The organism is Sporosarcina sp. P32b (assembly GCF_002743335.1).
Taxonomy (GTDB): domain Bacteria; phylum Bacillota; class Bacilli; order Bacillales_A; family Planococcaceae; genus Sporosarcina.
In genome coordinates this window covers 57,045-105,892 of record NZ_PDZB01000008.1, presented here as the reverse complement: position 1 = coordinate 105,892, position 48,848 = coordinate 57,045, and the positions used below count along the sequence as shown (strand labels likewise).

General features: G+C 45.1%; 48 protein-coding genes (1 of these 48 only partly in view). 1 reads left to right on the top strand and 47 read right to left on the bottom strand.

The genetic code is table 11. The features are described 5' to 3' along the window. Positions 1 to 197: 197 nt before the first annotated feature. From CSV64_RS08025 to CSV64_RS07815, 42 genes are all read right to left on the bottom strand, one after another. Positions 198 to 584, bottom strand: coding sequence for a hypothetical protein (locus tag CSV64_RS08025; protein WP_143560986.1), 387 nt, complete (start codon positions 582 to 584; stop codon positions 198 to 200). A gap of 105 nt (positions 585 to 689) precedes the next feature. Further along, positions 690 to 1,085 carry a hypothetical protein gene (locus CSV64_RS08020; protein ID WP_233190507.1) on the bottom strand — a complete coding sequence of 132 codons (396 nt, stop codon included), beginning with the start codon at positions 1,083 to 1,085 and terminating at the stop codon, positions 690 to 692. 81 nt (positions 1,086 to 1,166) lie between these two features. Beyond that, positions 1,167 to 1,604 carry a 3-hydroxyacyl-ACP dehydratase FabZ gene (gene fabZ / locus CSV64_RS08015; RefSeq protein WP_099635449.1) on the bottom strand — a complete coding sequence of 146 codons (438 nt, stop codon included), beginning with the start codon at positions 1,602 to 1,604 and terminating at the stop codon, positions 1,167 to 1,169. 53 nt (positions 1,605 to 1,657) lie between these two features. Further along, complete coding sequence (locus CSV64_RS16850) at positions 1,658 to 2,203, bottom strand: DNA-directed RNA polymerase subunit beta (protein ID WP_233190506.1); 546 nt, start codon at positions 2,201 to 2,203, stop codon at positions 1,658 to 1,660. A gap of 23 nt (positions 2,204 to 2,226) precedes the next feature. Then, complete coding sequence (locus tag CSV64_RS08005) at positions 2,227 to 3,060, bottom strand: flagellar hook-basal body protein (protein ID WP_099635448.1); 834 nt, start codon at positions 3,058 to 3,060, stop codon at positions 2,227 to 2,229. Positions 3,061 to 3,100: 40 nt separating this feature from the next. Beyond that, positions 3,101 to 3,925, bottom strand: coding sequence for a flagellar hook-basal body protein (locus CSV64_RS08000; protein ID WP_099635447.1), 825 nt, complete (start codon positions 3,923 to 3,925; stop codon positions 3,101 to 3,103). A gap of 76 nt (positions 3,926 to 4,001) precedes the next feature. Continuing rightward, complete coding sequence (gene mreB / locus CSV64_RS07995; protein WP_099635446.1) at positions 4,002 to 5,003, bottom strand: rod shape-determining protein; 1,002 nt, start codon at positions 5,001 to 5,003, stop codon at positions 4,002 to 4,004. A gap of 142 nt (positions 5,004 to 5,145) precedes the next feature. After that, a complete protein-coding gene (glpK, locus tag CSV64_RS07990; RefSeq protein WP_099635445.1) occupies positions 5,146 to 6,639 on the bottom strand; it encodes a glycerol kinase GlpK in 1,494 nt (497 codons plus the stop codon). A 1,235-nt stretch (positions 6,640 to 7,874) separates the two neighbouring features. Continuing rightward, entirely contained in the window at positions 7,875 to 8,147 is a 273-nt protein-coding gene (locus CSV64_RS07985; protein ID WP_099635444.1) for a sporulation transcriptional regulator SpoIIID, read from the bottom strand. 109 nt (positions 8,148 to 8,256) lie between these two features. Beyond that, complete coding sequence (locus CSV64_RS07980; RefSeq protein WP_199168608.1) at positions 8,257 to 8,913, bottom strand: M23 family metallopeptidase; 657 nt, start codon at positions 8,911 to 8,913, stop codon at positions 8,257 to 8,259. Positions 8,914 to 8,943: 30 nt separating this feature from the next. Continuing rightward, positions 8,944 to 9,771: a stage II sporulation protein D gene (spoIID, locus tag CSV64_RS07975; RefSeq protein ID WP_233190508.1), complete on the bottom strand. Its 828-nt coding sequence runs from the start codon at positions 9,769 to 9,771 to the stop codon at positions 8,944 to 8,946. 206 nt (positions 9,772 to 9,977) lie between these two features. Next, complete coding sequence (gene murA, locus CSV64_RS07970) at positions 9,978 to 11,273, bottom strand: UDP-N-acetylglucosamine 1-carboxyvinyltransferase (protein ID WP_099635442.1); 1,296 nt, start codon at positions 11,271 to 11,273, stop codon at positions 9,978 to 9,980. 640 nt (positions 11,274 to 11,913) lie between these two features. Further along, complete coding sequence (locus tag CSV64_RS07965) at positions 11,914 to 12,138, bottom strand: DUF1146 family protein (RefSeq protein WP_099635452.1); 225 nt, start codon at positions 12,136 to 12,138, stop codon at positions 11,914 to 11,916. Positions 12,139 to 12,229: 91 nt separating this feature from the next. Then, a complete protein-coding gene (locus CSV64_RS07960; protein ID WP_099635441.1) occupies positions 12,230 to 12,634 on the bottom strand; it encodes a F0F1 ATP synthase subunit epsilon in 405 nt (134 codons plus the stop codon). A gap of 24 nt (positions 12,635 to 12,658) precedes the next feature. Further along, positions 12,659 to 14,074 carry a F0F1 ATP synthase subunit beta gene (gene atpD / locus CSV64_RS07955; protein WP_099635440.1) on the bottom strand — a complete coding sequence of 472 codons (1,416 nt, stop codon included), beginning with the start codon at positions 14,072 to 14,074 and terminating at the stop codon, positions 12,659 to 12,661. Between the two features lie 33 nt (positions 14,075 to 14,107). Beyond that, the gene (atpG, locus tag CSV64_RS07950) at positions 14,108 to 14,965 is read right to left on the bottom strand and encodes an ATP synthase F1 subunit gamma (protein ID WP_099635439.1); all 858 of its coding nucleotides are present in this window, start codon (positions 14,963 to 14,965) and stop codon (positions 14,108 to 14,110) included. A 142-nt stretch (positions 14,966 to 15,107) separates the two neighbouring features. Next, positions 15,108 to 16,619, bottom strand: coding sequence for a F0F1 ATP synthase subunit alpha (gene atpA / locus CSV64_RS07945; RefSeq protein WP_099635438.1), 1,512 nt, complete (start codon positions 16,617 to 16,619; stop codon positions 15,108 to 15,110). A gap of 28 nt (positions 16,620 to 16,647) precedes the next feature. Beyond that, positions 16,648 to 17,184: a F0F1 ATP synthase subunit delta gene (locus CSV64_RS07940; protein WP_099635437.1), complete on the bottom strand. Its 537-nt coding sequence runs from the start codon at positions 17,182 to 17,184 to the stop codon at positions 16,648 to 16,650. After that, a complete protein-coding gene (atpF, locus tag CSV64_RS07935; protein ID WP_369802736.1) occupies positions 17,181 to 17,732 on the bottom strand; it encodes a F0F1 ATP synthase subunit B in 552 nt (183 codons plus the stop codon). Before atpF ends, CSV64_RS07940 begins: the two co-directional genes overlap by 4 nt. A 147-nt stretch (positions 17,733 to 17,879) precedes the next feature. Further along, positions 17,880 to 18,092 carry a F0F1 ATP synthase subunit C gene (gene atpE, locus CSV64_RS07930; RefSeq protein WP_029053447.1) on the bottom strand — a complete coding sequence of 71 codons (213 nt, stop codon included), beginning with the start codon at positions 18,090 to 18,092 and terminating at the stop codon, positions 17,880 to 17,882. A 70-nt stretch (positions 18,093 to 18,162) separates the two neighbouring features. Further along, positions 18,163 to 18,873 carry a F0F1 ATP synthase subunit A gene (gene atpB, locus CSV64_RS07925; protein WP_029053448.1) on the bottom strand — a complete coding sequence of 237 codons (711 nt, stop codon included), beginning with the start codon at positions 18,871 to 18,873 and terminating at the stop codon, positions 18,163 to 18,165. A 32-nt stretch (positions 18,874 to 18,905) separates the two neighbouring features. Then, on the bottom strand, positions 18,906 to 19,274 hold the full coding sequence (locus CSV64_RS07920) for an ATP synthase subunit I (RefSeq protein ID WP_099627792.1): 369 nt from the start codon (positions 19,272 to 19,274) through the stop codon (positions 18,906 to 18,908). Between the two features lie 990 nt (positions 19,275 to 20,264). Next, positions 20,265 to 21,383, bottom strand: a complete 1,119-nt coding sequence (gene wecB / locus CSV64_RS07915) for a non-hydrolyzing UDP-N-acetylglucosamine 2-epimerase (protein ID WP_099635436.1) — start codon at positions 21,381 to 21,383, stop codon at positions 20,265 to 20,267. A gap of 15 nt (positions 21,384 to 21,398) precedes the next feature. Continuing rightward, positions 21,399 to 22,028, bottom strand: a complete 630-nt coding sequence (gene upp, locus CSV64_RS07910; protein ID WP_099635435.1) for a uracil phosphoribosyltransferase — start codon at positions 22,026 to 22,028, stop codon at positions 21,399 to 21,401. A 414-nt stretch (positions 22,029 to 22,442) separates the two neighbouring features. Beyond that, entirely contained in the window at positions 22,443 to 23,696 is a 1,254-nt protein-coding gene (gene glyA, locus CSV64_RS07905; RefSeq protein ID WP_099635434.1) for a serine hydroxymethyltransferase, read from the bottom strand. 54 nt (positions 23,697 to 23,750) lie between these two features. Beyond that, on the bottom strand, positions 23,751 to 24,296 hold the full coding sequence (locus CSV64_RS07900) for a TIGR01440 family protein (protein WP_199168606.1): 546 nt from the start codon (positions 24,294 to 24,296) through the stop codon (positions 23,751 to 23,753). 18 nt (positions 24,297 to 24,314) lie between these two features. Continuing rightward, positions 24,315 to 24,755 carry a ribose 5-phosphate isomerase B gene (rpiB, locus tag CSV64_RS07895; RefSeq protein ID WP_099635432.1) on the bottom strand — a complete coding sequence of 147 codons (441 nt, stop codon included), beginning with the start codon at positions 24,753 to 24,755 and terminating at the stop codon, positions 24,315 to 24,317. Between the two features lie 1,150 nt (positions 24,756 to 25,905). Next, positions 25,906 to 27,198, bottom strand: coding sequence for a methyl-accepting chemotaxis protein (locus tag CSV64_RS07885; RefSeq protein WP_099634579.1), 1,293 nt, complete (start codon positions 27,196 to 27,198; stop codon positions 25,906 to 25,908). After that, positions 27,195 to 27,641 carry a low molecular weight protein arginine phosphatase gene (locus CSV64_RS07880; RefSeq protein WP_099634580.1) on the bottom strand — a complete coding sequence of 149 codons (447 nt, stop codon included), beginning with the start codon at positions 27,639 to 27,641 and terminating at the stop codon, positions 27,195 to 27,197. Before CSV64_RS07880 ends, CSV64_RS07885 begins: the two co-directional genes overlap by 4 nt. A gap of 54 nt (positions 27,642 to 27,695) precedes the next feature. Then, entirely contained in the window at positions 27,696 to 28,199 is a 504-nt protein-coding gene (locus CSV64_RS07875) for a manganese efflux pump MntP (RefSeq protein ID WP_099634581.1), read from the bottom strand. Between the two features lie 79 nt (positions 28,200 to 28,278). Continuing rightward, entirely contained in the window at positions 28,279 to 29,310 is a 1,032-nt protein-coding gene (locus tag CSV64_RS07870) for an L-threonylcarbamoyladenylate synthase (protein ID WP_099634582.1), read from the bottom strand. Between the two features lie 60 nt (positions 29,311 to 29,370). Continuing rightward, positions 29,371 to 29,940: a stage II sporulation protein R gene (locus CSV64_RS07865; protein WP_099634583.1), complete on the bottom strand. Its 570-nt coding sequence runs from the start codon at positions 29,938 to 29,940 to the stop codon at positions 29,371 to 29,373. 47 nt (positions 29,941 to 29,987) lie between these two features. Then, the gene (gene prmC / locus CSV64_RS07860; protein WP_099634584.1) at positions 29,988 to 30,839 is read right to left on the bottom strand and encodes a peptide chain release factor N(5)-glutamine methyltransferase; all 852 of its coding nucleotides are present in this window, start codon (positions 30,837 to 30,839) and stop codon (positions 29,988 to 29,990) included. Continuing rightward, a complete protein-coding gene (gene prfA, locus CSV64_RS07855) occupies positions 30,832 to 31,908 on the bottom strand; it encodes a peptide chain release factor 1 (RefSeq protein WP_099634585.1) in 1,077 nt (358 codons plus the stop codon). Before prfA ends, prmC begins: the two co-directional genes overlap by 8 nt. A 92-nt stretch (positions 31,909 to 32,000) precedes the next feature. Continuing rightward, positions 32,001 to 32,597 carry a thymidine kinase gene (locus CSV64_RS07850; RefSeq protein ID WP_099634586.1) on the bottom strand — a complete coding sequence of 199 codons (597 nt, stop codon included), beginning with the start codon at positions 32,595 to 32,597 and terminating at the stop codon, positions 32,001 to 32,003. Positions 32,598 to 33,029: 432 nt separating this feature from the next. Then, complete coding sequence (gene rpmE / locus CSV64_RS07845; RefSeq protein WP_099634587.1) at positions 33,030 to 33,245, bottom strand: 50S ribosomal protein L31; 216 nt, start codon at positions 33,243 to 33,245, stop codon at positions 33,030 to 33,032. A gap of 435 nt (positions 33,246 to 33,680) precedes the next feature. Further along, entirely contained in the window at positions 33,681 to 34,961 is a 1,281-nt protein-coding gene (rho, locus tag CSV64_RS07840; RefSeq protein ID WP_099634588.1) for a transcription termination factor Rho, read from the bottom strand. Between the two features lie 162 nt (positions 34,962 to 35,123). Further along, positions 35,124 to 36,089, bottom strand: coding sequence for a class II fructose-bisphosphatase (gene glpX, locus CSV64_RS07835; protein ID WP_099634589.1), 966 nt, complete (start codon positions 36,087 to 36,089; stop codon positions 35,124 to 35,126). Positions 36,090 to 36,226: 137 nt separating this feature from the next. After that, on the bottom strand, positions 36,227 to 37,504 hold the full coding sequence (locus tag CSV64_RS07830) for a UDP-N-acetylglucosamine 1-carboxyvinyltransferase (protein ID WP_099634590.1): 1,278 nt from the start codon (positions 37,502 to 37,504) through the stop codon (positions 36,227 to 36,229). Positions 37,505 to 37,524: 20 nt separating this feature from the next. Beyond that, on the bottom strand, positions 37,525 to 38,172 hold the full coding sequence (fsa, locus tag CSV64_RS07825; RefSeq protein ID WP_099634591.1) for a fructose-6-phosphate aldolase: 648 nt from the start codon (positions 38,170 to 38,172) through the stop codon (positions 37,525 to 37,527). Between the two features lie 95 nt (positions 38,173 to 38,267). After that, positions 38,268 to 39,125 (bottom strand): class II fructose-bisphosphate aldolase, encoded by an 858-nt coding sequence (locus tag CSV64_RS07820; RefSeq protein WP_099634592.1) that lies wholly within the window; start codon positions 39,123 to 39,125, stop codon positions 38,268 to 38,270. A 97-nt stretch (positions 39,126 to 39,222) separates the two neighbouring features. Next, on the bottom strand, positions 39,223 to 39,591 hold the full coding sequence (locus tag CSV64_RS07815; protein WP_099634593.1) for a response regulator: 369 nt from the start codon (positions 39,589 to 39,591) through the stop codon (positions 39,223 to 39,225). Positions 39,592 to 39,838: 247 nt separating this feature from the next. Here CSV64_RS07815 and CSV64_RS07810 point away from each other — a divergent pair, with 247 nt between their 5' ends. Further along, positions 39,839 to 40,360, top strand: coding sequence for a DUF2529 family protein (locus CSV64_RS07810; protein WP_099634655.1), 522 nt, complete (start codon positions 39,839 to 39,841; stop codon positions 40,358 to 40,360). 596 nt (positions 40,361 to 40,956) lie between these two features. Here CSV64_RS07810 and CSV64_RS07805 read toward each other — a convergent pair. The 5 genes from CSV64_RS07805 to CSV64_RS07780 form a co-directional block, all read right to left on the bottom strand. Beyond that, a complete protein-coding gene (locus CSV64_RS07805) occupies positions 40,957 to 42,558 on the bottom strand; it encodes a CTP synthase (protein ID WP_099634594.1) in 1,602 nt (533 codons plus the stop codon). Positions 42,559 to 42,729: 171 nt separating this feature from the next. Next, positions 42,730 to 43,293, bottom strand: a complete 564-nt coding sequence (gene rpoE, locus CSV64_RS07800; protein WP_099634595.1) for a DNA-directed RNA polymerase subunit delta — start codon at positions 43,291 to 43,293, stop codon at positions 42,730 to 42,732. A gap of 1,140 nt (positions 43,294 to 44,433) precedes the next feature. Continuing rightward, complete coding sequence (gene icmF, locus CSV64_RS07790; RefSeq protein ID WP_099634596.1) at positions 44,434 to 47,691, bottom strand: fused isobutyryl-CoA mutase/GTPase IcmF; 3,258 nt, start codon at positions 47,689 to 47,691, stop codon at positions 44,434 to 44,436. 68 nt (positions 47,692 to 47,759) lie between these two features. After that, entirely contained in the window at positions 47,760 to 48,377 is a 618-nt protein-coding gene (locus CSV64_RS07785) for a TetR/AcrR family transcriptional regulator (RefSeq protein WP_099634597.1), read from the bottom strand. Between the two features lie 15 nt (positions 48,378 to 48,392). After that, positions 48,393 to 48,848, bottom strand: the final stretch of a protein-coding gene (locus CSV64_RS07780; RefSeq protein ID WP_083034930.1) for an acyl-CoA dehydrogenase. Its footprint extends 684 nt past the window's final position; the window shows 456 of its 1,140 coding nt (coding positions 685-1,140); its start codon lies beyond the right edge, outside the window; its stop codon occupies positions 48,393 to 48,395.

The window sequence follows — 48,848 nt, the reverse complement described above, 5'->3', positions numbered from 1 at the left end:
GCATACTGGCATTGAGCGGATAGGCGGATGTATAGAGCACTCGCCGAAGTGCATTGAGCGAATGGCGCGTGCGATAGAGCGCTTGGGAGGATACATAGAGCGGCTCGCGGAGTTTGAGCAGATATCAGACCACATAGAGCGCACACAAAAACGGCCCCAGCATTGAATATGCAGGGCCGTTTTTATGATGGCGGGAATCATCGCATTTTACGATCTTCATCGCGCAAAACGCCGTCTGGAGCAGCGTCGTTACCGTTCATGTTGCCGTCTAGGGTGTTGTCGTCGCGTGCGCCACGGTTTTCGTTGTTGTCATCGATGAGTTCATCGCGTGTTCTGTCGATACCTTCGCGAGTTTTCTCGATGCCTTCGCGTGTATCCTCAATGACTTCTTCGCCTTCTCTTTCCATGATGCCACGGTCATTGTTGTCGTCAAGACCGTCGAGATCTGGACCCATACGCTTGTTGTCGTTTGGCGTATTGTCACGTTCCACATCTTCCATAGGTGTTTCGTTGTTGTTTGGTAGCGCGCCATCGTTCGTGTTACACGCGGTCAGAACGAGTGCGGATGCGAAAACTACGGGCAATGCTTTTCTGATCATAAAAAAATTCCCTCCTTTTTTACAAGCTGTGAACCATACGTATCGGTATGTTCATCGATAGCTTGTGCGAAAAGGAGAGAACTATTCGTTTTAATTATTCGTATGACCTGATGCGGTTTCTAATACGTTTTGAACGTATACAGCTTCTGCTTTACAGCCATAATCATAATGTGTGTCAAGATTTTGTTGTAAAATTTCAATTTGCGCGATCTGCTCTTCGGTCGGCGGATCGTTGAGAATGCGGATTAATACTTCTTCCACGCGCTCTGCTAATTGTTTATGGAACTCAGGATCTACTTTGACGTCGTCAGGAATCTTGTCGTACCAAAGTGCTTTAGTCGTAATGTATTCACGCCAGTTCGCGTAAAACTGTTCGATGTTATATTCTTCTGCTGACCAGCCGATTTCACTCATATATTGTTCGAATGATTGGGAAATGGAACGAGTGATGCTGCTCTTTATATTTGGAGAAAGCTTATTTAACATGCTGTAGTATACCCTCCCACTGTATGCCAAAACTGGCATTCCAATGATTATTGTATCATTTTTTAGTACCGCATCATGATGTTATTTCTCTTGAACGGGTCCGAGTGCGAAAGTAATATCTGCTTCACATGCTACTTCGCCTTCAACGGTTGCGATGGCTTTTCCTTTGCCAATTGTTCCACGCAAGCGGACAATTTCTACTTCTAGACGAAGTGTGTCGCCCGGTGTGACTTGACGCTTGAAACGGCAGTTGTCGATGCCTGCAAAAAATGCTAGGCGGCCTTTGTTTTCTTCTTTTTTCAGTAAAGCGACTGCGCCGACTTGAGCGAGTGCTTCTACGATTAAGACACCTGGCATAACTGGGTAGCCAGGGAAGTGGCCATTGAAGAAGTCTTCATTGATTGAAACATTTTTTAACCCGACTGCGCGCTTGCCTTCTTCGAGTTCTTCGATGCGATCGACGAGCAAGAATGGATAGCGATGCGGGATGATTTCTTGTATTTGTTGAGCGTTCAGCATGAAATTTGTCTCCTTTATTCCAGAGTATCTGAAGAAATCAGATGTTTCTGTACTTATTTACCGTTCATGATATCAAAAATATGTTGCCATGTCTCTTTTTTGAAGACATCGCCTGCTGAGCCGTCGCCGATTATGCTGAAACCAACCATTGTTCCTGCTATAGCGGCTAAGACGAGTACTACGAGTAGCAAGAGTAATCGTAGCCAAATCGGAATTAAGCGCACTTGGACCCAGCGCATTTCACTTACGGGTTTTGAAGCTTTTTTGGAACGCTCTTTGCGTGTCCATTTCGACTTCATTGTTGCTCGGGAAGTCGCGTCGGTTTCTTCAGGCTCGGTTTCTACCAAAAGCGTCTCTTCTGTAGCGTCAGGAGCTGTTTCTAGCTCTTCTGTATCCGTTATCGGCTCAATGTCTGCCGGAACTTCCTCGTCTGTTGTAAGAGGCTCTGATAGCGTAACGGCCACTTCGTCCATGTTAGTCGGATCTGTTTCCGTAAGCTCGATCGGATCTTCCATTTCCGGTGTTTTCAATGGTTCGAATGGTTGCACGGGTGATAGTGGTTCTGTTATTTTTTTGAAGTTTTTATTTTTATCTGTCATAGTAAGTACTCCTATTGCACGCGTTAGCGAATGCCGTTAATTAAGCCCATCATCTGGTCCGCCATAGTTACGGAACGCGCATTGAATTGATAGGCACGTTGCGTCGAAATCATATCCGCCATTTCTTTTTCATACTCCACGTTGGATGTTTCGAGCGCTTGGTTTTGCAAGCCAATCTGATCTCGTCCAGCACCCGTCATTTCGGTTAATAAATCATTGGCCGTCAATCCGAGTGCGGCTAGGTCTGTAGGCAATCCAAAGCTGGTTGCCGAAAGTTGAACCATTGAATCCGGCTTTTCTAGAACGGTAACACCGAGATTAAATTCTTGCGTGCCTTGTGGTGTCGTCACTTGCAACACACCGTTCGGACGAATTTGATAATCGGTTGCTTGTCCAGAAAAGACGATTGGACGGCCTGCGCTATCGGCCACTGCGAGTCCTTCTTCATTGACTAGCGCATTGTCGCCATTGGCAGTCGGTGACAAGTAGAAATTACCTTTACGTGAATAAATGATTTCTTCCCCGCCGTCTGTTGGCTGGATTAAATTAAAATGTTGTTTCGGTTCCGTTAGCGCAAAGTCTAGCTGGCGGTCTGTTATTTGTACAGAGCCCACTTTCCAGTTCATCTGCAGGCTGCCAAGGTGTGCGCCCGTGCCCATACGAATGCCGAAGTCTGAACTGCGTTCGGCTTGATCTGCTTTGTCATTATTCATTTGCTGGAATAAAAGTTCTTGGAATGTAGCAGCCGAAGATTTATATCCATGGGTACCAACGTTCGATAAATTGTTGCCGATCAAATCGAGACGTTGTTGCAACTGATTCATCGTGTTGGTGGCTGTAGTCATCGTGCGAATCATCAAAGGTCACTCCCTTTTCGCATGTTTCTATATGTAGTCATTAATTGACACGTCCTACTTCATTGACCGCTTTTTCCATACTGCGATCATAGGCTTGCAAGACTTTTTGATTGGCTTCAAATGCACGGTAGGCTGTTAGCATATCCGTCATCGAGCGCGCGGCGTCGACGTTAGAATCTTCGAGAAATCCTTGTTGCATCGAGTACGTACCGCCTGTCGGTAACGCATTGCCGTCAATCGTCGTGAAGAGTCCGTTGTCTTGCTTGGACAATGCATCCGCTGCGTCAGAGTAGGCAATACCTAGAGTCGCGACTTCTGTTTCTCCAGCGAAAATCGTACCTGCATCCGTCACGCGAGTATCATCACTTGTCAGTTCGATCCGATTGCCGGCATCGTCAAGGACGTATAAACCGGATGGATTGGTCAGATAGCCTTCTGCGTTGACAGCGAAATTACCGTTTCGTGTGTAGAATTGGCTGCCGTTCTCACCTTCTAACGTGAAAAACACGGTTCCCGCAACGCCTGTTTCTTCATTGACTTCCATTGGTCCGTCCAGCAACGCGATATCCGTCTTCTGTTCCGTTTCACGCAACTGTCCCTGTGCGAATAAAGGCAAGGTTTCTTGCATATATACGCCTGTCGATAGCTCGCCTACTTCGGAAAGATTTCTAAAGTTCAAACCTTTTTCCGTTGGGACGCGCGTTGAATCCAAGCGAGATAACAACATGTCTGGGAATGCACGAATCGATGACTGCTCCGCCTTATAGCCTGGCGTATTCGCGTTCGCGATATTATTGGAAAGCATTTCCGTCCGGCGTTGCTGTGCAATCATGCCTGACCCTACTGTATAAAAACCACGAAACATTCATTTCACTCCTTTGCATCATTATGTCGAATAATCATTGTTTTTAGTATACACTACTTGCCGCTTGCATGGCAGTTCAAATTATGCGTGTTGAGTTTTTACCGACCGAATCCATGAGCAATCCAGTTCCTTCTACTATACAAGTAAGTGGATTTTCCGCAATGAACACTGGCACCTGGAGATGTTCGGATAATAACGTATCTATTCCCGGAAGCCATGCGCCGCCTCCGATTAATATGATGCCGCGCTGCGCAATGTCTGCAGCGAGCTCCGGCAATGTTTCTTCTAGTGCATCTCTTGTCGTCTCCACGATTTTACCGATTGGCAGACGCAATGCCTCATGAATCTCTTCCGCCGTCACTTCAATTGTTTTCGGAATACCGGTGGCGAGGTCACTGCCGTGCACATTCATCGCGCCCGGTTTCACTCCACCCATCTGCACAAGACCGATGTCTTTTTTCACTTGTTCTGCCGTTTTTTCACCTATATAAACATTATGTTTTTTTCGTATATGTTGGATAATACATTGATCGAAATGAAGGCCGCCGATATTCGTTTTCTTAAACGATACAATTTCCCCCATCGACAGCACGGATGCATCTGTCGTACCTGCACCCAAATCGACTATCATATTGCCTGAAGGCTTAGAGATGTCAATACCAGCTCCAATCGCCGCCACTTTTGATTCTTCCTCAATGACGACTTGTTTGGCTCCGGCTCCCATCATCACTTGTCGGATCACGCTTTTTTCCACTCGCGTCGTATCTGCTTTACAGCCAATCGTAACGTGCGGCCGAATACGCAAGCTTTTTCCTAGCGCTTTCTCGAGGAAGTGCCTGATCAACACACGGGCCATTTCGAAGTCCGCAATGTTCCCGACTTTCATTGGACGTATGATCTGGATATGTTCTGGTGAACGACCAATCATTTGATAGGCCTCATTACCAAAAGCCACAGGTTCATCCGTACGTTTATCGATCGCAATGACAGCTTGCTCATTAATAACGAGACCGTTGTCTTTCACATATATCAATACATTGGCGGTACCCAAGTCTATTCCAATCTCTTTCGAAAACATCGTGACCCGACCCCTTCCTCATACGCCCTATCTGATTACATTCATTAGCTGTTCATTATATCATATTTCTACTTTTTTTGACATCGTTCGAGGGAAGGCGTTATAACAAAAAACCGCCAGCAAGTTAGCGGCGGCTAGTGAATTATTTAAAAGCAATCGTAGCGTTAATGGCTTTTTGCCAACCTTTGTAGAGATCTTCACGTACGGATTCTTCCATATTTGGTTCAAAAGGTCGATCGAGGCGCCAGTATTCTGCGATTTCATTGCGATCCTTCCAAAACCCTACCGCAAGCCCCGCAAGATAAGCCGCGCCGAGTGCCGTCGTTTCATTGATCGTCGAACGTTCTACTGGCACGTTGAGCAAGTCTGCTTGGAATTGCATGAGGAAATTATTGTCTACGACTCCCCCGTCCACCCGTAACGTTTTCAATGAAATCCCGGAGTCCGCTTCCATTGCGTCAAGGACGTCTTTCGTTTGATAGGCAAGTGATTCGAGTGTTGCGCGCACGAAATGCTCTTTCGTCGTACCACGCGTCAGGCCGAATACTGCACCTTTGACGTCACTATCCCAGTACGGTGTGCCAAGTCCAACGAATGCCGGTACGACATAGACCCCGTCCGACGATTTGACGCGCTTAGCATAACTTTCGCTTTCAGAGGCTTTACGGAACATTCGCAGTCCGTCACGCAGCCACTGAATGGCGGAACCGGCTACGAAAATACTGCCTTCGAGTGCGTACTCCACTTTCCCATCGATTCCCCACGCGATCGTCGTCAATAAACCGTTATCAGATGTCACCGCTTTTTCTCCAGTATTCATTAACATGAAGCAACCTGTGCCATACGTGTTCTTCACCATACCGCTTTCAAAGCATGCCTGGCCGAATAAAGCCGCCTGCTGATCACCCGCGATACCTGCGATTGGTGCTGCGTGACCGAAAAAGTGCCTGGCGTCGGTATGAGTGTAAATTTCGGACGACTCGCAGACGGTCGGCAACATCGTTTTCGGAACATCTAATATGTTGAGTAGTTCTTCATCCCACTGCAAGTCGTGAATATTGTACATGAGTGTACGCGATGCATTGGAGTAGTCGGTGACATGCGCTTGGCCACCAGACAATTTCCAGATAATCCACGTATCGATCGTACCAAATAGCAAATCACCGTTGTCCGCTTTTTCACGCGCCCCTTCCACGTTGTCCAAAATCCATTTCACTTTCGTTCCCGAGAAATACGAATCGATCAGCAAGCCCGTTTTATTACGGAATACATCATCATGTCCAGCCGCTTTTAACTCCTCACAAATATCGGCCGTCTGGCGAGATTGCCACACAATCGCATGGTAGACCGGGTCGCCAGTATGCTTGTCCCAAACCACGGTCGTTTCACGTTGATTCGTAATACCGATCGCTTCAATTTGCGTGGGTGTAATGTTTTTTTCAGAAATGACCGCGGCAATGACGGATAGAATCGAGCTCCAGATTTCGTCGGCATTGTGCTCCACCCAGCCAGACTTCGGAAAATACTGCGTGAATTCCTGCTGCGCCGTGTGAAAGATGTTGCCCTTCTTATCAAATAGGATTGCACGTGAGCTCGTCGTACCTTGATCGAGCGCAAGGATATACGTTTTCGTCATGATTCATTCCTCCTGTTGGTGGTGGTGTTTGGTTTTTATTATACATGTTTTTTTGGGGTGGGTGGGGTGGGTGGCTGCATGGGCTGATAGAGCGGTTGTGGGGATGGATTGAGCGGGTAAGTCCGCACCTAGAGCGTTTGCGAATCGACATAGAGCGGATAACCTCGGCGATTGAGCGGATCTTACGGATCATTGAGCGGGTGAACCCACAGATAGAGCGTTCCCGGACCAACATAGAGCGGATAGCCCCCGACGATTGAGCGGATTTGGCGACGCATAGAGCGTTACCGGACTTACATTGAGCGGAATGGCGCGAGCGATTGAGTGTCGAGTGAAACGTGACATAGAGCTCTCGCGGAGGTGGATTGAGCGGATCTCGGGGATCATTGAGCGGGTGAACCCGCGCATTGAGCGTTCCCGAACCAACATAGATCGGATAGCCCCAACGATTGAGCGGATTGGGCGACGCATTGAGCGCTTCCGGACTTATATTGAGCGGAATGGCGCGAGCGATTGAGTGTCGAGAGAGATTTGACATAGAGCTCTCGCGGAGGTGGATTGAGCGGATCTTACGGATCATTGAGCGGGTGAACCCGCGCATAGAGCGTTCCCGAACCAACATAGAGCGGATAGCCCCAACGATTGAGCGGATTCGGCGACGCATAGAGCGTTCCCGGACTTACATTGAGCGGAATGGCGCGAGCGATTGAGTGTCGAGAGAGATTTGACATAGAGCTCTCGCGGAGGTGGATTGAGCGGATCTCGGGGATCATTGAGCGGGTAAGCTGGCGCATAGAGCGTTCCCGAACCAACATAGAGCGGATAGCCCCAACGATTGAGCGGATTGGGCGACGCATTGAGCGTTCCCGGACTTACATTGAGCGGAATGGCGCGAGCAATTGAGTGTCGAGTGAAACGTGACATAGAGCTCTCGCGGAGGTGGATTGAGCGGATCTCGGGGATCATTGAGCGGGTGAACCCGCGCATAGAGCGTTAGCGGACAGACATAGAGCGGATAGCCCCGACGATTGAGCGGATTCGGCGATGCATAGAGCGTTCCCCGACTGGCATTGAGCGTTCCCAGACTTAAATTAAGCGGCCCGCCCAAATAGACAAACTACATAACTTCACCCCAAGCAAACAAAAGCTATCCAGATACACTCCTCTGGATAGCTTTTCACCATTTCAAGCTGCTTGTATAAGTACAGTATCTTACTGCTTCATTTTCAGTGTGGCTAGGCATCAGCTTTTTGTGCTTCGGATTCATTTTTCCATTTTTGGCGGGTGGCTTCTCCTCCGCGCAAGTGGCGGATGGATTTGTGATAGGCCAGAATTTCTGCGACTTTCCTTGACAAGCCTGGATCTACATTTGGTAATCGTTCGGTTAAGTCTTTGTGGACCGTGCTTTTGGAGTAGCCGGTCGCAGTGGCTAGCGCGCGCACTGTCAAGTTGGTCTCGATCAGTAGCTTGCCCAGTCGTACGCAGCGTTTTCTAATTTGCTCGTGCACGCCCTCTTCCTTTCTCTATTCACTCCTTTGACTAATGTAGTGTATGCGAACAGGTAGCAACATATGAAAAAAGCCATTCCGGGGGCTGGAATGGCTTGGGTGCTACGTATTAAAATGCTAGGAAATCGTGTGGGTTTACGGACACTCCATCTTGCTGAATTTCAAATTGCAAGTGGACGCCTGCTTCGGGGTTCCATTCATTCTGAGTCGTTGTGGCAAGCACTTGTCCTTGTTGGACCGTGTCGCCTTCTTTGACAAGTACGCCTGTTAATGAACCGTAGACTGTTGTTTTACCGTCCGCGTGTTTCAATCTAACTTCCGTTCCTTTGAATGAATCCACGATGACTTCTTCGACTGTTCCACTCATTGCCGCTACGGCTTCGAACGGTTCACCATCCATCGATAGAGAAAGTCCTTTGCTGGTGACATACGTCTGGTTGAATACGAGTAGTGCTTTCTCACGCACTGCTTCGTCTGCTTCTGCATCATAAAATTCTTGTAAGATGGCGACTTGATCTACTTTTGCTTCATCGAATGGATACTTCAGTGTTTCTTTTGATGCGTTTGTTTCTACCGTGCCGTTTTCTTTTGGCTGTTCCACTTTTGCCACTTCAGACGGTACAGAATCTTCCGTCGTCAAGGCGGTGTATCCCCATACCATGCCGATGAATAAAAGCGCTACGCTCGTATAAATGGCAGGCCAGAACCAGCCGTTCTTCGTTTTCTTGTTCTCCTGAGAAGGGGCCTTTGGTTTTTCTTCTCGCATGTTCATCACCTCACTTGCATTCTTTGCAAGTTACGAGGATTTTAAACATCGATCTTCAGGTAAATTTATTTTTTGGATTTTTGTGCCTGTATAATAGTGCGATACAATTTGATCTGCAGTCCATCCTTTTTGTGCGAAAGCTTCCGCGCCATATTGACTCATCCCCACTCCATGGCCATAGCCAACGGTCGTAATATGGACGATTTGATTGTTGACGTCATACGCAATATTAAAGTCGGTGGAAGCCAAATGAAGTTTTTCACGAATTTGGCGGCCGCTCGTTTCATATTGTCCAGACATGATTTTCTGGACACGTCCGGTTTGATTGCGGACGAGCTTTAGTTCGCGAAATTGATTGGCATCCCAGTTGAAACCGAGTTTACGATTCCATTCAGTCAATGTCAGTTCTTGCTTGCGCTCTACGGTAGGCGCTACATCCTCTTCACCTGGACTTTCAACGCTTTGTAAATACTCGATCGGATTGCCACTGAAGTTTTGCGCGGCTTCTGTTTTTCCATTAGATGTGGAGAAAAACATGGCCGATATGATTTCTTCCCCGTACACAATAATTTGGCCTTGCGTATCTTCTGCTGCTTTGCGAACTTTCTTTTCATTGTCTTTGAACGACTTGCCCCAGCGCTCCTTACGTTCGGCTTCTGTGCGGTACACTTGCGCAGAGACATCTTTAGCAATCGGCTTGATTCCTTTATCTGTGTTTCTTGCGGCATATGTGCGGGCTGCAATGACTTGAGCTTTTAATGCTTCGGGATGAAATTCGGCAGGCATCTCACCCGCTACCACTCCGACGACATACTCTTCAAGCGGAATCGGCTCGTCCACACCGATCACCGTGATCATCACATCGCAGTACTTCTCCTCTCGTTGGTCTACCAGTTTAAGCACTGGTGCTTGTCTTACAAGAATGGGAATAAAAAATAATGTGAGAATGATGAATAAAAGCAGTAGTTTTTTGTACATACTAGACTATATGTTGAGGGCAGATCGTGTATTCATCGTAATATATGAAAAAACCATGAACAGTAAACTGTCCATGGTTTCGAGTATTATGCAAATTGAGATTCAGTAACTTCTTGTTCAGATGACACACGCGTTATGTCTGCGCCAAGTGCTTTGAGCTTCTTATCGAAGTCCACATAACCGCGATCTAAGTGAATCAATTCAGTTACACGTGTTACGCCTTCTGCTACGAGTCCGGCTAGGATGAGTGATGCAGCGGCACGCAAGTCTGTGGCTGCGACTTCCGCACCTTGGATTTTTGAAGGTCCTGAAACAATAACAGAACGTCCTTCGATCTTTACATCCGCGTTCATACGGCGGAATTCTTCAACGTGCATAAAACGATTTTCAAATACAGTTTCCGTTAACACACCGATACCGGTAGCTGTTAACATCAATGCCATCATTTGTGATTGCATATCTGTCGGGAAACCTGGATGCGGCATGGTCTTCAAATCGACTGCCTTTAGTGGGTGCTTCGCTGTAACACGAATGCCTTCATCCAATTGCGTGATTTCTACGCCCATTTCCGTCAATTTGGAAATTAGTGCTGTAGAGTGTTCAGGTACTGCGTTGTCGATTGTAACGTCTCCACCCGTGATAGCTGCAGCTACCATGAATGTTCCAGCTTCGATGCGATCCGGAATAATATGGTGAGTCGATGCATACATTGTCGTTACACCTTCGATACGAATATTATCCGTACCTGCACCTACTACTTTACCGCCCATTTCATTGATGAAGTTCGCCAAGTCGACGATTTCAGGTTCTTTCGCAGCGTTCTCGATGATTGTTGTACCTTCAGCGAGAGCAGCAGCCGTCATAATGTTTTCTGTTGCGCCTACACTTGGGAAATCCAAGTAGATTTTCGCGCCTTTTAATCGGCCGTCTACTTTTGCTTCCACGTGGCCATGTCCAAATGAAATTTCAGCTCCCATTGCTTCGAAGCCTTTCAAGTGTTGGTCAATAGGTCTTGAACCAATTGCACAGCCTCCTGGTAATGCGATACGCGCGAATCCGTTACGCGCCAGTAACGGTCCCATTACTAAAATGGATGCGCGCATTTTGCGTACGTATTCAAATTGTGCTTCGTCTGCTAGTCTTCCACGTGAATCTACGATGACTTCCCCTTTTTCCGGATCATGCGTGATTTTTGCGTTCAAACTTTTAAGCACTTCATTGATCGTCCGTACATCTGAGAGATTTGGAACGTCACGAATCACGTTCACTCCTTCAGATGCTAATAAAGCAGCAGCCAAGATCGGTAATACCGCGTTCTTCGCACCTTCTACACGTACGTTCCCTTGTAAAGTCCGTCCGCCGTTAATAATAATTTTTTCCACCAGTAGCCCCTCCGAGTCCAATTTATCCTTCACTCACACAGCCTATTATCAATAATCGTCTATAAACATTTTCATTGGTGTTGCAATTCATTTGTCAAAGTCAAATTTCACATATAAAACTTATACTATTGTACCTTGTAAAACCTTATGAAACAAGTATCTTCCGGCGCAGTTTTGTGTTATTTCTTGCGTGATGTAGTATATGTGGAGATTTGACACAAAGTGATTGCATTTGACCGTTCATTTATAGCCACACTACTGTTATTACCCGCTAATCTTACATTTTACACGCAATTGAAGATATTTTTATTACATGCATATTACAAAGTTGCTACATGGAATGTCTATTTTGAGATACAATCGGGATTTTCACTCCGAACGCAGGACTCTTGTCCTATAGCCTAGCGTTGATGCCCTCGGTGTCGTCTTCTTCCTCCGTTGAAATCCCACTTATAACTTGTCGTCAGTCAGTTTCATATATTGAAGAAAGTTCATCCTACTATAAGCTGAAGAAGTATTGTTGAAAATCAATGGTGCTTTTGTGATGACACTTCTACTGTTCAACTTATATGTTTTAATTTCTTTCAGCTAGAGTTCTGATTTCCGCTGGTCTTACTGGTAGAGCTTCAGCTGAAGGAAATCAAAACCAGGTTGCCCATCTTCCTGACCAATAGGATATGTCTAAAAAGAATTTTGATACGGTCGAACCTATAGCAATACTTAACAAAATAAACAAAAGTTGTGTTTGGAATACGCGGTTTTTTCGTATGATGTTTTCTGGCAAAATTGCTTGTAGAGCAATGAAGCTGATGCCTATGAAGAAGATGTGCGATACGATCGCGAGTAATGGATTGCTACCTAACATGCTGTCCAAAGTGTCCACTCCTTTTTTTATTTCTTGGATATAGAGAAAATGGGCAGACAGAGGTTGTCTGTCCGCCCATTTCATTTATAGATTACATACGTTGTTCATACACTTGCATGCGGTTGATTGCGCGTTTTAAATCAAGCTCTGCTAAGTTTTGAGATAGGTCGTCAGATTTTTTCTGAAGATCTTGTTCAGCTTTTTCAGCAGCTTTCTTTGCACGTGCGATATCAATGGACTCAGCCAGTTCCGCACTCTGTGCCAACACAGTGACAACTTCAGGACGGACCTCGATGAAGCCTCCGTGGACTGCGACTGTTTCTGTTTTGCCATCTGTTTTTAGGCGAAGTGCACCAATTTGAAGCGGCGCGACCATCGCGATGTGACCGGGTAGAACCCCGATCTCACCAGCTTCGGTAACTGCAATCACCATGTTCGCATCCATTTCAACAACAGGGCCGTCGGGAGTGACGATATTCACTTTGATTTTACTCATTTTTTTCCCTCCTGGTCCCTTTTCTTAGACTTCTACACCCATAGCTTTAGCTTTTGCGATAACGTCTTCGATACGTCCAACTAAACGGAATGCATCTTCCGGCAAGTGATCATACTTACCTTCTAGAATTTCAGCAAAGCCTTTGATTGTTTCAGGAACTGGAACGTAAGAACCTTTTTGTCCTGTAAACTGCTCAGCAACGTGGAAGTTTTGTGACAAGAAGAACTGAATACGACGAGCGCGGTCAACGATCTGCTTGTCATCTTCATCTAACTCGTCCATACCTAAGATTGCGATGATATCTTGCAATTCACGGTATCGTTGAAGAGTTGTTTGTACTTCACGAGCTACACGGTAGTGTTCCGGTCCAACGATTTCTGCACTCAATGCACGTGAAGAAGAAGCTAGTGGATCCACAGCTGGGTAGATACCCATCTCTGAAAGTTTACGCTCCAAGTTCGTTGTTGCATCTAAGTGAGCGAAAGTTGTTGCCGGAGCTGGATCCGTATAGTCATCCGCTGGTACGTAGATTGCTTGGATCGATGTAACCGATCCTTTATTTGTAGATGTGATTCGCTCTTGTAACTGACCCATTTCAGTTGCCAATGTTGGCTGGTAACCAACCGCAGAAGGCATACGTCCAAGTAGTGCAGAAACTTCAGAACCTGCTTGTGTAAAGCGGAAGATGTTATCGATGAACAATAGAACGTCTTGTCCTTGCTCATCACGGAAATATTCAGCCATAGTCAAGCCAGAAAGTGCTACACGCATACGTGCGCCTGGTGGCTCGTTCATTTGACCGAATACCATTGCCGTTTTCTTGATAACGCCTGAATCTGTCATTTCAAAGTACAAGTCATTTCCTTCACGAGTACGCTCTCCAACACCAGCGAATACGGAAATACCACCGTGTTCTTGTGCGATGTTGTTGATTAATTCCTGAATTAGAACTGTTTTACCAACTCCAGCACCACCGAAGAGTCCGATTTTACCACCCTTGATGTATGGTGCAAGCAAGTCAACTACTTTAATTCCCGTTTCAAGAATTTCTACCTCTGTAGAAAGGAATTCGAATGTTGGTGCAGAACGGTGAATTGGGTCACGTTGTGAATCAGCAGGAACTGGCTCACGCAGGTCAATTTCCTCACCTAGTACGTTAAATACACGTCCGAGTGTAACGTCGCCGACTGGAACAGAAATAGGTGCGCCTGTGTTAATAACTGACGTACCGCGTTTCAAACCATCTGTCGAGGACATCGCAATCGTACGAACAGCATCATCACCAAGGTGAAGTGCTACTTCTAAAGTCAATACTTCAACCACTCCGTTGGAACGATCGATATTAACCTTCAATGCGTTATAGATCGCTGGAAGTTGTCCGTTTTCAAACTTAACGTCGACAACCGGACCCATAACTTGAAGAATATGTCCATTACTCATGCTTTTCCCTCCTGTCTTACTGTTTCAAATCTATTATTCGAGTGCTGCTACGCCGGCTACGATTTCAGTGATTTCCTGAGTGATCGCTGCTTGACGAGCGCGGTTAAATTGTAATGTTAACGAATCGATTAGGTCAGACGCATTGTCTGTCGCCGTCTTCATCGCTGTCATACTGGAAGCATGTTCGCTCGCTTTTCCATCGAGTACCGCTCCATAAATGAGGCTCTCCGTATATTGTGGGAGAAGTGTTTCGAGAATCGCTTCTGCTGAAGGCTCGAACTCATAAGATGATGAAGCTGATACAGATGAAATATCTGTGAGTGGAAGCAATTTACGTTCAGTTGCTTCGTTGGAGATGGCGGAGATGAAGTGGTTGTAATACAAGAACACTTCATCATAAACGCCTTCTGTGAACATGCCAACAGCCCGATTCGCGATATCTTTTACTTCTTCAAAACGAGGGTGATCCGAAAGTCCGATCAGGCTTTCTTCAATCTGGTAACCCAGACGGTCGAAGAATTCATAGCCTTTACGACCGATCGCGATAATGACCACTTCATCTTTCGATTTATGGCGTTGTTCGATTGCACGGGTAACTGCACGGAAAATGTGCGCGTTGTATCCACCAACTAGTCCACGGTCAGAAGTAACTACGATGTACGCAGACTTCTTAACGGGACGTGCAGTTAATAGTGGATGTCCGGAATCTTTCGTTACGGCTGCAATGGCACCAACTACTTCTTCTACTTTATCCATGTAAGGTACGAATTTCTTCGCATTCACTTCGGCACGGTTCAGTTTAGAAGCAGATACCATTTGCATCGCTCTCGTGATTTGACTCGTCTTTTTTGTTGAAGCAATACGGCTTTCTATCTCGCGTAAGGACGCCACTGGCTATTCACCACCTTTATTTTAAGATCCATTTAATAAATCAATCTCGCCTCGGCGTGATTGCGTCTGGATTTTGAATTGCGCTTGCGCAATTCAAAATCCCTGACATCCGCCGGAGGCCTTATCTGAGAATCAGATAAGATTATGCTTCAGAAGTCACAAAGTTTTTCTTGAATTCGTTGAACGCTGCGCTCATTACGTCATCAGCTGGAAGATCTTTCGTAGTACGAATGTGATCATACACTTCCGTATGGTTAGATTCTAACCAGCTAGTGATTTCACTTTCAAAACGCAATACGTCTTTTACTGGAATATCGTCGAGGTAACCGCGTGTCAGTGCATATAGACTGATTACTTGGTATTCGACTTTCAACGGCTTGTTCAAGTCTTGCTTCAAGATTTCAACTGTGCGGTGTCCGCGGTCAAGTTTCGCTCTTGTAGTAGGGTCTAGATCTGAACCGAATTGTGAGAATGCTTCTAGTTCACGGAATGCTGCCAAGTCCAAACGAAGTGTACCGGCAACTTTCTTCATTGCTTTAATTTGCGCTGAACCACCAACACGGGATACGGAAAGACCGGCGTTGATCGCTGGACGTACACCTGAGAAGAATAGGTCAGACTGCAAGAAGATTTGTCCGTCTGTAATAGAGATTACGTTTGTTGGGATATAAGCAGAGATATCTCCAGCTTGTGTCTCAACGAACGGCAATGCTGTAATAGATCCTGCTCCTAGTTCGTCATTCAACTTTGCAGCACGCTCAAGTAGGCGGCTGTGTAGGTAGAAGACATCCCCTGGATATGCTTCACGGCCCGGAGGACGACGAAGTAGCAAGGACAGTTCACGGTAAGCTGCTGCTTGTTTAGATAGGTCATCATAAACGATTAGCACGTGCTTGCCGTCGAACATGAATTCTTCTGCCATCGAAATACCTGTGTATGGTGCCAAGAAAAGCATTGGCGACGGGCTTGATGCAGAAGCAGTGACTACGATTGTGTAATCGAGTGCACCGTTCTTACGTAGAGTTTCAACAACTCCACGAACAGTAGATTCTTTTTGACCGATTGCAACATAGATACAGATCATGTCTTGGTCAGCTTGGTTTAGGATTGCGTCAATTGCAACAGTAGTTTTACCTGTTTGACGGTCACCGATGATTAATTCACGTTGTCCACGGCCGATAGGAACAAGAGCGTCAATCGCTTTGATTCCTGTTTGCAATGGTTCGTGAACTGATTTACGCGCCATAACCCCTTGTGCAGGGCTTTCGATAGGACGAGTTTTTGTTGTATTGATTGGACCTAGTCCATCAACTGGTTGTCCAAGTGAATTGACTACACGTCCGATCAATTCTTCTCCGACTGGTACTTCCATAATACGGCCTGTACGACGAACTTCATCGCCTTCTTTAATGTCTGTGTATGGCCCAAGGATAACGATACCTACGTTGTTCGCTTCCAAGTTTTGTGCCAGACCCATTACGCCGGTAGAGAACTCAAGAAGTTCCCCCGCCATGACATTGTCGAGGCCATGAGCAAGTGCGATACCGTCACCTACACGGATTACAGTACCTGTTTCACTTACTTCCATTTCAGACTGATAATTTTCGATCTGTTGTTTGATCAGACCGCTAATTTCCTCAGCTTTGATGCCCATGTATGTCACCCCTCTTAATTCAAATTAATTAATTGATTAATTGACGTTCCAGACGTGCCAGTTTTGCACTGACACTACTGTCGTAAATTTGGTTGCCGATCTGAAGGCGAATGCCACCGATCAAGCTTGGATCAATAATGTTTTCGATATGCAATGATTGTTTTCCTACTTTGTGCGCAAAGGCAGTAGAGATAGCTGTACTTTCTTCATCAGAAAGCAAACGTGTAGAGTAGACTTTCGCTTCGGCAACTCCAGAAGCCTCGTTAGCGAGTTCCTGGAAGTCTTCGATTAGACTGCCTACTTCTTCAATACGACCTGCATCAAGCAACACATATAGTGTGTTCAATACAAGTTGGTTTGCTCCATTGAAAAATTGCCCAATCAATTCTTTTTTCTTATCTGTAGAGAACTTAGGTGAAATTAATAGCTCACCAAACTGCTTGTTTCCAGCAAATACTTTTTTCATTTCTTGTAGATCGTTTTGCACGGAAAGTGTTTGTTGCTTTTCCTGTGCTGCTTCAAACAATGCAACGGCATAACGTTTTGCGATTACCGATTGGCTCATCGCCCTTCGCCTGCCTTCACAATCGTTTCTTCGATCAATGCGCGGTTATCTTCCTCAGAAATTTCTTTCCCAAGAACCTTAGACGCAGCCAAGATAGAAAGAGATACGAATTCTTCGCGAACTGCTGCAACTGCTTTCTCTTTTTCAGTAGCGATTTCAAGAGTTGCAGATTCTTTCATACGGTTAGCTTCAGCGCGTGCAGCCATAATCAGCTCTTCACGTTGAGTGTCACCTTGTTTCTTCGCATTCTCTACGATAGATTGTGCGCTTTCGCGTGCTTCTTTTAATAGAGCACGTTGCTCTTCAAGAAGCTTTGCAGATTCTTGACGACTTGCTTCGGCTTGTTCGATCTCAGTAGCGATTAATTGCGCTCGTTGATCCATCACGCCCATTAACGGACCCCATGCAAACTTCTTTAGAAGTACCATGAGAATCGTGAAAAATACTACAGTGACGATAATGTCGCCTAAATTTAGACGTTGGTTTAAACTAGCTAAAAATCCTGCGTCAGCGTTTGCTGATAAGAGGACGAAGGTATCCAACACGATTGTTTCACTCCCTTCAAGAGCTCATGACTCTTTCGTTTCTTACTCTAATTAGAACACTCTATTCATTCAGTACTATCAATTGTTTAGTTGTTGACATAAAGCAATGGCGAAGACCGATACTGCATGCTTCGCCATGTAACGCAATTATTATTTGTTCATTACGATAAACGCAATAACAGTTGCGATGATTGGAAGTGCCTCAACCAATGCAACACCAATGAACATTGTTGTTTGTAGAACGCCACGTGCTTCTGGTTGACGAGCGATCCCTTCAACTGTCTTAGAAACGATTAAACCGTTACCGATACCTGCACCAAGTGCACCTAGACCAACTGCAATAGCTGCTGCTAATAAACCCATACCTGCCATTTTGTATTTCCTCCTAATATTCTTTGTAGTTTTGTTCCCTGATTACAGGGTAAATATATGTTTAGTGATCTGTGCTGACCTTGTGAGCCATATAGACCATCGTTAACATAACGAAGATAAATGCTTGGATCGCCCCGATGAATACCGAGAAACCGAGCCATGCAAGTGCTGGTATAACAGCTCCGGCAAGACCGAAGATGCTTGAAGCACCCAATGTTGCAAGTAAACCAATCAAGATTTCACCTGCGAAAATGTTACCGTAAAGACGAAGACCGAGTGTCAACGTGTTTGCGAATTCCTCAATGATCTTCAATGGTGCCAAGAATGGAATTGGCTGGAAGTATGTTTTCAAATACTTGCCCATTCCGAGTTGTTTCACACCATAGTAATGCGTTAACGCAACAACTGTAGCAGCGAGGGTTAACGTGATAACTGGATCGGCTGTTGGTGATTTCCACCAAAGTTGGTCATCCCATACGATTGCGAATGGAAGTCCAATCATATTTGCAACGAAGACAAACATGATTAAAGTGATGCCTAGTACGTGGAAGCGGCCTCCCGTTTTCCAGTCCATGTTATTTTTGATGATGCCTTTGACAAAGTCCATGACCCACTCCATGAAGTTTTGCATACCCGTAGGTTTCATTTGAAGCCGCCGCGTAGATGCTACTGCAATCAGGAAGACAATCAGACACGTTACAAATAACATCAGTATATTCGATGGGTTAAACCCGATTCCGAATAAAATAAACTGTGGATTTTCATGATTCACGTTTTTGTTCACCTCCCCTTGCTAGTAAAGTGTCATTGCTTCAAATGGAACAGCAGATGACCAGTAAACAGCAATGCATAGGGTATCATTAACCCGATTACCGTGCTGATCAGATCAAACTCCTCCGGCATAACGAGTGCAATGGCCGTAGCCCCTACACCTGATGCAAAACGTAAGCCCATACCTAATGACTTCGCTCGCTTCCCTTCATCGATAGACCGGTCAAACCGTTCCATCCGTCGAACGAGAATCCAAAAGTTATACATACCGAAAAGTGAACCTAAGATGAGCCCAGCGAAGATTGTCCGGTAGTCCAAGAAGAACCAACCGAGCACGAACAATGCAAGCAAAAAAAAGAAACTCTTCTTTTGCTGTTTAAAAATTTCCTGCATACTTTGCATTGTCGATTCTCCCAATTCGTATTTTGGATTACAGCGTCTGAAGTGTTCAGTAATTCCCGACTTGTGTCGAGTTTTGAGTCTTTGTCGTTTTGAGTTTTTTCAACGACATAGATCCCTTGAAAAGGAATCTGGAAATTGTAAGTGAATCGCCTTTTCCGTCCACCAGGTGACGTTGCTATGTGCGACGTCGACTAAGAAACAAGATTTGGCGCTTCCGAGTGAAGACTTGAAACCTACGAAACATGATTTCTGTACTCAATTTATGTATGAGTTCCTTATCAATCTTACCCTTTGTTAGCATACAATAGAGGGTTTTTTATGTCAATTGATTCAAGTGATTAATTTCACAATGTGTTGTCTTTGTCAAACATTCGACATATTTGTTTAAGAGCTTTCATCGCAGTCTTTCGGGCTAGATTTGAACGGGGAATTGTTAGTGTTTTCAGTTTGAATTATTCTGAGCGTCGTTGATTTAATACTTTGAAGGCTGACGGGTTGTTGGGGTTGTGCTTTGCGCTTCGGAGGGGACGCTTTCCCATGGGCCCGCGGTGAGCCAACCAGGTCGCGAGCTCCCTTTTGGTTGTCTCACCTGATCGGCTTGATCCATCGGGAGTCGCCCCTCCTACGCGCCACTCCCTTGCAAACTGAGTGGAGGATACTTTTTGTAGTTTACTGAAGTTGAGGTTGTAAATAGCTTAGCAGTTATACTTAAGTAAGTTTAATAACCATGATTTACACTCTACTATTAGTAAGTGATCTACATCCATCCACTATAAAAGTAGGATTGTAACGGAAGATAAGGGCGACTCTGTGAGGTTCAGCGAAAGCCGTAGCGTTAGGAGCATGGTTACATTTTAGTAAGCCACACCCTCCAGAAAGCGTTCCCCATCTGGAGCGGAAATCCAGAACCACAAGCCCCTCCCCTCTCTTAACCACTTTATTTGCAAACAGAAAAAAACAGCAGATGAATATTCTCTGCTGTTTTGGTTCTTATAGTGAATGTAAATATTTGAGTAGCGATTCTACTATTCGTGCTGATGCGTGGCCGTCGCCGTAAGGGTTGTGGGCTTTGGACATTTTTTCATACTCCGCATCGTCCGATAGGAGTGCGTCGGATAGTTGGAAGATGTTTTCTTCTTCCGTTCCTGCTAAACGCAATGTTCCTGCATCGATACCTTCTGGGCGTTCGGTTGTGTCCCGTAGAACGATGACAGGTTTTCCAAGGGATGGTGCTTCTTCTTGGATGCCGCCCGAGTCTGTGAGGATGATATGCGCACGCGCTGCGAAGTTATGGAAGTCCAACACTTCTAGCGGCTCGATCAAGTGAATACGATCGTTGTCGCCTAGTAGTTCATCCGCCACTTCACGTACAGCCGGATTCATGTGTACCGGGTAGATCACTTGGATATCATCGTGTTTGTCGAGCAAGCGATTGATTGCACGGAACATATTGCGCATTGGCTCGCCGAGGTTTTCACGTCGGTGTGCAGTCAATAGCACTAAACGGTCGTCTCCAAGCGTATCAAATATCGGGTGATGATAATCTGGATCTACCGTCGTTTGCAATGCGTCGATTGCCGTGTTGCCTGTGACATAGATACGATCCTTGTTTTTACCTTCGTCGATCAGATTTTGCGCTGATCTTTCAGTTGGTGAGAAATGAAGATCGGCAATAACCCCAGTCAGTTGGCGGTTCATCTCTTCAGGGTACGGAGAATATTTATTCCACGTACGCAACCCTGCTTCAACGTGACCTACTGAAATTTGATTATAGAATGCCGCCAGACTACCGATGAACGTCGTCGATGTATCACCGTGGACGAGCACGATATCCGGTTGCGCTTCTTTCATTATTTTATCCAAACCTTCAAGGCCGCGCGTCGCTACATCAATTAGCGTCTGACGGTCTTTCATGATATTTAAATCATAGTCTGGTGTGATTTTAAATGTTTCCAGCACCTGGTCAAGCATTTGACGATGCTGGGCAGTGACGGTAACGATTGATTCGATTTCGTCTGGATGCTTTTCAAGCTCAAGAACGAGAGGCGCCATTTTAATAGCTTCCGGTCTCGTGCCGAAAATCGTCATCACTTTCCATTTCTTAGTCAATGAATGATCCCTCCATTATTTCGTGCCGAATAAACGGTCACCCGCGTCACCTAATCCAGGGACGATATAGCCATGTTCATCCAATCTTTCGTCTAGCGCCGCGATATACACGTCCACGTCCGGATGTGCTTTCGTCAGAACTTCGACGCCTTCAGGAGCAGCAACTAGGCACATAAACTTGATGTTCACCGCGCCACGCTTTTTCATTGAATTGATCGCTTCGACTGCAGTTCCACCCGTCGCAAGCATCGGATCCACTACAATGAATTCGCGCTCAGCCACGTCAGAAGGCAACTTTACAAAGTATTCAACAGGCTTTAGCGTTTCTGGGTCGCGGAATAATCCAACATGTCCTACTTTTGCAGCTGGAATTAAATCGATGATACCGTCTACCATGCCAATGCCTGCACGTAGGATCGGAACAATCCCTAATTTTTTCCCTGCCAAAATACGTGATTTTGCTTCGCAGACTGGTGTCTGGATCGTAATTTCTTGTGTAGGAAGATCACGTGTAATTTCGAATGCCATAAGTGTGGCTAATTCGTTCACAAGCTCGCGAAATTCTTTCGTTCCTGTATCGACCTTTCGTATAAACGTCAATTTGTGCTGAATTAATGGATGATCAAATACATGTACTTTTCCCATTGGTATCGCTCCTTTTCGGAATATCTTGTACATTATAACAGAAATCAAGCGCGAGGCGCAGTGAACTTGTGTGATTTGTCATAATGAAAATATCGTGTGAAGGACATTCACTTCTGTGAATAATCTTACTTCTTTGGTATTCGCTCTATCGGCTGGCTGATACGCTCTATCTGTTTGCCCGAACGCTCTATAGGCCGGCGGATACGCTCTATCTGTTTGCCGGAACGCCCTATAGGCCGGTGGATACGCTCTATCTGTTTGCCGAAACGCTCTATAGGCCGGCGGATACGCTCTATATACTAATCCATCCGCTCAATCACCACGCACAACCGCCCTATAACACCCAATATCCGCTCTTAAACACCCACCCACCACATAGAAAAACGCCCGACACAAGGTCAGGCGCTAGTTTTCTTACTTATATAGAGGATGCTGATCTGTTAGAGCTGTAACGTCTTTGCGTGCTGCTTCTTTTGCTGTTGGGTCTTCGTGGTTTTTCAACAATGTTGCGATGATACGGCCCACTTCCACCATATCTTTTTCTACGAAACCACGTGTTGTAACAGCCGGTGTACCGATGCGGATACCAGACGTGATGAATGGTCCTTCTGTATCGAATGGTACTGTGTTTTTATTTACAGTGATACCGATTTCGTCCAGTACGTGCTCTGCTACTTTACCTGTTAGTTCAAGTGACTTCAGCTTCACAAGTACGATGTGGTTGTCTGTTCCGCCAGAAACGACGTCGATACCTTCTGATTGTAGTTTTTCAGCCAATGCTACAGCGTTTTTCTTCACTTGTTGTGCATATGCTTTGAATGAAGGATCCAGTACTTCTTTGAATGCTACCGCTTTTGCAGCGATTACGTGCATCAACGGACCACCTTGAACGCCTGGGAATACTGTTTTGTCGATTTTCTTGCCGAATTCTTCAGCCGTTTCTTCATTCAATAGAATGATACCGCCACGTGGTCCACGCAATGTTTTATGTGTTGTGGATGTCACGAAGTGTGCGTGTGGAACTGGGTTTTGATGTTCGCCTACTGCGACTAGACCTGCGATGTGTGCCATATCTACCATCAAGTATGCGCCAACTTCATCCGCAATTTCACGGAATTTCGCGAAGTCGATTGCACGTGGGTATGCACTTGCACCCGCAACGATCATTTTCGGCTTGTGCTCAAGTGCTTTTTGACGAACGTCTTCATAGTCGATCACTTCTTCTTCTTTTGTCACACCGTAATCTACGAAATTATAAAGCTTTCCAGAGAAGTTAACTGGTGAACCGTGTGTTAAGTGACCGCCATGAGAAAGGTTCATCCCAAGGACTGTGTCGCCAGGCTCAAGTGCTGTGAAGTAAACAGCCATGTTTGCTTGTGCACCGGAGTGTGGCTGTACGTTTGCATATGCTGCACCGAAAATTTCTTTTACGCGATCGCGTGCGATGTTTTCAACTACGTCTACGTGCTCACATCCACCATAGTAACGCTTGCCTGGATATCCTTCAGCGTATTTATTCGTCAAGTATGATCCTTGTGCTTCCATTACCGCTTCTGTTACGAAGTTTTCAGATGCAATTAATTCGATGTTCGAGTTTTGACGATTCTTTTCAGCCATGATTGCTTCATAAATTGCCGCATCTTCGCGTTGTACATTGCTTAAGTCCATTGGATAGTATCCCCTTTTTCTGATAGTTTTATATTTTCTTGTATTGTACACGGTTTACTCGTATTTCGCACGACTTCCGCCAATTAATTTCGGACGAGTTGTCGCAAGTGTGATGACAGCTTCACCGATTTTATTAATAGATGTACGGATTGGTACTACAACCGGCTTCATTTGCATGCCAATTAAAGTTTGTCCGATGTCGATACCGGCATTTGCCTGTACCGCTTCCACTACGACAGGATCGCTAAATTGTTTGTACGCATAGGTAGACATCGAGCCACCCGCCTTAAAAACAGGCACGACGGATACAGGTTCCAAATGAAATTGCTGTGCCGTCTTACGTTCCAATGTGACCGCACGGTTAATGTGCTCGCAGCCTTGGAAAGCTAAATGTACATGATATTTATCCGCAAACGCTTGAAGCGGTGCGAATAATGCTTCTCCTATTTCAAGTGCGCCGTTCGTACCGATCCGTGCACCTGCTACTTCAGAAGTAGAACAACCGACGACGAAAATCGTTTCTTCGGCAGGTGGTGCTTGTTCGGCAAATTCGGTCAATGCTTGTTCTAGTTGCAGTTTCCATAATTGAATGGCATCCACTTGTTCCACCTGCTTCCTTTAGTTCTTTTCAAGTTCCATCATTTTATTTATACGGCGCTCGTGACGGCCGCCTTCAAATTCGGTTTCAAGCCAAGCGCTAACGATTTCTCGTGCTAGTCCTGGCCCAATCACGCGTTCCCCCATTGCTAATATGTTGGAGTCGTTATGTCCGCGTGTTGCTTTTGCGCTGAATACATCATGAACGAGCGCGCAACGGATGCCTTTGATTTTATTGGCTGAAATGGACATGCCGATTCCTGTGCCGCAAATCAAGATTCCGCGGTCTACTTTCCCCGCTACAACGTCATTTGCTACTGGTACTGCATAATCTGGATAGTCGACGGAAGTGTCGGCATCCGGTCCGTAGTCGATAAATTCTATGTCGAGTTCGGTTAATAGATTGGTGATCTCTTTTCGGAGGTTATTGCCTCCGTGGTCTGAAGAAATTGCAACTTTCACTGCGCACCCTCATTTCTATTTTTACTTATCGCTTATTCTATCATTGTTCGATAAAAAAATCATCGGTTTTACTGTACTATTTTTGAATTTTTCATTTTGAAACGTTGAAGTTTTGTCATAAAGACGAATGTTATATGAATAGAATGAAAGTATTGTACGTGTTTGAGGTCTATGAAGTCGTGTGAGGGGCGAGATTGCCCTTTTCCGAAGTGGGGACGTCACCCGACTGAGAAACGCGGTTGGCGGGTGAGACTATGCGGCTGCGGGTCTTTGTGACTTTTGTTCGGGGCGTTGCTCGACTGCTGGTTGGGGACTCAGTTAGTAAGTGTTCACTTTCTGGATCCGCGCAGGCATGTGGGGTATTGCCTCGAGCCAAGAGCCAGCTGGCGGTAGTGCTGCCAGTTGTCTCCCGGCCACGGCCTACCCCGCAGTTGTGCCTGCGCTACTGAGTGGTATTTATTTTGGTTGTGGTTCTAAGTAGGATAAATTTCGAACCTTACCCAATATGGAAACGCGTTTGGCTAAAAGACTATGCGACTGCAGGTCTTTAACACTTTTGTTGGGGGGCGTTGCTCGACTGATCGTTGGGTGTTGGAGTTAGTGAGTGTCTGCTTTCTGGACTCGCGCAGGCACGTGGGGGATTGCCTCCAGCCAGGAGCCAGCTGGCGGTGGTGCTGCCAGTTGTCTCCCGGCCACGGCCTACCCCGCAGTTGTGCCTGCGCTACTAAGTGGTATTTATTCTAGTTGTGGTTCTAAGGGGAAGAAGATCAGTGACATCGTGATAGCTAGTATGTATTTCTAGCAAAAGAAGTGTAAGAACTGCCGTACACCCAATCTAACGAAGGCGCCTGCTGTGGTAGGCGTAGCGAGGAGACAAAGACAGGCGAACTTCCTGTCTCTGGCTCCTCGCGAAAGCCATCCACCAGCGCCGAAGTGAGGACAATGGACTCGCCACTTACATAGACAGCTAAACCACAACCTCCTGATCAAACAAGAAGCAGAAAATGCACGTGCAAGAACCACAACCCATTGCCGCTTATTACGTACTCTAAACAGAAACGTAACCCGACAGCACTTCAACAAGTAAAAACAACAACCCAAACAAAAAAACGACCCAGAGCATGAAACACCCCAGAATCGTCTTAATTAATTACATAGGCGTACGGTCGAACCTCCGGATGACTTTGTACAACTCTTCCGACTGCTCCTTTAGCTCCAACGCCTTGTTTTTCGTTTGGTCTATCGACGCCACTTGCTCTTCAGTGGCCGCACGAACTTCTTCTGCACCAGCTGACGTATGCTCTGCGATCGTCGCTACTTCCATCGACTGCTTAGCCGTATGCTCGATCGTTTGCATTTGATCGCCAACGATTTGACCAATTTCTTCTACATAAAGGGCCATCGTCTGGATAGTGGCGGTCATCGTTTCAACGTTTCCGTTTGTTTTCGTCGCACGTTTGGCCTCAGTGGATGCCGTTTCTACTTGCTGTTTCATTTCAGCGACGACTTGTTTGACATCTGATTGGATCGTTTGAACAAGCCCGGAAATCATTTGGACGGCTTTTGCACTTTCATCCGCTAAATTGCGGACTTCTTCCGCGACGACAGCGAAGCCTTTACCGTGCTCCCCTGCTCGCGCTGCTTCTATAGATGCGTTAAGCGCCAATAGATTTGTCTGACCCGCGATGTTGCCGACGAGTTCTACGATTTCACTGATTTTATGAGCATTTTCATCGAGTACTTGTATCGTTTCCAATGAATGCTCGCTTTGATTGCTCATCTGATGAATACCCGCTAATACCGATTGGAAGATCTCTGTAGTCGCGTGTAATTCCTTTAACATTACTTTAGATTGCTCGGATGATTGTCCTGCTCGATTATTGACTTCCACTGCAAGTTGCCGAATGTCTTCTATCGCATTGACTGTTTCGCGAATCGATTCGGAAGTGTTTTCTGCGCCATCGGAAATTTCACCAATCGTGCGCGCAATGGCGTCGGATTGACCGGATGCAGCGCTTGTCTCTTTCGTCAATTCATCGACGGATTGGGCAGTAGCTTGGAAGTTGGATTCGATTTGTTCAATAATACTACGCAAATTGACGACTACTTGCTGGAATGCTTTGGAAACGGAATGAATTTCATCCGATGAGTTCGGTAGTTGAATATCCGTACCAATTTTCCCATCTGCCACTTTCATAGCAGCAGTTTCCAAACGTTGCAATGGCTTGGTTAAAATAGTGCTGAACATGGCTGCTAAAATACCTGACCACATAATGCCCATCGCGTATGTAAGCAGTTGAAAAACGAATGGACGTACATTCGGGAAAAACGTTGGCTGTACCCAGTTAATGAATACCGCACTCGTCGTATACGTGATGACTGCAAGAATAACGATAAATAAGACAAGTTTCGCTCGTAGCCCTACTTTTTTCGGTTCTTTCATAAGTTCCCCTCCGCTTGCTTTCGGATGACGGAGTTAATGAGTTCTGTCAGCTCATGAAATGTGGTGCGGTATGTTTCTAGATCTCCACCATATGGATCATGTACATCAAGACCTGCCATTGTACCCGCGTATTCTTTTAATGTAAACACTTTTTCTTTCATTGCAGGATACCAATTATGCAGAATATCTCGATGGTTTGCTGTCATCGTTAACACAAGATCAGCCCACTCCATATCAGCAGATTTGACTTCATTAGAATAGGGAGTGAATGGAATTTTTTCTTCCGTCAACAACCGTGCTGAGTTCGGGGAAATCGGCAAGCCATCTATCGCATGAATACCTGCTGATTTCGCCGTAATGCCTGGCATGTTGGCATGATTGACTAATGCTTCTGCCAAAGGACTTCTACATGTGTTGCCTGTACAAATAAAATAAATATTCATTTTCTTCACCTACTTTACAGAATAACGGATTTATGAGAAAAAAGAAACACTTTTTCAGAAAAATAAGGACAATACGCCCATACATATGAATACAATACCTGCTAATCGGCGAATAAACGTGCCATTAATTACACGCAAGCGGCCTGTGTACAATAAAGCGATTGCCGAAAATATGATCGAAAAGAAGCCCGACGCCAAAGCAAACAGCCATTTATTCAGCTGCATCATACCGAATGTCACACTCACTCCGAATGCATCTATGCTGACGATCAGCGCTAAGAAAAATGGGGAGATTTTATTAACCACTGATGGCTCTTCACTGTCCGAGAGGAGAATGTGAAGACCTATGAGTGAAAGCAATACACCCGAGAGCGCATGACCCCATCCCGCGAAAATGGTCATCACCCATTCCCCTGCGTAGAAACCGATGAGCGGCAGCGACACATTCAGTATAGTAGTCCACAGCATGATCATCAAGCGACCTCGCCGTAGCTGAAGTAATGTATAGACGATCAGGATATCGACCGTTGTAATGATAGCCGCTATGATTTCTATCAAAAAAGTAGCCCCCTCGCAATTCTCGCATCTACTAATCTTATGCGGGTGCTAAAGGGGGCTATTCCTCATTATCGAAATGTTACTCGGTGAAACGCTTGCCGTCCGATGCTTTATCGAGACGATTCATAACCGCTGCACCGATACCCGAATGATCGGTCTCAATTGCGAGGATGATATCTGCCTCTGTATTGTCGCATTGGCGAATCGCTTTGTAGAGACTCGACGCCATCGCTTCACGACTGTTGATAGAACCAGTGAAAAAGTACCAATCCGCATGTTCTGTGTATAACTCATCAGGTCCGATGATCGCGACTCGTTTATTTTGTTGATGAATAGTGTCTAGCGCATACGCAATAGAATCCGCATTCGGTTCGATGATGAAAAGCGGTGCTTCAGGCGCATAATGAGCATATTTCATGCCTGGCGCACGTGGTGTTGCTGTTTGATCTGTAGGTAGCGTCGCCATATGAACGGTGCCAATTAACTCTTCCAGCTGCTCTTTCGTAATGCCGCCCGGACGCAAAATGACAGGCGGTGTGACCGTGATATCCAAAATAGTGGATTCAAGGCCTACTCCTGTCTCCCCGCCATCTAAAATCAGCGGAACTCTACCAATTAAGTCGTGATAGACATGATCCGCTTCCGTCGGGCTTGGCTTCCCGCTACGATTTGCACTCGGTGCCGCTAAAGGCTGATCCAGTTTGCGCAGTAATGCCAATGCTATCGGGTGGTCAGGCATACGGATAGCTACTGTATTTAGTCCCGCTGTCACGACATCTGCAATGACTCCAGGCTTTCTCTCCATAATTAACGTCAATGGTCCCGGCCAAAATGCTTTCATTAGTATGTCTGCGATTTCAGGAATATCTGTTGCGTATTTCTTGATGTCGGACTGATTCCCAATATGTACGATCAGCGGATTATCCGAAGGTCTTCCTTTTGCCTCGAAGATCCGCTGTACTGCTTGCTCATCTGTCGCAATGGCTCCTAATCCGTAAACTGTTTCAGTCGGGAAGGCAACTATCCCCCCAGAATTGAGGATATCCACAGCCTGTTCATAGATTCTATCGTTATCCACTTGGTTATCCACTGTTTCTTGCAAAGTGTCCACTTGCTCAACCCCTCTTTATACACATTTTATCGATTTTATCCACAAAAATTGTGAATATGTTCATTCGAACAGCGACTTTATCCACTCCCAAATGAAGAATGTAACAGGTTCTTGTTCTTCTGTTTCAGTCACTGTAGCTTCTTCAGGGAAACAAACATTAGGAAACAATGAACACCACCAATTATCGCCTCGGCCCGCACCGATTTTCACGACATATGCATCGTATACATCTTGCGGCTGAATGAAATACCCTACCCGTTTCGGTGGAATCACTGCGGCACTATGCTCAAGCGTTACGTGAGCACCGTTTACTTGTGCTTTTGCGATTTCAAGAAGCGCCGGTTCTAACATTTGAAGCTTATCATTAATTTGCTGCGTGTTCGTAGATTGATTGATTGCCTGCTCAAGTAATGGTGCGATTTTCTCTTGAACATCTCGTTTCACTTGTTGATCCGCTACAGTATTAGAGTTTGCAAGAATGCGAAATTGCGTCGCTTCATCCGCAGTTGCCTGTTGACCGAATACAAGCAACACCGCTTGTATAGTAAGTAATATAAGTACAAATTCTATAAATGCCACTAGTTTCGAAGTTTGAGTCGGTTGTTCGTTAATTGGATAATCTTGTAACATGTCATCCCCTCCTGCACTCTATCTTGACCCGCAGGAAGGGATTTTATTCATTGAATCTCACAAAATATCATTCGATCTTTTTTATTGATGTCCTGAATGATTTCCACAGTCGCTTGCGGAAAGGATTTCTGCAAGTATCCTTGCACGATCAATCCTTGCTGATAGCCGATTTCGAAACCGATGAGCGCAGGACGATTCATCAAAGGAGATAAGTTCTCTGCTAGTCTTCGATAAAAGTAGAGACCTTCTTCTTCAGCGAATAACGCCGTTTGCGGTTCGAATTCGTAAACAGTTGGTGACATAACTGATTTTTCATGTTCTGCGATGTAGGGCGGATTGGATAGGACGATATCCCATTTCTGTTGTTTCAACGGTACTTCCATATCCCCTTGCATAAAGGTTATATCCGCTTCATTCCGCTCTGCATTGCGTTTTGCAACTTCAAGCGCAGATTCACTGAAATCAGTGGCGGTCACTTTTGCAGTCGGTCGTTCTTTTTTGAATGCCACGGCAATGGCTCCACTACCCGTTCCAATATCCGCCACGTGAATGACTTGATCTCCGAATAATTGATTCGCTCGTTGTAATGCATAATGGACAAGTTCTTCCGTTTCAGGACGCGGAATCAAGACGTGTTCATTGACTTCGAATGAATAGCCGTAAAAAGACTCTTCACCAAGAATATATTGAATCGGCTTACCAGTTAGTAATTCCGTGATAATTGCCCAGAACTGTGAATCCATTTCATGCGAAATAGGATCACGAAAACTCGCCAAATAATTCGCCTGACTCATTCCTGTGACCGAACGCATAGCTAATTCAGCCGCATGCACGTCCATTCCGCGTTCCTGTAGCAACTGCTGCGCTCGTTGCACGGACGCAAATAGTGTTTCAGTCATTGCGATCCAAGCTTTCCAAGCGATGTGCTTGTTCTTCTATAATTAACGCATCGATTACTTCATCCAATTTCCCTTCTATAATCTGATCGAGTTTTTGGATGGTCAAACCGATTCGATGGTCCGTCACACGATTTTGTGGGAAGTTATATGTGCGAATACGCTCGGAACGGTCTCCTGATCCAACGGCCGTTTTCCGTTTTTCATCGTATTCCGCTTGCACTTCTTGCATAAACTTATCGTAAACACGTGCACGCAAGACTTTCATCGCTTTTTCTTTATTTTTAATTTGAGATTTTTCATCTTGAATCGATACCGTCGTCCCTGTCGGCAAATGCGTCAGACGCACAGCAGACATCGTCGTGTTGACGGATTGTCCGCCCGGTCCAGATGACGCGAATGTATCGGTACGGATATCTTTGTCATGAATCTCAATTTCTACTTCTTCTGCTTCAGGCAGGCAGGCAACAGTAGCAGTCGACGTATGCGTTCGTCCACCCGATTCCGTTTCCGGTACACGTTGCACGCGATGCGCTCCGTTTTCATACTTCAACTTGGAATAAGCACCTTTGCCATCGATCATGAAAATGATTTCTTTAAATCCGCCAAGTTCAGTTGGGGATGAATCAATTACTTCCACTTTCCAATGATTCATTTCCGCGAACCGTGTATACATACGATACAGACTACCAGCAAATAAAGCTGCCTCGTCTCCGCCCGCTGCGCCTCGGATTTCCATGATGACACTTTTATTGTCATTCGGATCTTTTGGAATCAACAATACTTTTAATTGTTCTTCAAGAGACTCGATACGGTCTTCGAGTTCATCGATTTCCATTTTCACTAATTCTTTCATTTCATCATCAAGTGGCTCATCTTGCATTTCTTTTGCATTGTTATATTGAGTGTAGACATCTTTGTATTCACGGTATACTTCGACCGTATCTTGTAAATCAGATTGTTCTTTTGAATAGCTTCGTAATTTATCCAGATCATTGACGATTTCGGGATCACTAAGTAGTTCATTGAGTCGATCATAACGGTCTTCTACTGCTTGCAGTCTATCGAACATAGTCGGTTCACCTCTTCTGAAATAATGAATTATATACTAGTATATAACAGAACCGTCTATCCTTACGTGCGTAAGGATAGACGGAATGATGTTTATTTTACATACTGCGCGCGGCTGACAGGCACTTCGTGGTGCTGACGGCAACGTGGTTCGTATGCTTCGGACGCACCGACCAGAATAATTGGATCATCTTGGCATGCGGGTTGTCCATCTATCAATCGTTGTGTTCGGCTTGAAGGTGATCCGCAAACGGTACAGACCGCTTGAAGTTTTGTCACCAGTTCCGCTACCGCCATTAGTTCCGGCATCGGCCCAAACGGTTCGCCTTTGAAATCTTGATCGAGTCCTGCCACGATCACGCGAAATCCGCGATCTGCTAGTTCGATCGCGACATTTATAATATCTTCATCAAAAAATTGTGCTTCATCAATGGCGACCACATCGAAATCATCTGATACGAGATTCGGTATTTCACTCGCTTTGGAAATAGGATTGGCAATAGTTGAAGCACCATCGTGGCTGACCACAGCTTCCTCGCTATACCGATCGTCAATGGCCGGTTTGAATACCGCAATCTTTTGTTTGGCAAATTCTGCCCGACGAATCCGGCGAATGAGCTCCTCCGATTTACCTGAAAACATACTGCCGCAGATGACTTCCATCCAGCCGCCTTGCATTGTAACGTACATGGTCAATCTCCTTTCACTGATCGTGCTTTATGTATGTGGGTTTTTGAGTGGTGTTGCGGGTGTTGCGGGTGCAACGGGTACTGCGGGTAGAGCTGTTGGCGTGTGACTATGAGCGGGTAGCTGCTTGGATAGAGCGCTTGACGTGTGACTATGAGCGGGTAGCTGCTTGGATAGAGCGCTTAGCGCGATACTATGAGCGGGTATACGTACAGTTTGAGCGCTTTACGCACAACTATGAGCGGGTACACACAGTTTGAGCGCTTTACACGCAACTATGAGCGAATACACGCACACATTGAGCACTTAACGACAACAATAGAGCAAACTCCACTAAAAAGTTAACATTAATCCCTCTATATTTGCTAAACTACGCGCTAAATTAATAAAAATACCCGTCTGGCACGACTGCACCTGACGGGTATCTGGCTTTTATTACTCTTGTTCTTCTGACTTGATGCCGTATTTTTTGTTGAAACGGTCAACTCGTCCATCTGCAGTAGCAAACTTCTGACGGCCAGTATAGAATGGGTGACATTCTGAGCATACTTCCACTCGAATATCTTCTTTTACAGAACCTGTTTCAAATGTATTGCCACATGAGCAAGTTACTTTTGCAAGTTTGTAATTGGGATGAATTCCTGCTTTCATCGATATCTCTCCTTTCGCCCTGAACCATCTGGAACAGAGTGTGAAATTATGGATGTTTTATTGACCAGTTGTCAATAAAACGATCGATGCCGTACACGACCCGTGTTTGTCAGCCGTATATGCGGTGTACAGAAAACTGTACTTGATTAGTATAGCAAAATTCGATACGTTGTGCAACTGTTTGATTTGGGTATTTAATGGGCATAGGCGGACTTAGTTAGGGCTTGGATTTCCGCTGCAGCCGAGGGGACGCTTTCTGGAGGGCCACTTGTTGAGCCAACCAGGTCGCGAGGCTCCCTTTTGGTTGTCTCAACGTTCGGGCTGATCCTCCCGGAGTCGCCCCTCGGCTTCCGCTGCAATCTTACTTTTTAAGTACGTACATCACTTTTTTATGTTGGGTTAAATGCAAAAAGCTAAACCCAAAAACATAATTAATCAAATAAGGCCTTTACCTTTTTTAGCCTTCATTTCCTCGTTCAGTTTGTCGAAGAATTCTGCATTGTTTTCGGATTGGCTTAGTTTTTTCATGAAGCGTTCGGTAAAGTCGTGGGAGTCTGAAAATGTCTTTCTGATAGCCCATAGTTTTTCCAAGTTGTCTTTGGGAATGAGTAGTTCTTCTTTTCGTGTGCCGGAGCGACGGATGTCGAGTGCAGGGAAGATTCTGCGTTCGGCTAGGTTGCGGTCTAGGTGGAGTTCCATGTTGCCGGTTCCTTTGAATTCTTCGTAGATAACTTCGTCCATGCGTGAGCCGGTTTCGATTAGGGCTGTGGCAAGAATAGTTAAGCTTCCGCCTTCTTCAATGTTACGTGCAGCACCGAAAAATCTTTTGGGTCGGTGGAAAGCCGCTGGGTCAATTCCTCCGGATAGTGTTCGTCCACTCGGTGGAATGACTAGGTTGAATGCGCGCGCTAGTCGTGTGATGGAGTCCATCAGGATGATGACGTCGCGTTTACTTTCGACGAGACGCATTGCGCGTTCGAGTACGAGTTCTGCCACCTTCACATGGTTTTGCGGTACTTCATCAAATGTCGAACTGACTACGTCTGCTTTGACAGAACGTTCGATGTCCGTTACTTCTTCTGGACGTTCATCGATCAATAGGACAATAAGTTCCGCGTCCGGATGGTTTGTTGTGATCGAGTTGGCAATTTCTTTCAACAATGTCGTTTTTCCGGCTTTCGGAGGAGCGACAATTAATCCACGTTGACCAAATCCGACAGGTGAAACAAGGTCCATAATCCGTGTAGACACATTACTTTTTGATGTTTCTAAATTAATTTGACGATCCGGGTACAAAGGTGTCAATGCCGGGAAATGAACGCGTTCACGTGCAACTTCCGGATTTTGCCCGTTGACTGCTTCTACTTGTAATAAACCATAGAAACGTTCGTTTTCTTTTGGTGGACGAACTTTCCCTGTTACTTTGTCGCCGTTACGCAAATCGAAGCGACGAATTTGAGATGCCGAGATGTAAATATCTTCTGAACTGGATGAGTAATTAATTGGACGTAGGAATCCGTATCCTTCAGATTGAATAATTTCGAGGACGCCTTCCATGAAGAAGAAGCCTTCTTGTTCTGCGCGGGATTTCAATATAGCGAAGACCAATTCTTTCTTTGTTAGTTTGCTATAGTTGGTAATTTTGAACTGCTTTGCTAGAGAGTATAGCTCTTTCAGCGTCATATTCTCAAGGTCCGCGAGGGTAATCATTGTCATCTATGCGTACACCACTCTTCATTTATTGTATGGAAAATTCGGCACAGTAAATAGAAAGGAGAGTACGTGATGTACTTCCTTTCTTTTAGTAGCCGGACATTATGGATCTAGATAGTTTTTTAGGAAATAGAGACCCGGCTGTGACACCGGGTGTTGAGGGAGTTAGTCTTGCATTACGAGAAGAGGTTTTTTCTTCATGCTGTGGCGACCTTCTACGAAACGAATAGTTCCTGATTTCGAGCGCATAACGATCGACTGAGTTCGGCAGTATGAACCTTTAAACTGCACGCCATCCATTAATTCGCCGTCTGTTACGCCTGTTGCTGCGAAAATACAGTCGTCTCCTTTTACCAAATCGTCCATCATTAGAACTTTGTTTACGTCAATACCCATCTTGATGCAACGTTCTCTCTCTTCATCATTTGAAGGAACGAGACGTCCTTGGATTTCTCCGCCTAGACATTTCAATCCGACTGCTGCGATTACGCCTTCAGGAGCACCGCCTCTGCCGAATAAAATATCTACACCTGTGTCATCGAAAGCAGTGTTAATAGCTGCTGCTACATCGCCATCTTCGATCAATTTGATACGTGCGCCCGCTTCACGAATTTCTTCGATAATGTCTGCGTGACGTTCACGGTTCAAAACAGATGCAACCAAGTCAGATACTGATTTATTCTTCGCTTTTGCTACAGCCTTCAAGTTATCTGTAACGCTTGCGTCGATATCAATTTTACCAACTGCTTCAGGTCCGACTGCAATTTTGTCCATGTACATATCCGGTGCGTTTAGCAAGTTGCCTTTATCTGCAACCGCAAGAACAGCTAGTGCGTTCCATCCACCTGCTGCTACGATATTCGTACCTTCAACTGGATCAACAGCGATATCTACAGCGGGTCCGTGACCTGTTCCAAGCTCTTCGCCAATATATAGCATAGGTGCTTCGTCCATTTCACCTTCACCGATTACGACTACACCTTCCATAGGAATTGTGTCGAATACTGTACGCATTGCTTCTGTTGCCGCGTCGTCTGCTTCGTTCTTCAAACCGCGTCCCATCCAGCGAGCTGCCGCTACGGCTGCTGCCTCTGTTACACGCACTAATTCCATTGATAAACTACGTTCCATAATGTTTTGTTCCTCCTGTTTGCGGTAAGGCGCGTATTGCGTATTACCTTTCATTTGCCTACGTCCGCATCCATCGGCTACTTTCTACGAAATGGATGTGTCGTTTGAGTCTATTATACACGTTTTGGCAATTAGCGTCACTCAGAAATTGAAGACGGAGTGAGTACTTTTACTTTACTAATATCGGCACCGAGGTTTTGTAGCTTGTTAATGATATCGCCATAGCCGCGTTCAATATGTTCAATTTCATGAATTTCTGTTTCTCCGGTCGCTAATAATCCTGCAATTAATAACGCGGCACCTGCACGTAAATCTGTTGCTTCAACCGTTGCAGCTTGCAATTCTGTTGGTCCTGTTATGATAGCTGAACGACCTTCAACTCTACCGTCCGCATTCATTCGACGAAGCTCATCGATTTGTTTAAAGCGTGCTGGATAGATCGTGTCTGTCAGAATAGATGAACCTTCCGCCTGTGTCGATAAAACACCAAACGGCTGCTGCAAGTCTGTTGGGAATCCTGGATATACGAGAGTTTTCACATCAACTGCATGAAGTTTTTCCGTTTTCGGAATAAAAATCTGTTCTTCACCGACTTCTACTTTTACGCCCATTTCGCGAAGCTTCGCTGTGACAGCTTCAACGTGCAACGGAATGACATTATCGATTGTGACACCATCGCCAATTGCAGCTGCCATAATCATATGTGTACCTGTTTCAATACGGTCTGGAATAATTGTGTGTTTCGTACCGTGCAATGTTTCTACACCTTCAATACGAATAACGTTCGTTCCTGCACCTTTAATATTCGCGCCCATATTGGAAAGCAAAGTCGCGACATCAATAATTTCAGGTTCTTTCGCAGCGTTCTCAATAATCGTTTTACCTTTTGCTTTAACAGCAGCAAGCATGATATTGATTGTAGCTCCCACGCTGACGACGTCTAAATAAATTTTCGCGCCATACAGTTCATCTGCACGCAAATAAATAGCACCGTGTTCGTTTTCAACTTTGGCACCCAGTGCTTCAAAGCCTTTTATATGTTGATCAATCGGGCGTGGACCCAAGTGACAACCTCCAGGTAATCCGATGACTGCGTGCTTGAACTTGCCAAGCATCGCCCCCATCATATAGTAGGATGCACGAAGTTTTTTGACGTTCCCGTTAGGCAATGGCATAGAAATGATTTCAGTTGGATCGATGATCATCGTGCCATCTTTCATTTCCACTTTGCCGCCGATTTCTTCGACGAGCGCCTGCAATGTATAGACATCTGAAATTTCGGGAAGACCTGCAATTGTAACAGGTGAGTCAGCTAGAATAGCGGCAGGAATAAGAGCCACTGCACTGTTCTTTGCTCCACTCACTCTGATCGTTCCTTGCAGTCGCTTTCCGCCTTTGATTTTATAAACGTCCATTTCAAGCTCCTTTTGTTCTATCACTTATTCGTTCTAGTTTCCCAGTCTTTCAAAAACTGATCGATTCCTTTAGTTGTCAATGGGTGTGCAAACAGACTCTGAAGTACGTTGAATGGAGTTGTCGCAATATGTGCTCCTGCAAGTGCTGCAGCTGTAATATGCTGTGGGTGTCTGATGGAAGCTGCGATGATTTGTGTATCCAAGTCGTGAATTGTGAAGATATCTGAAATCGTTTCGATTAATTCGACACCATTTTGGCCAATGTCATCCAAACGTCCGATGAATGGTGAAACGTATGTCGCGCCTGCACGTGCTGCAAGCAATGCTTGATTAGCACTGAAAACGAGAGTGACGTTTGTTTTGATTCCTTCTGCTGAAAATACTGAACAAGCTTTCAAGCCTTCAGGTGTCATTGGTAGTTTCACCGTAATGTTTTCTGCAAGTGCTGCAAGTTTACGTCCTTCTTCAATCATACCTTCTGCATCCAGAGCGATAACTTCCGCACTGACAGAACCAGGTACGAGTGCCGTAATTTCTTTCAAGCGGTCATGGAATGAAATGTTTTCTTTCGCGACAAGCGATGGGTTGGTTGTAACACCAGAAATAATCCCCCAGCTATGTGCTTCTTTAATTTCCTCAAAATTGGCTGTATCTATAAAAAACTTCACGTATGTTGTCCCCCTAGTTGTATTTATTCATTTAGCTAAAAAACAAAAGAAGGAGACATATTGCGCTCCCCCTTTGTTCTATCGAAATTCTGTAATTACGCTTGCTTTGAACTGCCGAACTCACGCATTTTATCGACCACTGTTGCTTTGATCGCTTCGCGCATTGGTCCAAGGAATTTACGTGGATCATACACTTCGGAATCTTCGTTCAAGATTTCGCGTACAGCTTTTGTACCTTGAATTTGATTTTCTGTGTTGACGTTAATTTTAGACGTACCAAGTGAAATAGCACGCTTTATATCCTTCGTCGGAATGCCTGTACCGCCGTGCAACACGAGTGGAATATCTCCTTGCTTTGAAATTTCTTCCATTTCTTCAAACCCAAGATTCGGTTCGCCTTTATACGGGCCGTGTACAGAACCAAGTGCAGGTGCTAGACAATCGATGCCTGTCTTTTCTACAAGCTCTCTACATTCAGCCGGATCTGCATAAATAACACCGTCTGCGATGATGTCGTCTTCCTGACCGCCTACTACGCCAAGTTCAGCTTCTACTGATACATTATGTAGCTTTGCGTAATCTACCACTTTTTTCGTGATTTCAATGTTTTCTTCAAGTGGCTTAGAAGATGCATCGATCATAACAGAAGTGAAGCCTGCTTCGATCGCTTCTTTACACTTCTCAAAGCTTGAGCCGTGATCTAAATGAATCGCTACTGGCACCGTCGTACCGAAGTCTTCCATTAATCCTTTGACCATCATAACGACTGTTTTAAATCCGCCCATATAACGTGCAGCGCCTTCTGAAACACCTAAAATAACAGGTGATTTCTCTTCTTCAGCAGCTTGTAAGATCGCTTGCGTATATTCCAAGTTATTCAGGTTGAATTGACCAATTGCATATCCTTGCTCTTTACCTTGAATCATCATTTCCTTCATCGAGACCAGTGGCATATAAAATTCCTCCTTGAGTTTCCCACGAATTTTTATGTGTTTTTATTATATTAATTTCTACCACTAGCATATCAAATTCATGCGCTGATTACTACTATCAGACGTCCAGTAGCTCTAACCTTCTTAATACACTATCACGCACTTCGAATATATCAAACGGCTTGGTGAAGTGCTGATCGATACCTAGTTTATCGGCATCATTGAGCAATTCTATTTCACTGTACGCCGTCATCATCATAACAATTGCTTCAGGTGAGATGGTTCGGATTTCTCTTAGCACTTCGACGCCATTCATGCCCGGCATCTTCATATCAAGTAAAACACAGTCCGGATTCTGTTTTCGAACTATTTCTAACGCTTCTTTTCCATTTGATGCAAGCGCTATCATTATTCCGGTTGGTTTGAAGATTTCCTCCAGTAATAACCGTATCCCTGGCTGGTCATCTACAATTAATAAATGCTTCATCCTCATATCCCCCATCACCTATTTTTTCCATGTTTGAATTTATTCCTTCATTATAACCCGACTATTATTATACGTATATAGTAAAATTAAATTTTCAGAAAAATTATGTGTACTTCTATTTCTCTATTCTATCTGTATATATACTGTTATTCTAGAAAATTCAAACAACTCCTCTTTTTTTCGCCAACTATTTTGCACTTCTTTCTTTTCTGACCTATACTGAGCTTTTGGAGGGATTTTCGTGAAAATGTTGACTACACAAATTAGAGGTCTTCTGGAGAGAATTGCAGAAGGTCAAGAAGAATCGATGGAAGAAACTGCTCGTTTATTGGCGCAAGCTTTAGTAGGCGAAGGACGAATTGTCTTGGCAGCTTTTGATGAATTAGAAGCTGTTACTGCGACTGCACTGGATGGTGTCGAACCGTTAGATGGTGCGATTCGCTACACAAAAGAGTTGGAATTGACGACTGCGGATCGCGTCTGGTTGCTTGTGCGAAAGGCAGATCATCCCGTTGCACTTGAGCTAGCACGCGAGCTCGCTGATCAGTTCATCCCGTTTGCTGTGATAGCTGCGGATAAGGAAGATGACGACAATGAACTCGCAGCTCTTGCGTATACGTATATCTCGACAGGTTTGAAAAAGGGTCTAATTCCGGGTCCTACTGGCGAAAGAATCGTCCAGCCCCACGCGCTTGCTGCGTTGTTTGTATACGAAGCAGTGAAGCTGTCGATTGATGATATGTTGGCGGATGAGGATGACGAACTGTAAGCTGGCAATGGTGTTGGGGTGAGGGATTTGCGCTCTAGGCGGACGCGTTCGGGAGGGTGGGCGGTGAACCACACCCCTTCGCTTCGCTCGCTGGGTGTTTCACCTGTCCCACTGATCCTCCCCGAGTCGCCGCCTGCCGCTCCAATCCCTTGCAATGCGAGTGGATGATACTTTTTGTTAGACATTAAAGTCAGTGTTGCAATCCATTTTGAACTTCAGTACTTGAATCTAAATAAGTGAAGACAGAACAATACATCACACATTACCTACAGTGAGTGATCTAGGTACCCCCACTATCAACGTAGGATGGAAGCGGAAGCTGGGGGGCGAAGTGCAAAGATGTGCTCCTAACGCTTCGCTTTTACTCGCAAAAGCCGTCCTTCGTTACGGCTCTTCCCGCAGGATCAGCTCGAAAGGAGAGACAACCAAAAGGAAGCTTGCGACCTGGTTGGCTCACCGAGAGCCCATGGGAAAGCGTCCGCCAGCTGGAGCTTCCATCCCCTCGCACTCTCAAACTATCCCTTACTTCTACAAAGATTCTAAATATCCAAAGTCAAAAATGCCCACAGAAGAAAGATCTTCTGTGGGCATACTTTTTAGTTTTTATGCTCAAGCGCCGCGCGGATGAAGTCGCGGATTAGTGGTGATGGACGATTTGGACGGGATGCGAATTCTGGGTGGAACTGGCAAGCCACGAAATATGGATGGTCCGGCATCTCCATAATTTCGATTAAGCGACCGTCTGGGCTAATTCCAGAAACGATGAATCCTGCCTCTTCCAACTGCGCACGATATGCCAAGTTCATTTCATAACGGTGGCGATGACGCTCGTACACTAACTCCTCGCCATATGCAGCAGAAGCCTTCGTGTTTTCAGCTACTTTACACGGATAAGCGCCTAGACGCAATGTGCTGTCTGCTTCGCGTGCTGTGCGGCAATCTGGGTGGAATGTCGTAATTTGGTGCTCAGTCTCTGTGTCGAACTCCAGTGAATGAGCTGTTTTCAACCCGATGACGTTACGTGCGATTTCAGTAGCCGCTAACTGCAAACCTAAACTGATACCAAAGAATGGAATCTTCTGTTCACGTGCATACGTGATTGCTTCAATTTTACCGTCGATTGCACGATCTCCGAAACCACCTGGTACAAGAATACCATCTACGTCTCCGAGAAGTTCTGCAACGTTTTCTTTTGTCACATCTGCCGAATTGATCCACTTAATGTCGATGTCTGCATCGAAAGCGTATCCAGCGTGACGCATAGCTTCTACTGCGGAAATGTATGCATCTTGTAATTCTACATACTTACCAACTAGACCGATTTTCACTGTTTCTTTCAGTGATTTAACCAACTTCACTAGTTCTTCCACTTCAGAAAGTTCAGGCTGTGGTGTTTCAAGACCTAGGTAATCCACAACTAATTGGTCCATGTTTTGTTCATGCAAACGAAGAGGTACTTCGTATAATGTTTCCGCATCAAGTGCTTCGATTACTTCTTCTGATTTGATGTTACAGAATAACGCAATCTTGTCTTTCATTTCTTGTGGCACTGGATATTCGCTTCGCACAACGATCATGTTCGGCTGAATTCCAAGACTACGCAATTCCTTTACACTGTGTTGCGTCGGCTTCGTTTTCATTTCACCAGCCGCATGCAAATATGGAATGAGCGTGTTGTGGATGTACATCACGTCATCTTTCGCAAGATCTGTTTTCAACTGACGAATGGCTTCAAGATAAGGCAATGATTCGATATCCCCTACGCTTCCACCGATTTCTGTAATGACGACATCTGCGTTTAATGTTTGCCCTGCACGTTTAATCAATTCTTTAATTTCATTGGTAATATGAGGGATTACTTGAACTGTTGCACCGTTGTATTCACCAGCGCGTTCTTTGCGCAATACTAGATCATAGACTTTCCCCATTGTTACGTTGGAGTAACGGTTACATTCGATGTCGATAAAACGCTCGTAGTGACCGATATCAAGATCCGTTTCCGCTCCGTCTTCCGTTACGAAAACTTCCCCGTGCTGGTACGGGCTCATCATGCGTGGATCGATATTGATGTATGGATCGAATTTTTGGTTCGTCACTTTCAAACCACGGTTTTTAAGTAAACGTCCGAGTGATGCCGCGTTGATACCTTTACCTAAAGAAGAGACGACGCCGCCTGTAATGAAAATATATTTTGTCATGTGTAGTGCCTCCATTTATTCTTTTTCCGAGCTATTAGGGTCGATACAAAATCAAAAAAGCGCCCCGTTTGTAGCGTAACTACAATAAGGAGCGCGTATACACGAATTTATGTGTCCTTTTCAGGAGCCCATCCAAATCTTATATTTTTGGGCACTAAAAGTCAAGTCCAATTATTTCTCTTCCTCGTACTCATCGTCTTCCTCTTCGTCCTCTTCATCTTCTTCATCGATATCGAGTTCTACTTCAGGAATTACTTCTAGGTCGTCGTCAGGATCGATTAAATCTTCCTCGAGTCCGACTACTTCCTCTTCTTCCTCTTCTTCATCGTCTGCGTCATCTTCTTCGCCAAGTTCAACGTATTCTTCATCGAAGATTTCTTCGTCATCATCTTCTTCTTCAATATCATCTTCGTCATAATCTTTTTTCTTCTTTTTCTTCTTGCGTACTTTTACGACTGGCGCCGTTTCTTCTTCGATCTGATCGACTGGATACCATTCGCGTAAGCCCCAACGGTTGTCCTGGATTGCAAGGAATCTGCCATCGATGTTCAAGTCTGTATAAAACTGAAGCATTTTCGCTTTCAATTCTTTCTCGCTTACACCTGTAAGTTTACGGAACTCTTCCATCAATTCCGCCAACGTGAGAGATTCACGTCGCTCTGTCAGTACTTGGTGCGTAATGTTGATTAACGATTCTTCCAAAAGTTCTTCTTTTGTCATGTCATGGATATTCAATGTATGGCACGTCCTTTCTTCTATCAATCACACGCGGAACCGACCAAGTCAGTTAATGATTTGGCCGATCGACGTTTTTTATCTTGTAGCATATAAGCATAGTGTACATTATATACGTTATTTCTACCAATATGCTACATTCTTTTACTTCTCTTTATATTTCTATACTCAGTAATGGTCAAATACCCCAGATAGACCGCCGCAAAGGTGAAGGGGATTACGCCGAGTCCGCTGTTGTAGAAGATGAGTGTGAGTGTAATTAAGAGAGCTATTATGATTGCATGATAGTACCATCTCACATTCAGCACGTCCCTTTTCCTTGTTCTTCTTATTATACTGACTAACTTACTAAATTATCCACTTTGACGGGGTATGAATTTTACGAAATGAATTAGGTTTCATAGGATACTTGAGATAGAGTAGCTGGAATGGCTGTTGGGGTGGGGATTGGCGCTTCGGAGGGGACGCTTTCCTGAGGGTCCGCGGTGAGCCAACCAGTTCGCTTTGCTCTCTTTGGTTGTCTCACCTGTCGAACTGATCCTCTAGGAGTCGCCCCTCCTACACGCCAATCCCTTGCAAAGAGAGTGGGTGCCACTTCTTGTTGCTCATTGAAGCGGTGTGTGTGACTGGTTTAGTACCTATCATTTGCACTCACTCTGGCCTTAAACTTAACTATTGCTAGAGACATTACTATTTCACGCACTAGCGACAATGTGTGGCACATATTGTGACTTATGAAGACAGTTTCCTAATCTATTCAGCACCTGAACTTAATTAAGTTCAAAGACAACAATAATTCACACCACATAGCCAGTGAATACTCTACATCATCCAACTCTCTACGTAAGGATTGCAACGGAAGCTGGGGCGACTCCGGGAGGATAAGCGTGAGTTCGAGACCCTGGACAGATGCCTTAATTTCTGTAAAGTACACAGAAATTAAGGCAAAGCGAACCCTTCGCTGTTCGCTTGGCTCAAGCCACGCCCTTCGGAAAGCGTCCCCAGCTGGAGTTGCAATCCCATGCACTTAGCCCATGCACCTACACTCTGACTTTGCCTTTGACTTTGAATTTATCCCCATGAAAAAGAGAGGATGCCGTCAGAAGTGATGGCTTCTGTGACATCCCCTTTGAGATGCAATTACATATTACGGCGGTACTGCCCGCCTACTTCGTAAAGCGCATTGGTAATTTGACCAAGACTAGCGACTCGCACAGTCTTCATCAGTTCAGCGAAGACGTTGCCGCCTGTAATCGCCACTTCCTGAAGATCCGCAAGCGCTTGCTCTGCTTCGTCAGCATGTTTAGCTTGGAATGCGCGCAAGTTGATAATTTGTGACTCTTTTTCTTCCTGTGTCGCACGCGCCAATTCCATATTGTCGATATCCTCTTCAGACGGAGGATTCGGATTCAAGTACGTGTTGACGCCGATGATCGGTAGCTCACCTGAGTGCTTTTTCATTTCATAATACATCGATTCTTCCTGGATCTTGCCACGCTGGTACTGCGTTTCCATAGAACCCAGTACGCCGCCACGGTCGTTTAGGCGATCGAATTCTTGTAATACCGCTTCTTCTACGAGACTTGTCATTTCTTCGATGATGTAAGCCCCTTGAAGTAGGTTTTCGTTTTTCGACAAACCGTGTTCTTTCATGATGATCATCTGGATCGCCATCGCACGACGAACAGATTCTTCTGTCGGTGTCGTAATGGCTTCGTCGTAGGCATTCGTGTGCAACGAGTTACAGTTATCTTGCAGTGCCATCAATGCTTGCAAAGTTGTGCGAATGTCGTTGAAATCAATTTCTTGCGCATGTAAACTACGGCCAGATGTTTGGATATGGTATTTCAACTTTTGACTGCGTTCATTCGCTCCGTATTTATCACGCATCGTAATCGCCCAAATGCGACGTGCGACGCGACCGATTACCGTATATTCCGGATCAAGGCCATTCGAGAAGAAGAATGACAGGTTCGGTGCAAAGTCATCGATATGCATGCCGCGGCTCAAGTAATATTCCACATACGTGAAGCCGTTTGCGAGCGTGAACGCTAGCTGGGAAATCGGATTCGATCCTGCTTCTGCGATATGATAGCCGGAAATGGATACAGAATAGTAATTACGCACTTTTTTATCAATGAAATACTGTTGGATATCGCCCATTAGACGCAATGCGAATTCCGTAGAGAAGATACATGTATTTTGCCCTTGGTCTTCTTTCAGGATATCTGCTTGAACCGTTCCACGAACTGTTTGGAATGTCATTTCACGTACTTCAGTAAACTCCTCGACAGTAAGTGTGCGTCCAAGCTCTTCTTCTTTTTTACGTACTTGCTGATCGACCGCTGCGTTCATGAACATCGCTAGGATAATCGGTGCGGGTCCATTAATTGTCATAGATACGGACGTCATAGGTGAACACAAGTCGAAACCGTCATAAAGCTTTTTCATATCTTCGAGTGTACAAATACTTACACCAGACTCACCGACTTTTCCGTAGATATCAGGACGCTCATCAGGATCTTCTCCGTATAATGTGACAGAGTCAAAAGCTGTTGATAAACGCTTCGCATCGTCATCTTTTGATACGTAGTGGAAACGACGATTCGTACGTTCAGGCGTCCCTTCTCCAGCGAACTGACGGCGTGGATCTTCCCCTTCACGTTTGAATGGGAAAACGCCTCCAGTATACGGGAATGAACCAGGAACGTTCTCGCTGTAGACAAAGCGTAGAATTTCTCCATAGTCTTTGTATTGCGGCAAGACTACTTTCGGAACTTTCAAGCCAGATAGACTAACCGTATTAAGTGTCGTACGAATTTCTTTGTCGCGGATTTTCACAACAAATTCATCTTGCTGATACGACTCTCTCAAAGGTTCCCAGTTTTTCAATGTACGTTTGGATTCGCTCGTTAATTGCTCTTCTACGCCTTCTTTCAAGCTATTCAATGAATCTAGTAACGCTTCATTGGAATCTGCTTCTTTTACCGCTTCAATCGCACCTTCAAGTTGGAACACGCGACGTGCCAATTCTGCTTGCTCTTTAGATTTCGCATGATAGTTACGGATAGTCGATGCGATTTCACGCAAATAATGGCTACGGTCAGGTGGAATAATTACGGTTTGTTTTTGATTCGTCACGAATTCAGTATAGCTTGTCGTCCAATCCGAATCGGTTACGTTGTTGATTTTTTCAACTAGCGCTGCGAAAAGAGTGTTGGTGCCTTTATCGTTAAACTGGCTCGCAATCGTACCGTAAACAGGCATCGTTTCTAATTCGTTATCAAATAATAAATGGCTACGCTGATACTGTTTGCGCACTTGAATCAAAGCATCTTCTGAACCTTTGCGTTCAAACTTATTGATAACAATTAAGTCAGCAAAATCGATCATGTCAATTTTCTCAAGTTGTGTCGGCGCACCGAATTCACTCGTCATGACGTACATCGAAACATCAGAGACATCTGTAATGCGCGCATCCCCTTGCCCAATTCCGCTCGTCTCTACAATGATTAAGTCATAGCCCGCTGCTTTCGTGACATCGAGTACATCGTGGATAGCCGTTGTCAGCTCTGAACGTGATCCGCGCGTTGCCAAACTACGCATGTAGACACGGTTATTGAAGATCGCATTCATGCGAATCCGGTCACCAAGTAACGCTCCGCCTGTTTTTTGCTTCGTTGGATCTACGGAAAGTATCGCTACTCTTTTATCGGGGAATTCACGCAAGAAGCGACGAATTAATTCATCCGTCAATGAACTTTTACCTGCTCCACCTGTCCCTGTGATGCCGAGTACTGGCGTATGTTTGGACATAGAGCGTGCATGATCGAGTAATTGCTCCGTTGCGTCATCCTTATTCAAATGTTTTTCTTCTACATACGTGATTAAATTGGCTAAGATCCCTGGCGTTTCGGCTGTCAGTTGTTCCAGATTGGCTTCTTCGCTTTCGGGAGTCGTGGAGAAATCCGATAGTTCCATGATTTTATTGATCATACCTTGTAGACCTAGTTTCCGACCGTCTTCCGGTGAAAAGATCCATTCGATGCCGTAATCATGTAACTCTTTAATTTCTTTCGGGATGATGACTCCTCCACCACCGCCGAATATTTTAATATGGGAAGCGCCTCTTTCCTTCAGCAAGTCATGCATGTATTTGAAATACTCCACATGCCCACCTTGATAGGATGACATAGCGATTCCTTGCACATCTTCTTGAATGGCAGCGTTTACAACTTCCTCAACAGATCGATTATGTCCGAGATGAATAACTTCCGCTCCGGTTGCCTGTAATATTCTTCGCATGATATTGATTGATGCATCATGCCCGTCGAATAAACTCGATGCCGTCACGAAACGAATATGGTGTTTCGGTTTATAAATTTCTTCAGTCCCCATTAGCCTTCCACCTTCCGTACATGCCGACCACCGCCACGAAGATTTTCATGGCGGAGTCCGCAAGTTATTTACTTCTCTACACCTTTGATAATTTGATCAGTTTGTACTTTCGTATAGCGCTCTAACGTATATTGTTTGCGCAACGCCCATCTTCTGAATGACCACATTTGGCCAGATACGAGGATGTGGTGTGCGGTCAATGATACTTCATCCGGTCCGATGCGTAGATTTCCTGTTTCCATGCATTTACGAATGATGATTTCAAATTGCTCGACCATTTCCAGTTCTTTAGTGAGTACGTAACGAAGCGCTTCGCTCGGTAACGACTTCGACTCCTGGTACATGACGAGGAATTCATCTGACATTTGATCGATGACTTCGTAATACCGTGCAATCGCCACACGTAGCCCTTCTACCGTGTTGTCATTGTTATCGAGCTCAGATAAACGAACTTTGACTTCATTATAAATATTGTCACAGACGAGATACAGGACGTCTTCTTTTGTCCGGATATACTCGTATAGTGTGCCAATACTGAAGCCTGCTTCTTTGGCGATTTCACGTGTAGTCGTCCTGTGGAATCCTTTATCGATAAACAATTTCACAGCGCCCCGGCTAATTTGTGCACGTCGCTTCTGAATAAGTTCTTCATCTTTGACGGTAGATTTCACTTCATGTTTGGGCATTGCATAGACCTCCTGTTATTTCGTCAACATACGAGAAATGACGAGACGTTGAATTTCTTGTGTACCTTCATAGATTTGCGTGATTTTCGCGTCACGCATATAGCGCTCTACCGGATAATCTTTTGTATACCCGTAGCCGCCAAATACTTGAACTGCTTCTGTTGTTACTTTCATTGCTGTGTCACCAGCCATTAATTTCGCCATAGCAGATGCTTTACCGTACGGCAGGTCGTTCGATTCGAGCCATGCAGCTTGGTATGTCAATAGACGAGAAGCTTCTGTCGCTGTCGCCATATCCGCTAGTTTAAAGCTAATGCCTTGATTGGCTACGATTGGCTTACCGAATTGTACACGTTCTTTTGAGTAGTCGACTGCAGCGTCAAGTGCGCCTTGTGCAATTCCTACTGCTTGAGCAGCAATTCCGTTACGTCCGCCATCGAGCGTTTTCATTGCGATAATGAATCCGTCGCC

Excerpts from the sequence above, each read along its gene's own strand:
- CSV64_RS07815 (WP_099634593.1), bottom strand. The coding sequence starts at position 39,591 with ATGAAGCATTTATTAATTGTAGATGACCAGCCAGGGATACGGTTATTA.
- mreB (WP_099635446.1), bottom strand. The coding sequence starts at position 5,003 with ATGTTTTCGAAAGAGATTGGAATAGACTTGGGTACCGCCAATGTATTG.
- icmF (WP_099634596.1), bottom strand. The coding sequence starts at position 47,691 with ATGGGGACTGAAGAAATTTATAAACCGAAACACCATATTCGTTTCGTG.
- prmC (WP_099634584.1), bottom strand. The coding sequence starts at position 30,839 with ATGACTGAAACACTATTTGCGTCCGTGCAACGAGCGCAGCAGTTGCTA.
- atpD (WP_099635440.1), bottom strand. The coding sequence starts at position 14,074 with ATGAGTAATGGACATATTCTTCAAGTTATGGGTCCGGTTGTCGACGTT.
- CSV64_RS07880 (WP_099634580.1), bottom strand. The coding sequence starts at position 27,641 with ATGAATATTTATTTTATTTGTACAGGCAACACATGTAGAAGTCCTTTG.
- CSV64_RS16850 (WP_233190506.1), bottom strand. The coding sequence starts at position 2,203 with ATGACAGATAAAAATAAAAACTTCAAAAAAATAACAGAACCACTATCA.
- CSV64_RS07885 (WP_099634579.1), bottom strand. The coding sequence starts at position 27,198 with ATGAAAGAACCGAAAAAAGTAGGGCTACGAGCGAAACTTGTCTTATTT.
- CSV64_RS07785 (WP_099634597.1), bottom strand. The coding sequence starts at position 48,377 with ATGCCCAAACATGAAGTGAAATCTACCGTCAAAGATGAAGAACTTATT.
- rho (WP_099634588.1), bottom strand. The coding sequence starts at position 34,961 with ATGACAATGATTACCCTCGCGGACCTTGAGAATATGACGCTGAAAGAG.
- CSV64_RS07920 (WP_099627792.1), bottom strand. The coding sequence starts at position 19,274 with ATGCAAAGTATGCAGGAAATTTTTAAACAGCAAAAGAAGAGTTTCTTT.
- CSV64_RS07980 (WP_199168608.1), bottom strand. The coding sequence starts at position 8,913 with ATGCGAGAAGAAAAACCAAAGGCCCCTTCTCAGGAGAACAAGAAAACG.
- glyA (WP_099635434.1), bottom strand. The coding sequence starts at position 23,696 with ATGGACTTAAGCAATGTACAACGCGAAGATGCGGCAATTTATGAAGCA.
- CSV64_RS07820 (WP_099634592.1), bottom strand. The coding sequence starts at position 39,125 with ATGCCACTGGTCTCGATGAAGGAAATGATGATTCAAGGTAAAGAGCAA.
- CSV64_RS07865 (WP_099634583.1), bottom strand. The coding sequence starts at position 29,940 with ATGTTACAAGATTATCCAATTAACGAACAACCGACTCAAACTTCGAAA.
- CSV64_RS07940 (WP_099635437.1), bottom strand. The coding sequence starts at position 17,184 with ATGAGCCAATCGGTAATCGCAAAACGTTATGCCGTTGCATTGTTTGAA.
- CSV64_RS08020 (WP_233190507.1), bottom strand. The coding sequence starts at position 1,085 with ATGTTAAATAAGCTTTCTCCAAATATAAAGAGCAGCATCACTCGTTCC.
- CSV64_RS07965 (WP_099635452.1), bottom strand. The coding sequence starts at position 12,138 with ATGTTAGGTAGCAATCCATTACTCGCGATCGTATCGCACATCTTCTTC.
- CSV64_RS07805 (WP_099634594.1), bottom strand. The coding sequence starts at position 42,558 with ATGACAAAATATATTTTCATTACAGGCGGCGTCGTCTCTTCTTTAGGT.
- glpX (WP_099634589.1), bottom strand. The coding sequence starts at position 36,089 with ATGGAACGTAGTTTATCAATGGAATTAGTGCGTGTAACAGAGGCAGCA.
- CSV64_RS07810 (WP_099634655.1), top strand. The coding sequence starts at position 39,839 with ATGTTGACTACACAAATTAGAGGTCTTCTGGAGAGAATTGCAGAAGGT.
- fabZ (WP_099635449.1), bottom strand. The coding sequence starts at position 1,604 with ATGCTGAACGCTCAACAAATACAAGAAATCATCCCGCATCGCTATCCA.
- CSV64_RS08000 (WP_099635447.1), bottom strand. The coding sequence starts at position 3,925 with ATGTTTCGTGGTTTTTATACAGTAGGGTCAGGCATGATTGCACAGCAA.
- spoIID (WP_233190508.1), bottom strand. The coding sequence starts at position 9,771 with ATGATCACGGTGATCGGTGTGGACGAGCCGATTCCGCTTGAAGAGTAT.
- atpE (WP_029053447.1), bottom strand. The coding sequence starts at position 18,092 with ATGGGTTTATTAGCAGCAGCTATTGCAGTTGGTCTAGGTGCACTTGGT.
- glpK (WP_099635445.1), bottom strand. The coding sequence starts at position 6,639 with ATGACGAAAACGTATATCCTTGCGCTCGATCAAGGTACGACGAGCTCA.
- CSV64_RS08005 (WP_099635448.1), bottom strand. The coding sequence starts at position 3,060 with ATGATTCGCACGATGACTACAGCCACCAACACGATGAATCAGTTGCAA.
- prfA (WP_099634585.1), bottom strand. The coding sequence starts at position 31,908 with ATGTTCGATAGACTGCAAGCAGTAGAAGACCGTTATGATCGACTCAAT.
- rpmE (WP_099634587.1), bottom strand. The coding sequence starts at position 33,245 with ATGAAAGCAGGAATTCATCCCAATTACAAACTTGCAAAAGTAACTTGC.
- CSV64_RS07960 (WP_099635441.1), bottom strand. The coding sequence starts at position 12,634 with ATGAGTAAAATCAAAGTGAATATCGTCACTCCCGACGGCCCTGTTGTT.
- CSV64_RS07830 (WP_099634590.1), bottom strand. The coding sequence starts at position 37,504 with ATGGACGTTTATAAAATCAAAGGCGGAAAGCGACTGCAAGGAACGATC.
- CSV64_RS07850 (WP_099634586.1), bottom strand. The coding sequence starts at position 32,597 with ATGTACGTTACAATGCAAGGCGGCTGGATGGAAGTCATCTGCGGCAGT.
- upp (WP_099635435.1), bottom strand. The coding sequence starts at position 22,028 with ATGGGAAAAGTACATGTATTTGATCATCCATTAATTCAGCACAAATTG.
- atpA (WP_099635438.1), bottom strand. The coding sequence starts at position 16,619 with ATGGGCATCAAAGCTGAGGAAATTAGCGGTCTGATCAAACAACAGATC.